Raw genomic sequence first — 57,671 nt, 5'->3', positions numbered from 1 at the left:
AAGCGACCGAGCGGACGCCCTGCACGGTCAGGCCGGTGAGGAGGTCGGCGGTCTCGGCGGTGGCGGTACGGCGTACGGGCGCACCCTTCTCGCCGTGCAGTTCGGTGAGCGGCGGCTCCCAGAGCGCGAACACCAGTTCGCCGCGCGGGGAGGCGTCGTCGGCGACCTCCTGGACGGGGAGGCCGGTGAGGCGGGCCGCGGCCACGGCGGGCTGTGCGGAGGTGGCGGAGGCGAGCAGGAAGACGGGGTTCGCGCCGTAACGGGCGCACAGGCGGCGCAGGCGCCGGAGCACCTGGGCGACGTGCGAGCCGAAGACGCCGCGGTAGGTGTGGCACTCGTCGACGACGACGTAGCGCAGGGCGCGCAGGAAGGAGGCCCAGCGGGGGTGGGAAGGAAGGATTCCGCGGTGCAGCATGTCCGGGTTGGTCAGGACGTAGTTGGCGTACTGGCGTACCCATTCGCGCTCTTCGACCGGCGTGTCGCCGTCGTAGACCGCCGGCCTGACGGCGTTGCCCAGCGGCGCGGCCAGCACCTTCACCGCACGGCGCTGGTCGGCCGCGAGGGCTTTGGTGGGGGCGAGGTAGAGGGCCGTCGTGCCACGTCCGTTCGGCGCCTCGGAGCCGTCGAGGAGGGCGGTGAGGACGGGGGCGAGATAGGCGAGCGACTTGCCGGACGCGGTACCGGTGGCGATGACGACGGAATCGCCGTCCAGGGCGTGTTCCGCGGCCTGCGCCTGGTGGGTCCACGGATGCTCGATCCCGGCGGACTGGATGGCCGCGATCACTTCCGTGCGGATGCGGTCGGGCCAGACTGCATGGGAACCCGCACGTGGGGGCAAGTGCTCCGTATGAGTGATGCGCGAGGACCGGCTCTCCCCTGCGGTGAGCCGGTCGAGGACCGTACCGGGAGAGGGGCGCGCACCCGCGTTCTCCGGAGGTCGACTGGGACGGTGATTCTTGGCCATCGGCACCGAGTGTGTCACTGGCGTGACGGACAATGCTCCCAAGGCGTCGTGCATGCATGCTGGTAAGTGATTGAATGCCATTGCGGCTGGCGTTCCGTCCTCTGGCTCCGCCGGGGAGACCTCAGGGGGGCGGCCGCTCGATAGCAAGGTGCTGGAGGATCCGTGGACCTGTCCCTGTCGACTCGCAATGTGTCCGGACCTGGTGGCGACCGTACGGTCGTCGAGGTCGGTGGCGAGATTGATGTGTATACCGCGCCCAAGCTGCGCGAGCAGTTGGTCGAGTTGGTGAACGACGGCAGTTATCACCTGGTCGTCGACATGGAGGGCGTGGATTTCCTCGACTCCACCGGACTCGGCGTGCTCGTGGGCGGACTCAAGCGCGTCCGGGCCCATGAGGGCTCGCTGCGACTGGTCTGCAACCAGGAGCGCATTCTCAAGATCTTCCGGATCACCGGACTGACCAAGGTGTTCCCCATTCACACCTCGGTCGACGAAGCCGTCGCGGCCACCGACTGACGGCTTCCGGGAACCGGAAGGAAGAGCAGGGGCTCCGGGCTGTCGGCCCGGGCCCCTGAGAAGCACGCCCGAACGTCCGAGGGGGACCGCACATGGCCACCGTTGAACTCCGCTTCAGCGCCCAGCCCGAGCACGTCAGGACGGCCCGTCTGGTGGCGGCCGCCGTGGCGCGCAGGGCCGGGGTGGACGAGGCGGTGCTGGACGAAGTCCGACTCGCGGTCGGCGAGGCGTGCAGCCGTGCGGTGGGACTCCACCGCAGCCACGGCATCTCCGCCCCGGTCCGGGTCGCCCTGACCGAGGAGGAGAAGGCTTTCTCCATCGAGGTCGGGGACGAGGTCCCCGGTTCGGGCGGTACGGCCGGATCGGTTCCCGGGGTGCGTGGCACCGCGGGGCCCGACTCCGTGTCCGGGTCCCCGTCCCCGGGATCCGGCGCGGACTCCGACGCCGATTCCGACGGCGAGGACGAGATGGGGCTGGCGGTCATCAGCGGACTCGTCGACGATGTCGAGGTCGTCACCGGTGAGTCCGGCGGCGTCATCCGCATGAGCTGGCCGACGGCACTGGCGACCGTGCTCCCCTGATCCTTGTTCCGGTCCCGGGGGGCCGGTCTTTTCCGTGAGGCCCTGCTGAGCAGGGCCTTTTTTATTTCCTTGGATCTTTCCGGGAGATCGTTCTCGAAACATCAATGCGTTTGTCCCGTTACCGATTTTGAGGAGTTTACGGGAACGCGATCATTTACCGGGCGGCCGGTGAAGGTCAATTACGTTTGCGGCACTCTTTTTTCATCGGGTTCCACTCCCTACAATCCGTCCACGTCTTGAGCTCTGAGCGTCAAGGAGGACGAATGACGGGGCTCTTCACCTCAGAACAGCTGGACCACCCCTCTACTCTCGCGGCCGCGGTACTCACCGACGGGAACCGGATCGTCGTGATCGTCGTCGCCGCAGTGGCGCTGGCGGCCCTGGTCGTCGCTCAGCTGCTGGTACGTCAGGTCCTGGCGGCCGGCGAAGGCACCGACAGGATGAAGGAGATCGCGGCGGCGGTGCAGGAAGGCGCGAATGCCTATCTCGCCCGGCAGCTGCGCACACTCGGTGTTTTCGCCGTCGTGGTTTTCTTCCTGCTCCTCCTGCTTCCGGCCGACAACTGGTCGCAACGTGCGGGACGTTCCGTGTTTTTCCTGGTCGGCGCTCTTTTCTCGGCGGCGACCGGTTACATCGGGATGCGGCTGGCCGTACGAAGCAATGTGCGCGTGGCGGCCGCCGCGCGTGAAGCCACCCCGGCCGAGGGCGCACCGGAAAAGGATCTGACGGCCGTCGCACACAAAGCGATGAAGATCGCTTTCCGTACGGGCGGCGTGGTCGGCATGTTCACCGTGGGCCTCGGCCTGCTCGGTGCCTCCTGCGTCGTCCTCGTCTACGCGGCCGACGCGCCCAAGGTGCTGGAGGGCTTCGGGCTCGGCGCCGCGCTCATCGCGATGTTCATGCGGGTCGGCGGTGGCATCTTCACCAAGGCCGCCGACGTCGGCGCCGACCTCGTCGGCAAGGTCGAACAGGGCATCCCGGAGGACGATCCGCGCAATGCCGCGACCATCGCCGACAACGTGGGCGACAACGTCGGCGACTGCGCGGGCATGGCGGCCGACCTCTTCGAGTCGTACGCCGTGACGCTCGTCGCGGCGCTCATCCTCGGCAAGGCCGCCTTCGGCGACGCGGGACTGGTCTTTCCGCTGATCGTTCCGGCGATCGGCGTGGTCACCGCGATGATCGGCATCTTCGCGGTCGCCCCGCGGAGCGCCGACCGCAGCGGAATGACCGCCATCAACCGCGGCTTCTTCATCTCCGCGGTGATCTCCCTCGTCCTGGTGGCGGTGGCCGTCCTCGTCCACCTGCCGTCCTCGTACGCCGGCCTGGACGGCGTCACCGACGCCGCCGTCAAGGGCCACGGGGGCGACCCACGGGTGCTGGCGTTCGCAGCCGTCACCATCGGCATCGTCCTGGCCGCCCTGATCCAGCAGCTGACGGGGTACTTCACCGAGACGAACCGGCGCCCCGTCAGGGACATCGGCAAGTCCTCGCTGACGGGCCCCGCCACCGTCGTCCTCGCCGGTATCTCCCTCGGCCTGGAGTCCGCCGTCTACACCGCGCTGCTCATCGGCCTCGGCGTGTACGGCGCGTTCCTGCTCGGCGGTACGTCGATCGTCCTCGCCCTCTTCGCGGTGGCCCTGGCCGGCACCGGTCTGCTCACCACCGTCGGCGTCATCGTCGCCATGGACACCTTCGGCCCCGTCTCCGACAACGCCCAGGGCATCGCCGAGATGTCCGGCGACGTCACGGGCGCGGGTGCGCAGGTCCTCACCGACCTGGACGCCGTCGGCAACACCACCAAGGCCATCACCAAGGGCATCGCCATCGCGACCGCCGTCCTCGCGGCGGCGGCGCTCTTCGGTTCGTACAAGGACGCCATCGAGACGGCGCGCCAGGAGGTCGGGGCGAAGGCCGGCGAGCTGGGCCTCCGGATGGACATCTCGCAGCCCGACAACCTGGTCGGCCTGATGCTCGGCGCCGCGGTCGTCTTCCTCTTCTCGGGACTGGCGATCAACGCGGTGTCCAGGTCGGCCGGCGCGGTGGTCTTCGAGGTGCGGCGGCAGTTCCGCGAGCACCCCGGGATCATGGACTACACGGAGAAACCGGAGTACGGCCGGGTGGTCGACATCTGCACCAAGGACGCGCTGCGCGAGCTGACCACGCCCGGTCTGCTCGCCGTGCTGACGCCGATCGCGGTCGGCTTCTCGCTCGGCGTCGGCGCGCTCGGCTCGTTCCTCGCGGGCGCCATCGGCACCGGCACGCTGATGGCCGTCTTCCTCGCCAACTCCGGTGGCGCGTGGGACAACGCCAAGAAGCTCGTCGAGGACGGCCACCACGGCGGCAAGGGCAGCGAGGCCCACGCCGCGACCGTCATCGGCGACACGGTCGGCGACCCGTTCAAGGACACGGCGGGCCCTGCGATCAACCCGCTGCTGAAGGTGATGAACCTGGTGGCGCTGCTCATCGCCCCGGCGGTGGTGCAGTTCGGTTACGGCGACGACGCCAGTGCCGGGGTGCGGGCGGTGGTGGCGACGCTCGCCGTCGCCGTCATCGTCGGCGCGGTGTACGTCTCCAAGCGGCGGCCCATCGCCGTGGGCGACGAGGACGGCCCCGGGGGCGGATCCGGACGGGTGCCGAGGCCGACGGGCCCGGCGGCGGCGCCCAAGGCCGCGCCGTAGGACTTCGTCGTACTCGTCGTACTCGTCACACCTGCTCAGCAGGCGGGCGAGCGCCGTTTCCTGACGCGGCGTCCGCCCGTCGCCGCTGCTGCGCGGGCAGTTTCGTGAGCTGTCTCTCCCTTGGTGCAAATGGCTTCAATAGGTTATGGAACGGACGTACGGCATGCGGTCGTCGCCCACTTGGCGTGTATGTTCCGGGGCCGAGAGCCTTGGAAGGGACCAATCCGGTGAACAAGAAGTGTGCGGCCGCGCTGTCCGGCGGTGCGGTACTGGTAATGGCGCTGTCCGGTTGCAGCGACGACGACAGCGACAACAAGGTCAACGACTGGGCGAAGTCGGTCTGCGACCAGGTGCAGCCCCAGCTGAAGAAGATCTCGGACGCCAACGCCTCCATCCAGAAGCAGACCGCCGACAACAGCAAGCCGGCCGACGTCCAGAAGACGGACTCCGCAGCCTTCCAGCAGATCTCGGACGCCTACAAGGCGATGGGCGCCGCGGTGGGGAAGGCGGGCGCCCCGCCCGTCGGCGACGGTGAGACGACCCAGAAGGCGGCGGTCAAGGAGCTCAATGAGTCCTCCGCGGCGTACGCCGGTCTGAAGAAGCAGGTCGACGGGCTGAACACCAAGGACCAGGCGGAGTTCGCGGACGGCCTCAAGGGAATCGCGGAAGAGCTGAGCAGGATCAGCAGAAGCGGCGACCAGGCGCTCCAGAAGCTCCAGTCCGGCGAGGTGGGTACGGCGATGGCCAAGCAGCCCGGCTGCCAGAAGCCGGGCGCGACGAACTCCGTCTCGCCGGCCGCGAAGCCGTGACCGTGAAGCCGTGACCGTGAAGCCGCGATCTCGGCGCGCACGCCCTGCCGCGCGGCCCGGTCCCCCGGAAGGGGCCGGGCCGCGCGGCTTTTGTCAGTGCGAGCGGTGACAATGGCCCAGTGAGTACGACCAGCCTCCCCGCGCCCGAAAGCTCCGCCCGCCTCCGCGAAGCGCTCCTCGCCGCCGACTTCACCGCCGACGGGCTGCTGGAGCTGCTCGGCGCGCCCGCGTACGCCGCGCTCGCCCGCAGCGAGACGGTGCCCGCGCTGCGGGCCACGCGCGGCGACAGCCCGCTCGAAACGCTCGTACGGCTCTTCCTGCTCCAGCAGCCGGTGCCGGCCGCCCGCGCCGGGGCCGCGCTGCCCCTGGAGCAGTGCCTGGCCGACGGCTGGCTGGTGCGGGAAGGGGTGGCGGACGGGGACGACGGCGTACGGGCCACTGTGGACGTACGGCCCTACGGCGGGGAGGAGGGCCAGGACTGGTTCATCGTCTCCGACCTCGGCCGCGCGGTCGGCGGCGCCGGCGGCGCGGGCACCCGCGACGAGGGAGTGGTCCTGGGAGTCGGCGGCGCGTCCACCACGCTCGCCGGCATCACCGTCCGCACGCCGGTCACCAGCGCGCTCGACCTCGGCACCGGATCCGGCATCCAGGCGCTGCACGCCGCGCAGCACGCCGTCCGGGTCACCGCCACCGACCTCAACCCGCGCGCCCTGCACTTCACACGGCTCACGCTCGGGCTCTCCGGGGTGCCCGAGGCCGACCTGCGCCAGGGCTCGCTCTACGACCCGGTGGGCGAGGACACGTACGACCTGATCGTTTCCAACCCGCCCTTCGTCATCTCGCCGGGCGCGCGGCTGACGTACCGCGACGGCGGGATGGGCGGGGACGATCTGTGCCGCACGCTCGTTCAGGGAGCGGGGGAGCGGCTGAACGACGGGGGGTACGCGCAGTTCCTCGCCAACTGGCAGCACGTGGACGGCGAGGAGTGGCAGGAGCGGCTGCGCTCCTGGGTGCCGGCCGGGTGCGACGCGTGGATCGTGCAGCGCGAGGTGCAGGACGTCACGCAGTACGTCGAACTGTGGCTGCGCGACAGCGGCGACCACCGCACCGACCCCGCGGAGTACGCCGCGCGGTACGACGCCTGGCTCGACGAGTTCGAGGCCCGCAAGACCAAGGGTGTCGGCTTCGGCTGGATCACGCTGCGCAAATCCGGCGCCGAGAACCCCTCGATCACCATCGAGGAGTGGCCGCACCCCGTCGAACAGCCTCTCGGCCCTGTCGTGCGAGCCCATTTCGAACGCCAGGACTACCTGCGGACGCACGACGACGCGGCGCTGCTCGCCGGCCACTTCAAGCTCGCCGACGAGATCGTGCAGGAGCAGATCGGGCTGCCGGGCGCGGAGGACCCGGAGTACGTGGTGCTCCGCCAGAACCGCGGCATGCGGCGCGCGACGAAGGTCGACACGGTCGGCGCGGGCTTCGCCGGGGTGTCCGACGGGTCGCTCAGCGCGGGCCGCATCCTCGACGCCATCGCCCAGCTCCTCGGCGAGGACCCGGTGCTGTTGCGCGACCGTACGCCCGAGTCGATCAGGCTGCTGGTCGAGCAGGGCTTCCTGGAACCGCTGGACGCCGGGGTCCGGTAGGGCCCCGGCGTCCGCGCGCCCCGGCTCTTCCGGTTTTCCGGTCCGCCCGGTGATCCGTTCGCCCGGTGATCCGTTCAGCCCGTGATCCGTTCACCCGGAGTTCGTTTCCAGGTCGACGGCCGGTGTTCCGGGGGTGCCAGCCTCACCGTCCGGGGAACCAGGCCGGCGGACGGTGAGGGTGAGGGGTACGGGGATGGAGAGCGGACCGGCGGTCTTCGTCGGAGCGGCGTTCACGTTGTTCGGGGCCGGGCTGCTGTGGTGGACGGGAGCGCGTACCGTGCACCGTGCGCCGGTGGCGTATGGAGTGAGTCCCGCGATCTCTTTCGCGCTGGCGACTGTGTTCGGAACGGCCTTCGTCGTTCTCGGAGTGTGGTGTTTCGGCCGGATCTGATCGGAAGAGATCCACACGAGGTCTCAGGCGGAGTCCCGCAGAGGTGGTCGAGCGGTCCGGGCGGCAGGAATGCCGGGAGTCGGGTTACCGTTCGAGTGGCCGTTGCGGGCTTTTGCCGTTTGACACGGGGGCGGGTTGTACCGTCACACTCCGCAGCGTCACCTGCAGAACACCGAGTGTCGACCGGAGAGAAGAGCCAAGTTGTCCCCGACCAGCGAGACCGCACACGGCGGCCGCCGACTCGTCATCGTCGAGTCGCCCGCCAAGGCGAAGACGATCAAGGGCTACCTCGGCCCTGGCTATGTCGTCGAGGCGAGCGTCGGGCACATCCGCGACCTCCCGAACGGTGCCGCCGAGGTGCCCGACAAGTACACGGGCGAGGTACGCCGCCTCGGCGTCGACGTGGAGAACGACTTCCAGCCGATCTACGTCGTCAACGCCGACAAGAAGGCGCAGGTCAAGAAGCTCAAGGAGCTCCTCGCGGAGTCCGACGAACTCTTCCTCGCCACCGATGAGGACCGCGAGGGCGAAGCCATCGCGTGGCACCTCCAGGAAGTTCTCAAGCCCAAGGTCCCGGTCCACCGGATGGTCTTCCACGAGATCACCAAGGACGCGATCCGCGAAGCCGTGTCCCACCCGCGCGACCTGAACAAGCCCATGGTCGACGCTCAGGAGACGCGCCGCATCCTGGACCGTCTGTACGGCTACGAGGTCTCGCCGGTCCTGTGGAAGAAGGTCATGCCCCGGCTGTCCGCCGGCCGTGTCCAGTCCGTCGCCACACGCCTCGTCGTCGCCCGGGAACGCGAGCGCATCGCTTTTCGTTCTGCTGAGTACTGGGACCTGACCGGCACGTTCTCCACGGGACGCACCGGTGACGCCTCCGACCCGTCCTCTCTGGTCGCCCGCCTGACGACGGTCGACGGCCGGCGTATCGCCCAGGGCCGCGATTTCAACTCCGTGGGACAACTGAAGAGTGACGTCCTGCACCTCGACGAGGCGAACGCCCGCGCCCTGGCCGCCGCCCTCGCCGACTCGTCGTTCGCCGTCCGCTCGGTCGAGTCGAAGCCGTACCGCCGCTCGCCGTACGCCCCGTTCCGTACGACGACCCTGCAGCAGGAGGCCTCGCGCAAGCTGGGCTTCGGGGCCAAGGCCACCATGCAGGTCGCGCAGAAGCTGTACGAGAACGGCTTCATCACGTACATGCGTACGGACTCCACGACGCTCTCCGACACCGCCGTCCAGGCGGCCCGTGCCCAGGTCACGCAGTTGTACGGCGCCGAGTACCTGCCGGACAAGCCGCGCACGTACGCCGGGAAGGTCAAGAACGCGCAGGAGGCGCACGAGGCGATCCGCCCCTCGGGCGACCGCTTCCGCACGCCTGCCGAGACGGGCCTCAGCGGCGACCAGTTCCGGCTCTACGAGCTGATCTGGAAGCGCACGGTCGCCTCCCAGATGAAGGACGCCGTCGGGAACAGCGTGACGGTGAAGATCGGTGGCCGGGCGAGCGACGGCCGCGACGCCGAGTTCTCCGCCTCCGGCAAGACGATCACCTTCCACGGCTTCATGAAGGCCTACGTCGAAGGCGCCGACGATCCGAACGCCGAGCTCGACGACCGCGAGCGCAGGCTCCCGCAGGTCGCCGAGGGAGACGCGCTGTCGTCGGAGGAGATCACGGTCGACGGGCACGCGACCAAGCCGCCGGCCCGCTACACCGAGGCCTCGCTGGTCAAGGAGCTCGAAGAGCGCGAGATCGGCCGTCCGTCGACGTACGCCTCGATCATCGGCACGATCCTCGACCGCGGGTACGTCTTCAAGAAGGGCACGGCGCTCGTGCCGTCCTTCCTGAGCTTCGCCGTAGTCAACCTGCTGGAGAAGCACTTCGGCCGGCTCGTCGACTACGACTTCACGGCGAAGATGGAAGACGACCTCGACCGCATCGCGCGGGGCGAGGCCCAGGCCGTGCCGTGGCTGCGGCGCTTCTACTTCGGTGAGGGCGACGCCGACGCCGGTGTCGCGCCGGGGGGCGCCGCGGACGCCGGAAACGGCGACGGCGACCACCTCGGCGGTCTCAAGGAGCTCGTCACCGACCTCGGTGCCATCGATGCCCGTGAGATCTCCTCCTTCCCGGTCGGCGAAGGCATCGTGCTGCGCGTCGGCCGCTACGGTCCGTACGTCGAGCGCGGCGAGAAGGACGACGAGAACCACCAGCGCGCCGACGTGCCGGACGACATGGCGCCGGACGAGCTGACCGTCGAGTACGCCGAGGAGCTGCTGGCCAAGCCGAGCGGCGACTTCGAGCTGGGCACGGACCCGGCGACGGGTCACCAGATCGTGGCGAAGGACGGCCGGTACGGCCCGTACGTCACGGAGATCCTTCCCGAGGGCACTCCGAAGACCGGCAAGAACGCGGTCAAGCCGCGGACGGCGTCGCTCTTCAAGTCGATGTCCCTGGACACGGTGACGCTGGAGGACGCCCTCAAGCTGATGTCGCTGCCGCGCGTCGTCGGCACGGACGCCGAGGGCGTCGAGATCACCGCGCAGAACGGCCGGTACGGCCCGTACCTCAAGAAGGGCACGGACTCGCGCTCCCTGGAGACCGAGGACCAGCTCTTCTCGATCACGCTCGACGAGGCGCTGGCGATCTACGCCCAGCCCAAGCAGCGGGGCCGGGCGGCCGCCAAGCCGCCGCTCAAGGAACTGGGCACGGACCCGGTCAGTGAACGTCCGGTGGTCGTGAAGGACGGGCGCTTCGGCCCGTACGTCACGGACGGCGAGACGAACGCCACGCTGCGCACGGGCGACAGCGTGGAGGAGATCACCCCGGAGCGGGGCTATGAGCTCCTCGCCGAGAAGCGGGCCAAGGGCCCGGTGAAGAAGAAGACCGCCAAGAAGGCCCCGGCGAAGAAGGCTCCGGCGAAGAAGGCCACGGCCAAGACGGCGGCGGCGAAGAAGACGGCCACGGCGAAGACCGCGGCGGCCAAGAAGACGACGGCGAAGAAGACGACGGCCAAGACGGCGGCGGCGAAGAAGACGACGGCAGCCAAGAGCGCGTCGGCTTCGGACGAGTAACCGAGCGGACGAGTAACCGGGCGGTCGGGTGACCGGACGGTCGGGCGGTCGGCCCGGTCATTCGGCAGCCCCCTGCCGACGGCCGGGACGCCCGGAAACAGACGCTTGTTCGGGCGGGCCTCCGGCGGGCGGTGGGCTCCGGATAGGCTGGGCGGATGACGCGAGCCGAGCAGCCAACGGTCGTGAGCCCCACCTCCGACGCACTAGCCGCAGACTCACGCGAGCGAGCCGTACGAGCCCTGCTGCGCCTTCCTCCGCTCAGGCGGTTGTGGAGCGCACAGCTCGTCGGCAGTACCGGCGACGCCCTCGCCCTTCTCGTGCTGCTGTTGCTGTCGCTTCAGGCGGCGATTTCGGAAGGGTCGTTCGGCGGTGGTTATCGCGGTGCGGCCTTCGCGGTCGCCGCGGTGTTCGGGGCTCGGATCCTTGCCACCTTCCTCTTCGGAGCCCTCCTCCTGGGCCCGGTCTCCACGCTGACCGCGCCGTCGGGACCACTCGACCGCCGCTGGACGATGATCGGGGCGGACGGGCTGCGGCTCGCCCTGCTGGTCGTCGCACCGCTGTGGATCGACTGGACCCCGGACAGGGCCCAGGCCGTACTCCTGAGCACCGTCTTCGTCGCCGGTGTCGCCGAGCGCTTCTGGGCGGTCGCCAAGGAGAGCGCCGCCCCCGCGCTGCTGCCCGCGCCGCCGCCGGAGGGCGCGTCGGTGCGGCCGCTGCCGGACCACCTGGACGCGCTGCACCGGCTGTCGCTGCGTACGGGCTTCGCCGCCCTTCCCGCGGCTGCCGCCGTGCTGCTGACGGCGACGCTGGTCGGCAATCTGTTCGGCTCCGGCATCGCCTGGTTCTCGCAGCACCAGGCGGCCCTCGGGTCGTACGTCGCCGCGGGGCTCTTCGCCGCGTCCGTGTCGACGCTGTACTTCCTGGAGCTGCCCGACGCGCAGACGCCCCGCGCGCGCTCCCCCCTGGAAGGCTGGCGCCGGCCCAGGACCGGCACGGGCTTCGACAAGGGACGCACGGGTGCGATCCGGCTCCTCGTCGTGGCCTGCGCCACGGTCGCCGGCGCCGTCGCCGCCGCGGCGGCCGTCGCCGTACTGCACGCGAAGGACCTCGGCGGCGGCCCCGTCACCTTCGCCCTGCTCTTCCTCGCTCTGACCGGCGGCACCGTCATCGGCATCCGCAGCGCGCGCAAGGTGCTGCCCACGCTGTCCCGGCGCCGCCTGCTGTCGCTCGCGATCGCCGTCACGGGCGTCGCACTGCTCGCCATGGGCCTGGTGCCCGACACGGCGACCGTGCTCATGATCACCCTGCTCGCGGGCTTCTCCGCCGGAGTCGCCGCGAACACCGGGCACACGCTGCTCGACCAGGAGACCGAGGAGTTCCGGCGGGGACGCACCACGGAGCACCTGCATGCCGTCGTACGGATCTATGTGGCCCTCGGCCTGGTCCTCGCCCCGGTGCTCGCCGCCGCGATCGGCCCGCACCACCTGACCGGCGGCAGCTTCGTCTTCGCCCACGGCGGCGCCGCCTTCACGCTGATGCTCGTCGGCGCGCTGCTGCTGCCGGTGGCCGCGATCGTGCTCGCCAAGACCGACGACCGGCAGGGCGTCCCGCTCCGCCGCGACCTGCGCGAGGCGCTCAAGGGCGGCGAGCCCGGCCAGGCACCCGCCGCGACCGGTTTCTTCATCGCGATGGAGGGCGGCGACGGGGCCGGCAAGTCCACCCAGGTCGAGGCGCTCGCCGAGTGGATCCGCAACAAGGGCCACGAGGTCGTCGTCACGCGCGAGCCCGGTGCCACGCCGATCGGCAAGCGGCTGCGGTCGATCCTGCTGGACGTGTCGAGCGCGGGCCTGTCGAACCGCGCGGAGGCGCTGCTGTACGCCGCCGACCGCGCCGAGCACGTCGATTCCGTCGTACGCCCGGCGCTGGAGCGCGGCGCGGTCGTGATCACCGACCGGTACGTCGACTCGTCCGTGGCCTACCAGGGGGCGGGCCGGGACCTGTCGCCGACCGAGATCGCCCGTATCTCGCGCTGGGCGACGGACGGGCTCGTACCGCACCTGACGGTTCTGCTCGACGTCTCGCCCCAGACGGCGCGCGAGCGGTTCACGGAGGCGCCGGACCGGCTGGAGTCGGAGCCGCCGGAGTTCCACGCGCGCGTGCGCCACGGTTTCCTGACGCTGGCCGCCGCCGATCCCGGTCGCTACCTGGTGGTGGACGCCGGCCAGGACCCGGAATCGGTCACCACGGTCGTACGCCACCGTCTCGACCAGATGCTGCCGCTCTCCGACGCCGAGGTGAAGGCGCGGGAGGAGGCGCGGAAGGCCGCCGAGGAAGAGGCGCGCCGCAGGGCCGAGGAAGAGGCCGCGCGCAAGGCGGAGGAAGAGCGTCTGGAGCGCGAGCGGCAGGAACAGCTGGCCAAGCTCCGCGCCGAGGAGGAGGAGCGCAAACGCCGCGAGATCGAGGAGGCGCGGCAGCGCGAGGTCGAACGGCAGGCGGAGGAGGCCCGGCGACGGGCCGAGGAGGCGCGCCGGCTCGCTGAGGAGGAGCGGCTGCGCCGCGAGGCCGAGGAGAAGGCGCGGGCCGCCGAGCAGGAACGGCTGCGCAAGCAGGCCGAGGAGGAGGCCCGGCTGCGGGCGGAGGCGGAGGAACGCCGCCGTGAGAAGCAGCGCAGGGCCGAGGAGGCACTGCTGCGGGCGGAGGAGGCGCGCAGGCTCGCGGAGTCGGCGGCCGCGGCTTCCGCGGCGGCGTCGGCGGCCGCTGCCGCGGCCGAGCCGCCGGCCGACGCGGAGACGACGGTGCCCACGCCGGTCGTCCGGCCCGACGAGGTGACGCAGACGGTGGAGCGGCCGCGCGTCGACATGCGCAAGGAGGACGCGGTGCCTTCCCCGACGCCGCCTTCCCCGACGCCGCCCTCCCCGACGCCGCCCGCTGCTCAGGCTCGTCCCGCTGCTCCGGCTGGTCCCGCTGCTCCGGCTCGTCCCGCGATGGACGAGACCGCTGTGCTGCCGCCGGTGCGCGACACGAGGCCGATGGACGAGACCGCTGTCCTGCCGCCGGTGCGCGACACGAGGCCGATGGACGAGACGGCGGCGCTGCCGTCCGTACGGGACGAGCCTTCGGACCGGGTGCCGCCGGGGTTCTTCCGGGACGAACAGCCCGACGACCGCAGCGGCGACGACAACGACCGTACGCGCGAGCTGCCGTGGCTGGATCCGGATGCGGCGCACACGGGTGCGGGCCAGGGCGCCTCCGCGCGTGGGCGCCGCCGGTCGGACTGGGCGGAGGAGACGCCGCTCGACGACCTGCCGTCGCTGGCGGACGAACTGCTGGGCGGCCGGGACGCCGACGAGGACGACGGCGACCGGTGGGGCCGGGGCGGCCGCCGCCGCTGAGCCTCCCGGCGGGACACCGCCCCGGTCCCCGGGCTCCGGCCCCCGGCCTTGGTCCCCGGTCCTCGAATGCCGGACGGACCGGGGACCGGGGACCGGGGCCCCGGTGTCAGTGGGGTCGGCCACAATGGGGACGATCGGGATTCACGAGAACGCAAGCGCACGGCGAAGGCGGTAGCACCATGGCCGTATGGGACGACCTGGTAGGGCAGGCGCGGGTTCAGGCGCAGCTGGCCGCCGCCGCCCGTGACGCCGACGCGCTCGTGACCGCCGTCGCCGACCGCTCCGGGGCCACCCTCGCCCCCGCCGCGTCGAAGATGACCCACGCCTGGCTCTTCACCGGGCCGCCGGGCTCCGGGCGGTCCACCGCCGCCCGCGCGTTCGCCGCCGCCCTGCAGTGCACCAGCCCGGACCGGGCGCTGGGCGGGGCCCCGGGCTGCGGGTTCTGTGACGGGTGTCATACGACCCTGGTCGGCACGCACGCCGATGTGGAGATCGTCCGTACCGACCAGCTCTCCATCGGCGTGAAGGACACCCGCGAGCTCGTCCGGCGGGCCCAGCTGTCCCCGGCGGGCGGCCGGTGGCAGGTCATCGTCCTGGAGGACGCCGACCGGCTCACCGAGGGCGCGGGCAATGTGCTGCTCAAAGCCATCGAGGAGCCCGCTCCCCGTACGGTCTGGCTCCTGTGCGCGCCCTCCCTGGAGGACGTGCTCCCGACCATCCGCTCCCGCTGCCGCCACCTCACGCTCAGCACCCCGTCCGTGGAGGCCGTCGCCGACGTCCTGGTGCGGCGCGACGGCATCGACCCCGGGACGGCCGCGACCGCCGCGCGCGCCACCCAGGGCCACATCGGGCGGGCCCGCAGGCTCGCCACCGACGAGCGCGCGCGGACCCGCCGCGCCGTCGTGCTCGGACTCCCGCTGCGCGTCGCCGACATCGGCGGCTGCCTGAAGGCGGCCCAGGAGCTGGTCGACGCGGCGGGCGAGGACGCCAAGCAGGTCGCCGAGGAGGTCGACGTCAAGGAGACGGACGACCTGAAGGCGGCGCTCGGCGCGGCGTCCGGCGGCCGGATGCCGCGCGGCACCGCGGGGGCGATGAAGGAGCTGGCCGACCGCCAGAAGCGCCGTTCGACCCGTACGCAGCGGGACAGCCTCGACCTCGCGCTGACCGACCTGACCGGCTTCTACCGCGACGTACTGGCCCTGCAGCTCGGTTCGCGGGTCGCCCTCGCCAACGAGGACGTACGGGACTCCCTCGACCGCGTCGCGCAGAGCTCGACCCCCGAGCGCACCCTGCGCCGGATAGAGGCGATCATCGCCTGCCGCCGGGCCCTGGACCGCAATGTCGCGCCGCTGCTCGCGGTGGAGGCGATGACGGTGGCGCTGCGCGCCGGCTGACCGGACCGCCGCCCGGACTGCCGGTCCGCAGGCCGGACTGCCGGGCTGCGGACCGGACGGCTGACCCCACCGCCGCGGTTGACCGGCTCACTCGTACGAGCCGCTCCCCGCACAATCCGTCATCGCCGCACTACGCTCCGAGGATGGACACCAGGCACCTGATCCGGACCTCCGCCACCGCCCTCGTGACCGCCGGGCTGCTCGTCTCCGGATGCTCGTCGGGAGGTTCGTCGCCCAGTGCCTCGGCTTCCGCGTCGCAGGAAGCGGCCCCGGCCGCCCTCAAGCCGTACTACGCGCAGAAACCGAAGTGGCGCGAGTGCGGTGCCCCCGGCTTCCAGTGCGCCACGGTGAAGGCACCCCTCGACTACAAGAAGCCGGAGAAGTCCGACATCGAGCTGGCCGTCTCCCGGCAGAAGGCCACCGGGCCCGGCAAGCGTCTCGGCTCCCTCCTGGTCAATCCGGGCGGCCCCGGCGGCTCCGCGATCGGCTACCTCCAGGCGTACGCGGCCATCGGGTACCCGGCACCGGTCCGCGCGCGCTACGACATGGTGGCCGTCGACCCGCGCGGCGTGGGCCGCAGCGAGCCCGTCGAGTGCCTGACGGGCAAGGAGATGGACGCGTACACCCAGGTCGACCAGACCCCCGACGACCAGGGGGAGACCAGCAAGCTGGTCACGTCCTTCAAGAACTTCGCGGCCGGCTGCGAGAAGCGCTCGGCCGAGATCCTGCCGCACGTCTCCACCGTCGACTCGGCCCGCGACATGGACATCCTGCGGGCGGTGCTGGGCGACGAGAAGCTGAACTACGTCGGGGCGTCGTACGGCACCTTCCTGGGCGCGACGTACGCCGAGCTCTTCCCCGGCCGCAGCGGCCGCCTCGTACTCGACGGCGCGATGGACCCGTCCCTGCCCGCCCGCGACCTGAACCGCGACCAGACGGCCGGCTTCGAGACCGCCTTCCAGTCGTTCGCCGCGGACTGCGTCAAGCGCGAGGACTGTCCGCTGGGCACCGGTACGCCGGACGAGGCGGGCAAGCGGCTGAAGGGCTTCTTCGACGAGCTCGACGCCGAGCCCGTCCCCACCGGCGGGAGCCGTCCCCTGGGCGAGTCCCTGGCGACCACGGGCGTGATCGCCGCGATGTACGACGAGTCCGGCTGGCCGCAGCTGCGCGAGAGCCTCACCCGCGCGATGGGCGGGGACGGCGCGGGCCTGCTCGCGCTGGCCGACACGTACTACGAGCGCTCCGAGGACGGCAGCTACGCGAACCTCATGTACGCCAACGCCGCCGTGAACTGCCTGGACCTCCCGTCGGCCTTCACCGGCCCCGACCAGGTCCGCACCGGGCTCCCCGCCTTCGAGAAGGCGTCCCCGGTCTTCGGCGAGGGCTTCGCCTGGACCTCCCTGAACTGCACGTACTGGCCGACCGCGCCCACCGGCACCCCGCACCGCATCGAGGCGAAGGGCGCCGCCCCGATCGTCGTGGTCGGCACCACCCGCGACCCGGCGACCCCGTACAAGTGGGCCGAGTCCCTGGCCGGCCAGCTCGCCTCCGGCACCCTCCTGACGTACGACGGCGACGGCCACACGGCGTACGGCCGCGGCAGCGACTGCGTCGACACGGCGATCAACACCTACCTCCTGGAGGGCACGCCTCCGAAGAACGCCAAGAAGTGCTCCTGACCCCTCTCTGACCTGCGCGAAGGCGGCCCGCCCGGGGCTGTGCGGAGCACCCCTCGAAACTGTGTAGACTTGTGCCCGCTGCTGATCGCACCATCGTGTCGGCAGCGGCGCCGCCTTAGCTCAGTTGGCCAGAGCAACGCACTCGTAATGCGTAGGTCTCGGGTTCGAATCCCGAAGGCGGCTCTGTGGAAGCCCCAGGACTCACTCGCCGTGACCTGGGGCTTTTGCTTTTTCGCACCCCGGGGAGTGACCGCTCGCGCAGGCCGGGGCACGGGCCGGCCCGGTGGCCCCTCCCCGCTCGACTCCGCCGTTCCGCCGTGGGATCCGGTCGAGGCCGACGCGACTCCGGACGCCGGTGGCGGGGGGTCTCAGCGACGTGGTGGGGCTGACGGGTGGTGTCACCGTCTTCGTCGCGGTCCTCGGAGGGCTCGTGGTCGTCGCCGGCCGCCGACGCGTACCCGGACCCGGACCCGGACCCGCCTGACGTACGGCCCCGAACCGTCGGACAAGCCGGGCACGGCCTCGCCCGGCCGGCCGGACGGAGCCGAGGAACGGAGCCGCACCCCCGTGGCAGACTCGGCGGAGGCGCAGGCGCAGGCGGGGGAAACGGAGGGGGACGTGGGGGCATCGGAGTTGCTCATCACCTTGGACCGGGACGGCGGCACACCACTGCAACAGCAGGTGTGCGACCAGGTCACCGCCCTGGTGCGGTCGGGCCGGCTGCGGCCGGGCGAGGCCGTGCCCGCGTCCCGCGAGCTCGCCCGGCAGCTCGACGTGTCGAGGACCGTCATCACTCGCGCGTACGAACTCCTGCGCGCCCAGGGCATCCTCACGGCCCGGCGCGGCTCCGGCACCAGGGTCGCCGGTCTCGCGAGCGGCGCGGGCTCGCCCCCTCCGCCCCGGAAGGCACCCACGGTGCTCGCCCCGCAGCCGCCTCGGGCCACCGACGGCGGCAACGCGCTGTGGCAGCCCTGGGAGCCGCCGCCCACCCGCCACCCGGGCGTCGCACTCGACTTCCGGCACGGCACTCCGGCGCTCGCGGACTTCCCCGTCGCCCGCTGGCGGCAGTCCCTGCACGACGCGTACGGCCGTGCCGACGTCGCCGCGCTCGGCTACGGCCCGGCCGAGGGCTCCCCGACGCTGCGTACGGAGATTGCTGCCCTCGTCCGGCAGAGCCGGGCCCTCGACGCGCACCCCGACCGGATCATGGTCACCGGCGGCGCCACCCAGGCCCTGGACATCCTCGTCCGGATGCTGGTCAGGCCGGGTGACGTGGTGGTGATCGAGGACCCCAGCCACACCGTGCTGCGCCAGGTGTTCGGCTGCTCCGAGGCGGCCGTGGTGCCGGTCCCCGTGGACGAGGAGGGGCTGCGGGTGGCCGACATCGACGCCTGTGTGCGGGCCCAGGGGCACGATCCCGGGCGGGTGAAGCTGGTGTACGTCACGCCGTCGCACCAGTTCCCGACCGGGTTCATCATGTCTGAGGGGCGGCGGCGCGGGCTCCTGAAGTGGGCACACGAGCACGGTGCGACGGTCCTCGAGGACGACTACCACAACGAGTTCACGTTCACCGCCGAGCGGCTGCCCGCGCTCGCGGCCGAGCGCCACCGGGACACCGTCGTCTACGTGGGCAGCTTCAGCAAGACGCTCTTCCCCGCGCTGCGGATCGGCTACGCGGTACTGCCGCCGCACCTCGTGCAGCCCTTCCTCGGCATCAAGTGGATCACCGACCGGCTGACGCCCACGGTGGCCCAGGAGGCGCTCGCCGACTTCATCTCCACCGGTGCGTACGCCCGCCACATCAGCCGCATGACGCGCCTGTACCGGCAGCGCAGAAGCCGCCTCCTGGGGGCGTTGTACGAGCACTTCGGCGCCGAGGTCCGCATCTCCGGCGAGGCGGCCGGCCTGCACGTCCTGGTCACCTTCATCGGGGCGCGGGGCGTTCCGGAGGACACGATCGTCCGCCTGGCGGCCGGGCGCGGGGTCCGGATCTACCCCGCGTCCGGCTACTTCGTCCAGGACCCGCCGGCCGAACCGACGTTCCTGATGGGGTACGCCGCCCTGCCCGCCCCCCGCATCACCGAGGGCGTCGCCCTGCTGGCCGCCGCGGTGCGCGAGGCGACGGGCCGCCGGCGGGACCTGCCTCCGGCTCCTCCGGCCCCTCCGGCTCCGTGAAGCGCGGGCGGTGGAAGCGGGCGAGGTGCGCGTGCGGCACGGTGCAGTCGAAGTGGGCCTTCGCCGTGCGGCCTTCGGCGGACAGGGTGTCCGAGTACGCGGGGGACTGCGTCGGGTCCAGGGGGAAGCCCTCCCGGTCCGGCAGGACCGAGATGTCCCGGTCGGCCTGCAGCCGTGTGCTCATCGCCCACCACAGGTCCGCGTCCGACTCCAGGTCGACGTCCTCGTCCACGGAGACGACGAGCTTGGCCATCCGGAACTCCTCCAGGACCGACTCCGCGGCCTTGCGCACCGCCTCGTCGTCGGCGGCCGACCGCTTGGCCGGCCACTGGATCACCACCATGAGCTGGCCGCCGCCCGCCGTGTGGCAGTGCACCGCCTTTGCCGGTGTGCCCAGTTGCCGCAGCCGTCCGAGGACCGCCGCCTCCATTCCGAAGCCGAGCAGCACCGACTGCTCGTGCCCCGGGCCCGAGACGGTCTGCAGGATCGCTCCCTCGCGCGCCGTGATCCCGGAGATCCGGACGGTTGGCAGCCCGGGGTGCGCCCGGCCCTGGTAACCGAGGAACTCCGGTGTGGCGTACGGCCCCCGGGGGTTCTCCGGCACCGGACCGGGCAGCAGCTCGCCCTCCAGGACGTACTCGGCGTGCGCGATGCACTCCGCGTCCACCGTCCGGCAGGACGTCAGCTCCACCGGAGCGCCGCCCAGCGCGCCCGCCACGGCGAGTTCGTCGACTCCCCCGGGGACCAGGGAGGCCGGGCAGCACGAGGAGAGCAGAACGGCCGGTCCGAGCCCCAGGTGGATCGCGACCGGCAGCGGCCGGCCCTGGCGCCGGGCCGCCAGGTGGGCGGCCTCCAGGTCCCGTCCCGGCACCATCCAGATCGACAGGAGGTCGGGGCCCTGTACGCACATCCGGTGGATCGACAGGTTGCGCACCCCGGTCTCCGGATGGGTCGCGAGGACCGCGCCGAGCGTCAGGTAGGGGCCCGCGTCCGCGTCGGTGAGGACCGGCACCGGCAGCGCCGTGAGGTCCGGCGCGAGCTCTGTCCGGCCAGGGGCGCGTTCGCCCCGGATCCTCACCGGCGGCACGGGTGACGCCACCGCGTCGAGCAGCCGGTGCGGGAGCTGCGCCGGGGTGGTTCCGAGCAGCGCGGCCGCCCGGCGGCGGGTGCCGTACAGGCCGATGAGTACGGCCCGTGCCTCGGCGCCCGCGGCACTGGGCGTGACCCGCTCGAAGAGGACCGCGGGCCCCGGCCCCGTCGGCGGCGGGGCCGGTGTCCCGGCCCACGCCGCGTACCGGGAGGAGACCCCGAACCTGGCCGGGACCTCCTCCCGTTCCCGCACCAGTTCCCCGGGCATCGGATCGAGTCCGGCGAGCGCGGTGCGCAGGTCCGCGAGGCGGCGGCGCGTCACGTCACGCCCTCCCGGGCCGCCGCCCGCCGCTCGGCGAGCCGGTCGAGCTGGAGCTCGGTCAGTTCGGCGATGAGCGTGCGGTAGGTGGCCTCCGCGATGCCGGGCGGCATGCCCTGCTCCTCCGCGAGCCGGCGCACCTTGGCGATCACCTGGTCGACGCGGCCGGGCGAGCGCACCGTCTCCTCGTCGCGCTTGTACTCGGTCAGCTCCCGCACCACCCGGGTGCGGGCGGCGAGCAGGGCGACGATCTGGCGGTCCAGGCCGTCGATGGAACCGCGCAGCTCCTCGATCCGTGCCGTGCCCGTCATGGCGCGGGCACCTCGTCGATCACGTACACGACGGTGGGCTCGCCGTCGGAGCCCTGGGAGCGGTGCCGCTCGTCGCCGGGGATGACGAAGCCCATGCCGGGGCGGCACGGCACCGAACGGTCGTCGAAGTGGATGGTGAACTCGCCCTGGAGCACGTAGCCCTGGTGGCCGCGCTCGCACCACTCCTCCTCGTTGAAGCCCGCGGGCAGCTCCATCAGGCGCACCCGCAGACCTCCGGTGTACGCGATCTTCACCCGGCCGTCGGCGCCGGGTTTGTGCCACTTCTCCCAGGGGATGGCGTCGAAGTCGATGCCGACGAGGGCGGGAGTGGTGGTGGTCATGGGGAGAGCTCTCCTCGGTAGGTGGTGCGGGTAGGTGGTGCGGGTGGGCGGTGCGGGCGGGCGGGCGGGTGGTGTGTCTCAGGACGCCGAACGCTCGCGTACGACCCGCTCGTTGCGGTCGTCGAGGGGCAGCAGCGGTTCCCCGGTGGCCGCCCGGACCCTGCGCAGCAGCAGGGTCATGTCGATCATCCGGTGGACCATGCGCTCCAGCGCGTCCAGGCCCTCGGCGTCGTTCAGGCCCGGCTCCCGCGAGGTGTTGCGCAACAGCGCGGGGAAGCCGCTGCCCACCATGATCATCCGGTTGAGCAGCAGGTTGTCCACGAGCTGGTTGTGCACGGAGGCGTCGCTGTAGCGGCGGCCGGTGACGATGATCCCGCCGACCTTGTTGGCCAGCGGCCGGTCGAACCGCAGATAGCCGACGCCCGCCCGTTCGATGAAGATCTGCATGAGATGGGCGAGACCGAAGCCGTGCACGGGCACGGCGTAGATGATCCCGTCGGCCTGCTTCATCTGCTCGACGACGGCGGGCATGTCGTCCTGGAGGGCGCACGGGTCGGTCCGGTTGTTGCAGTCACCGCACGGGCTGCACGGTGAGATGCGGTGGTCGCGCAGGTGCACCTGGCGGAAGACGGCGCCCCGCTCCCGCACCAGTTCACCCGCGTAGTCGAGTGCCAGATCCGTGTTCCCCCCGGCACGTTCGGACCCCGATATACCGAGGATGACAGGCTTTGCTCCGTGTACGCCTTGCATGAAACTCCCCCATGAGTCACTGGCTAGCGGTGCGGGGGCGGGCCGGTCGGGCCCGCCCCTCCTCGTACCGGTCAGTCCTTGAGCTTCCCGGCGAAGTAGTCGATGTAGGCCTGCATGTCGAAGTGGCCGTGTCCGGAGAGGGAGAACAGGATGCTCTTCTCCTCGCCGGACTCCTTGCAGGCGAGCGCCTCGTCGATGGCCGCGCGCACGGCGTGCGTGGACTCCGGCGCCGGCACGATGCCCTCGCTCCGGGCGAAGGTCACCCCGGCCTCGAAGCAGGCGGTCTGCGGGACGGCGCGGGCCTCCAGGAAGTCGAGTTCCTTGAGCGCGCTGATGATCGGCGACATGCCGTGGTAGCGCAGACCGCCCGCGTGGATGCTCGGCGGCACGAAGTCGTGGCCGAGGGTGTGCATCTTCGTGAGGGGCGTCATGCCCGCGGTGTCACCGAAGTCGTAGTCGTACTTGCCCTCGGTCAGGGTCGGGCAGGACGCCGGCTCGACGGCGATGGCCCGCACGGAGCGTCCGCCCCGCAGCTGCTCGCCGAGGAAGGGCAGCGCGAGGCCGCCGAAGTTGGAGCCGCCGCCGGCCGCGCCGATCACGATGTCCGGGTAGTCCTCGGCCAGCTCCATCTGGAGCTGGGCCTCCTGCCCGATGATCGTCTGGTGCAGCAGTACGTGGTTGAGCACCGAGCCGAGCGCGTACTTGGCGGTGCCGCCGCTGCCGAGGGCCGCCTCCACCGCCTCGGAGATGGCCAGGCCCAGGCTTCCGGGGGAGTCCGGGTCGGCGGCGAGCGCGGCCCGGCCCGCCTCGGTGAGCTCGCTGGGGCTGGCGGTGACGCTGGCGCCGAAGGTCTCCATCAGGCCGCGGCGGTAGGGCTTCTGCTGGTAGCTCACCTTGACCATGTAGACCTCGCAGACGAGGCCGAAGTACTGGCAGGCGAGGGCGAGGGAGCTGCCCCACTGACCGGCGCCGGTCTCGGTGGTGAGCCGCTCCACGCCCGCCTGCTTGTTGTAGTACGCCTGCGGCACGGCGGTGTTGGGCTTGTGGCTGCCGGCCGGGCTGACGCCCTCGTTCTTGAAGTAGATACGGGCCGGGGTGTCCAGCGCCTTCTCCAGGCGGCGGGCCCGCACCAGCGGGCTGGGCCGCCACTGCTTGTACACGTCGAGGACGGCGCCGGGGATGTCCACCTCGCGGTCGGTGGAGAACTCCTGGGCTATCAGCGAGGCCGGGAACAGGGGTTCCAGGTCGGCCGCGGTGAGCGGCTCCCGGGTGCCGGGGTGCAGCATCGGGTCCAGCGGCTTGGGCAGGTCCGCGACCACGTTGTACCAGGTGGTGGGGGTGCGGTCTTCGGACAGCAGGAACTTCGTCTGAGACATGAACACTTTCCTTGAGTGGAGTGGGACCGGTGCGGAGGCCGGGACGGCGGATACCGTCCCGGGCCCCCTAGGTGCCGGGGACCGGCGCATCCGCCGCCTGGGCAGGGGCGGCCGGGTGAACCGGAGTGGATTCGGGGTCCTTCGCGGTGACCGGGGGCCTGATCCGCAGCAGCGCGAACGCCGCCATGCCCACCAGCGGCGCCGCGAGGAGGACGAGGAAGACGGGCTGGTGGCCGTGGGCCGTCCAGATCACGCCGAGACCGACCGGTACGACGAGCCGGGCGAGGCCGAGCACGAAGCCGTTCAGCGCCATGAAGCTGCCGACCCGGCGCTTGTCGACGTGGTCGGCGATGTACGTGGGCACGACGACGGACACGATGATCTCGCCGAGCGTCCAGACCACCGTGGACAGCAGGATGGCCGCCAGCGAGAACCCGACGACGATCATGGCGAGGCCCAGCGCCCACAGCGCTCCCGCGACCAGCAGCAGCACCTTCGTACCGTGCCCCCGGATGTGCTTCTCCAGGACCAGGCCGAGGCTCACCACGACGACGCTGTTGATCGTGTAGACGGCGCCGACCAGGCTCGCCGAGTCGTGCAGCACCGTGGTGACGGCGAGCGGCAGCGCGTATTCGAGGCCGATCAGCGGCACGACGTAGAAGAAGGAGACCAGGACGATCAGCAGCACGTGGCCGTGCCCGAGCGGCCCGGAACGCTTCTTCTCCCTGCGTTCCCCGGTGCCGCGCACGCGGTCCTTCGGCACCCAGACCGCGATCATCACCGCGCACACCAGGCCCGCGAGGATGTTCCCCGCGAACATGACGTGGTACGAGTAGGCCGCCGCGACACCGCCGAGCAGCGGGCCGACGCCCATCCCCAGGTTGTTGCCGACATAGCTGATCGTGTAGGCGAAAGGGCGCTGTTCGGGTGTGGTGAGGTCGGCGACGAGAGTGTTGGACGCCGGGCTGAACATGCCCATTCCCACCAGGGCGACGAAGAGCAGGCCCGCGTACGTCCACGGCGGTCCGTCGAGCACGGCGAGGCCGAGATAGCCCGCCGCGTTCAGCAGCAGCGCGGTGAGCAGCGCCGCACGGCGGCCGCGCCGGTCGCACAACGGCCCGCTGAGCAGACTGCCGACGAGCAGCCCGGTGGAGCCGACGGAGATCAGCAGCCCCGCCTCGCCGGGGGTGAGGCCCTCGCCGCGCACCAGGTAGACGGCGAGCAGGGGGAAGACGAACATGCCCGCGCGGTTGACGAAGGAGGCGAGGAAGAGCACCCGCAGCGGGAGCGGCAGTTCCTTGAACCGCGTCCACCACATGGCTACGCCTGCTCGGTCTCGACGCGGAAGGCGTCCCGCACGGTCTTGAAGCGGGCCCGTACGTCCTCGAAGTCGGTGCCCTCGCACACGTACCAGCCGAGCACGTCGTTGGAGCGGGTCGGCGGGGCGAGGACGTCACCGACGCTCTTCCACACGTCGGCGTCGAGCACCGCGTCGAGCGCCATCAGTTCGGCGGGGGTGGTGATGGCGGTGATCCGGCCGTACGCGCCGGAGGCCAGGTACTCGGTGCCGACCTCCGGGCCCAGGCGTGCCGCGGGCCGGTGGTCCGGGTCGAGTTCGAGCCTGCACCACTCGCCCGCGAGGTTGATGCCGCGCCCCGCCTCGATGGCCGGCACGATCGAGCCGCCGCCCGCCCGGGCGCCCGCCTCGCCGAAGACGACCTCGCCGTCGTCGAGCAGGAAGAACTCGGCGTGCACGACACCGGTGCTCAGCCCGAAGCCGCGGAGCACCACCGTGTTCAGCTCCAGGATGCGCTGCTCGCGCGGGGACAGGCCGTACTTGCGCGAGATGGTGCCGCCCGGCTCGTCGCGGTACTCCAGGACGGAGTACGTGTACTGGGAGAGCTGCTCGAAGACGACCTCGCCGCCCTGGAACAGCGAGTCGACGTGGAACTCGGTGCCGCGGACGAACTCCTCGACCCGGTACTCGTGCCGGTCGTCGCCCATCTCCTCCCAGACGCGGTCCAGTTCCTCGCGGCTGTCGACCCGGTAGGTGTTGCCGCAGGCCCAGCCGGCGTACGGCTTGACGACGACCGGGTACCCCACCTCGTCGGCGAACCGGGCGACCGTGGTCACGGTGTCGGGGCGGCAGGAGCGGGCGACCCGCACCCCGAGCTCCTCGGCCCTGCGGTGCATGACGTTCTTGTCGCGGAAGTTGAGCGCCTGGTCCGGGGTGAGACCGGGGATGCCGTGGTCCCTGCGGCAGCGGCTGGCCGGCAGCACGTCGCCCTCGAAGAGCGGGAAGATCCGCTCGATGCGGTGCTCGGCGACGATCCGGTCCACCGCGGCGCGCACGGAGGCGGTGTCCTCCAGATCCGCGTGGTACTGGGGCAGGCCGTCGGCCTCGGGAGCCTGTTCACCGGCGGGCAGCAGCACCACCGTCCGGACGCCGAGATCGGTGGCGGCCGCGACGACGCTGCGGAACTGGGCGGCGTAGCGGCCTGCGGCGGGCCGGTAGACCACCAGGATGGAACGGTTCATGCGGTGCTCCTCATGCGAGTCGTACGAGTCACGCGCCTCGACGCGTGCGGGGTCAGCGGACCGTCGCGGCCGACGGGGCTGCGAACACCTCTCCCGACGGCGTGGACCGGTCGAGCACCAGAGGGCGCCCCGCTTCGGCACCGAGCCCGGCGAGCGTGTCCGTGAGCCGGCCGAGCGCCCGCTCGACGTCGTCACGGCCGCCCTCGTGCGCCGACTCCACGGTGAGCAGGATCCGGCGCCGCCCGGTGCCGGTCTTGACCACGTCTCCCTGCCGCCAGTTCCAGCGCCGCGAGTGCGCGCGCCCCCGGCCGTCGGCATAGACGACCTCGCCCGGCTCGGGCTGCTCGGGAGCGTCGGGCGCCCCGAGCGGGAGGTAGGTCTCGGTGCCGTGGGCGAGGCGGACGTGCAGCTCGTCCTCGATGCCGCCCACGTCGCACGAGGCCACCGGGAGGCGGCTGTCCAGGGAGACGGCGTTGCACAGGTCCACGAGGGAGTTGATCCGCGGGAGGCGGTCCCCCTTGGCCACCCTGCGCAGGACCGACTCGGCGGCGCAGGGGAAGCGGTTGGGGTTCACGCCGACGGCGCGGTAGGCGTCCCGCCAGGCGGCGATCGCCGGCAACGCGGAGACGTCCGCCTTGGTGAGCCGCTCGGCGTGCAGGCTGTCCTCGGCGGCGGTGAGCTGCGCGGCCACCGCCGGGGCGTCCTCGACGACGTCGATGTCCGGCACGGCGATCAGACCGAGCACATAGCCGGGAACGTGCGCCGACAGCCGGGCGTCGATGGTGACGGTCAGGGTGCGGATGCCGGCGGCGGTGCTGTCCATGGGCTGTGATCCTTCGTTGGCGTGTCGGTGTCGGTGTCGGTGTCGGTGCCGGTGCCGGTGGTCGTGTCCGGTGCGGTGGTCCGCTGATGACGCGACTGACGGTAAGGAGCGGGTGGTCCCCCGGGTGTGGCCAATTCCGGGGAATTACGAGAGGCCGCTTCCGGGGGACCGCTCCGGTCAGCCGGTCTTCCCCGCCGGTTCGGGCGCCCCGCGGGCCGGCCCGGCCGGCGGGGCCGGCGCCTTCACCCGTACGCCGATCAGGGCCGTCACCAGCGCGAGCACCGTGAGACCGGCCCCGTACGGACCCAGCAGGTCCAGGCCGTCCGCGCCGCCGTGCTCGATGACCAGGCCGCCGGCGAACCCGCCCAGGGAGATCCCCGCGAAGGTGGCCGACGAGTTCAGGGAGAGGAGCAGCGGGCCCGAGGCCGGTGCGATCGCGAACAGCCGGTGCTGCTGCGGCGGCTGGGTGGCCATCGCGGTGACCCCCCAGGCCGCCATGGCGACGGCCGCGGTGAACAGCCCGTCCCGGGCCGGCGGCAGCGCCGCCAGGACGACGCCCAGCCCCGCGACGGAGCCGAGCAGGACGGGGGTGGACCCCCACCGGTCGGTGGCGCGCCCGCCCAGCACCGTGCCGGCCACCGCGAGCACCCCGAAGACGAGGAGCAGCAACGCGAGCGTCGTACCGGAGCCGTCGGTCGCCGGGGCGAGCACCGCACCGATGTAGGTCAGCGCGAGGTAGCCGCCGGTCATGAACAGCAGCGTGGTGAGCACGGTGAACAGCACGCGCGGGTCGCGTACCGGGGCCAGCCGCGCCGCGAGCCCCGGCGCGGCGGGCAGCCGCACCTCGGGCAGTCCGCCGGCGACCGCCGCGGCGCACAGCGCGCCGACCCCGGCGAGCAGCCAGAACGTCGAGCGCCAGCCCAGGTCGGCGGCCAGCCAGGTCCCGAACGGCACCCCCGCGACGGTCGCCGCGGACAGTCCGCCGAGCACGACGGCCATGGCGCGCCCGCGCCTCTCCGGCGGGGACAGCGCGGCGGCCGACGCGGAGGCGGCGGGGATGTAGAGGGCGGCGCCCGCGGCGGTCGCGACCCGGGCGGCGAGCAGCGTCCCGAGGCTCGGCGCGAGGGCGGACGCCGCGTTGCCGAGCGTGAAGACCACGAGGGAGACCACCAGTACGGTGCGCCGCTCGACCCGGCCGGTGAGCGCGCCGAGCACGGGCGCGAGGACGGCGTAGGTGAGCGCGAAGACCGTGCTCACCCACCCCACGTCGGCGAGGCCGGACCCCAGGCCCCGGGCCACCTCCGGCAGCACCCCGGCCACCACGAAGGTGTCGGTGCCGATGGCGAAGGCGCCGACGGCGAGCACCGGAAGCACGGGCAGTACGGGCCGGGTGCGGGCCATCACGCGGCCCCTGCCGGGACCCGGGTCCGGAAGGCGCCGGCGTCGCCCGCGACGGCGGCGCCGCCGAGGAGCACCAGCTCGATCGCTCCCGGGCGGCTGAGCACGGTGATGTCCTGCGCCGGGTCGCCGTCCGTGACGACCAGGTCGGCGAGCCGGCCCGCCTGGACCGTCCCCGCGTCGTCGCCGCGTCCCGCGAGCCGGGCGCCGTTGGCGGTGGCCCAGGTCAGCACGGTGGGGGCGGGGATGCCCGCCATGGTCACGTACAGCTCCAGCTCCTTGGCGTACGTGCCGTGCGGGGTCCAGGCAAAGCCGAAGTCGTCCCCGGCCACGACCGGGATGCCGCGCTTTACCATGAGCGGCAGGATGCGCAGCGTGTTGGCCACCTCGGCCTCGAACTCCAGCGTCTCCAGGTACTCCGGGGTCTTGCCGTGCTCGGTCCCGGTCGTCAGCAGCATGTGCGGCTGGTACAGGCTCGGCACCACGAAGATGCCCCGCTCGGCGATCGCGTCGAGCGCCGCGTCGTCGGCGTACGTCGCGTGGTCGATGACGTCGACCCCGGCGGCGATCGCGTTGCGGATGCCCTCCAGGCCGCGCGAGTGGGCCCGTACCCTGGCCCCGTGCTCGTGGGCCGTGCGCGCGGCGACCACCAGCTCCTCGGCGGTGAAGAGCAGCTCGTGGGAGCGGCCGTTGGGGAAGGTGTCGTCGCCCGACGAGAAGACCTTGACGATCTCCGCGCCCTGCGCGATCTCCCCGGCGACGTACTCCGCCATCTCCTCCGGCGTGTCCGCGAGGCGCATCAGGTCCGACGGGATGCGCTTCCTGACCTCGGGATTGCGGCGCTCGGGGGGCCCTGACACCATCAGGTCGCGGCTGCACGGGGTGATCCTGGGGCCCAGGAGGCGCCCGGAGTCGACGGCCCTGCGCAGCGCCATGTCGATCCCGGCGACCGAACCCGCGCCGACGAAGGCCGTGTAGCCCAGGCCGAGAAGGGCGGTGGTGTTCTCGGCGGCGGCCAGGGTGACCTCGGGGACGGAGTACTTGAAGAGCATCTCCCGCCCGTCGAGGATGTTCAGGTACGCGATGTGGGTGTGCCCGAGGGTCATGCCGGGCATCACGGTGCGCCCGTCGAGGTCGAGTACGTCGACCTCGGGCGAGTGCAACGGGGCGAGGCCCTCCGGCAGGACCGCCTCGATGCGGTCGCCGTCGAGCAGCACACTGCGGCGGGGCAGCGAGGCCCGGCCCAGGCCCTCCTGGACCGTGGCGCGGTGGAGCAGGGTTTTGCGTGGCACGTCGGACATCTCCCGTGTCGGCTGCGTCTGGTGGTTGTCGCGCGTGGTGGGCCGGCTAGCCGGCGGCGCCGGTGCTTTCGGGGCCCTCCCCGTCCTCCGCGTCCTCCGCGCGGCCGAAGAGGGTCCAGATGATCTCCGCGCCGGGACGCCGGGCCACCCAGCTCAGCCCCTGCGCCCGTACTCCGGGCGCGTTGGTGACCGCGAGCTGCGCGCCGCCCCCGGCGACGACCTCCGCGGCCTGCTGGGTCGAGGAGACGTCCACCCACGCGACCTCGCGGTCGCGGAGCTCCGGGGGCACCACCTCGGCGTAGATCCGGCGGACCTCCCACATGGCGGCGACCACGAGCGGACCGTCGCCCGGCGCGGGGGAGCCGGCGGCCCCCGCCGCGATCCCGTACTCCGGTGTGGCCTGCGGGAAGAACGCCTGCAACCGCAGGTCCCGGTGCCAGTGGAAGCGGGTGAGCCCCCCGTACGCGCTGGGGACGAGGGCGAACTCGACCTTCCGCCCGACGAGGTGGTCGAAAACGTCGTCGAAGGTGGCGAACAGCTCGACCGAGAGGCCGTGCTCCGCCGCGAGGAAGCGGGCCGCCAGCTCACTGGAGGTCCCGGCCGGGCCGAGCGTGCCCAGCGTGGTCCCGGGCCGGGCCGCCCACCGGCGGGCCAGCTCGCTCCATCGCGCGGCGTACTCCTCGGCGAGCGCGCCGGGCAGCGGCGGCGCCACCGCGTCAGCTCTCATAGCCACGGTTCGCCGCCATCTTCCGGGCCACCCGGGTCTCGTGGTCGGGCGCGCTGCGCCGGTCCACGATGCGTGCGGCCTTCCAGCTGACGAAGGCGCCCGTGCTCACGATCGGGTCGAGGCCTTCGCTGAGTTCGACGGCGACGGGCACCCCGAGGGCCTCGGCGGCGCGTGTCCGCACCGTGTCGGCGAGGCTTCCCGGGGTCTCCACCAGGTCCTTGAGCAGTTCGAGACGCACGGTCAGGCGGTCCTGGCCCGAGGCGTCTTGCTCGATCACGACCTGGTATCCGGCGGACCCCGTGACCCCCGTCATGACGGCCGTCTCGATCTGCCCCGCGGTGAACCGCCGGCCGCCGAGTTCCAGCCGGTCCAGGGTGCGCCCGACGATCCGGACGAGGTCGCCCGGCATCTCGCAGCCGCAGTCCGACTCCTCGACGGCCACCGCGTCGCCCGTGCGGTACCGGACGAGCGGTTTCACACCGTCCACCAGCATCGTCACGGTCAGTTCGCCCTGGCCGCGGGGGCCCTGGGAGACGCCGGTCTCCGGGTCCACGACCTCGACGAGGTAGTTCGTCTGGGAGAGGTGCATGCGCTTGTTGCGGCAGGCCGTCGCGATGACGAAGGCCTCCTGGGACCCGTACAGGATGTTGTAGACGTCCGCGCCCCAGACCGTCTCCAGGTTGTGGGCGAGCGCCGGCGTGCACATCTCGCCCGTGACGAACAGCAGCTTGACGGAGAAGTCCCGGCGCAGGTCGTAGCCGAAGTGCTCGGCGGCCTTGGCCAGGGTGAGGGCGACCCCCGGCGTGCAGCAGATCACCTCGAGTTCGAGGTCCTTCATCAGCTGCAGGGCCTTCTCGAAGCCGATGACGGGCGAGTACGGCCAGATCTTGGCGTTGAGCGAGCCGACGTTGCGGGCGATGTCCCCGAGGGTGTCGCCGAAGGAGTGCACCTCGGTCGGGCCCATCAGGCCGATACGCGGCGCGTGTCCGCCGAAGTGGTGGCGGAAGATCGACGCCCAGGACTCGGTGATGTGCGCGTTGCTGGCGGTGATCTCGCGGCCGTCGCGCGGGCAGGGCGTCGCCCGGCCGGTGGTGCCGGTCGTCTCGTAGAAGAAGAGGGCGTCGGCGAGCGGCCTGCTGAGGACGTCGAGCATCTCCTCCCGCAGATGGGCCTTGGTGGTGTAGGGCAGCGCCGAGAGGTCGTCCGGCGTGATCGACGCGAGGTCGACGCCCTTCAAGTGCCGTGCGTAGAAAGGCGATCCGGTGCTGACCTGGTCGAGAACGGTACGCAGCTGGCGGGTGCGCCAGTCCGCGAGGGCCGTGTCGGTGAGCGTCCGGCCGTAGAAGGCCCGGTGGAGTTCGAGGTACCGGGCGGCGAAGTCGGCCGCGGGGCCCTGAGTGGGCAGCCACATGGGTGAGGGGTCCTCTCGTGGTGGAAGCGCGCGTGGGGCGGCGCCGTGCGGGCCGCCGCGCGCGAAGGCAGGTGTCTTCGTGACGCGGGTGCGCGGTCGTGGAGGCGTACGGCCGCCGTGCGCGGCGGTACGGAGGCGTTCGGTTTCCGCCGGTGCCCGGGGCGTTCGCGGCGGCACGGCCCGCGACCGGTCGCGCGGTCGCGGGGGTCCGGGCCGCCCACGGCGGGGCGGCGGTCGGCCCCGGTACGGCGATGCGGATGCGGATGCGGATGCGGTGCGGCGTGGCGCGCGTGCCGGCCCCGGTGGCAGGGGCGGGGCGTACGGCGCCTTCGGAGGCTTGGTACGCCGGGCACGGACTGCCGCTCCGGTCGCCGGCCGGGGCGGCAGTGACGGCCCGGCCGGCCGCCGCGCGGCGGTCAGCCGGCGGTGGCTCTTCGCGCCGCGGGGCCGGAGGCCCCTGGCCCCGCGGGCGCCGTCGTGGCCCGCCCGGCTTCCCCGGCCTCTCTGGTCTTCCCGGTCTTCCCGGCGTTCCCGGTCTTCTTGGCGCAGGCGGTCGTCGTGGTCGGCGACACCGCCTCAGCGTCTGCTCGGCCGTTCATGTGATCCCCCCGGATCATTTCCCGTGTTCCCCGTGTCCCCGTTGTTCCCTCGGTTCCCCCTTCAGCGGGCGGCGCTCCCCAGCGCGCTCACCGCACCCGCTCCCTCCAGGAAGTTCCCGAAGAGCCGCATCCCGTCCTCCGTCATGATGCTCTCCGGATGGAACTGCACCCCTTCGACGGCGAGCGTCCGGTGCCGGACGCCCATCACGTAACCGTCGTCCAGGGACGTCGCCGTCACCGCCAGTTCCGCGGGCGGACCGGTGACGATCAGCGAGTGGTAGCGGGTGACGGTCAGCGGCCGCGCGGCGCCCGTGAACACCCCCTGCCCGTCGTGCTCGACGGGGCTGGTCTTGCCGTGCATCAGGTGCTTGGCGACGGCGATCCGCGCCCCGTACGCGAGGCCGATCGCCTGGTGCCCCAGGCAGACACCGAGCAGCGGCACCCGACCGGCGAAGGCGTGCACCAGCTCGACGTGCCCGGAGTCCGCCGGGTGCCCGGGTCCCGGGCCGAGGACCACCGCGTCGGGTGCCGAGTCCACCAGCTGCTCCACCGTGCGAGTGCGCGAGCGGACCACCTCGGTCTCGGCGCCGAGCGTGAGCAGGTACTGGTCGATGATGTGGCTGAAACTGTCGTACGCGTCGACGAGCAGAACCTTCACTTCAACAGCTCCTCGCCCGTCAGCGCCCAGTAGGTGGCGCTCATCTTCGCCAGCGTCTCGCGCCATTCGGCGCGGGGATCGGAGTCGGCGACCATGCCCGCCGACGCCTGGGTGCTGTAGCGGTCCCCGTCGTGGACGGCGGTCCGGATGCACAGGGCGAGCACCGCGAACCCGCGCACGTCGATCAGGCCGAGCGCCCCGGCGTAGATGCCGCGCGGATGGTCCTCGATGTCGTCGATGATCTCCATGGCGCGCAGCTTCGGCGCACCGGTCATGGTGCCCGCGGGGAAGGTCGCGCAGATCGCCGTCCAGACGTCGGTGCCCTCCCTGACCCGGCCGGACACGGTGGAGACCAGGTGGTGGACGTAGGCGAAGGGTTCGACCTCCATCATCGTGTCGACGGAGAGCGTCCCGGGCACGCTGACCCGCCCGATGTCGTTGCGGCACAGGTCGACCAGCATGACGTGCTCGGCCTGTTCCTTGGCGCTGGCCCGCAGCTCCGCCACCCGGCGGCCGTCCTCGTCCGGGTCGGCGGCGCGGGGCGCGGTGCCCGCGATGGGGCGCATGGAGATGGTGTCGTTCTGGATACGCACGAACAGCTCGGGGCTCGCCCCGATCACCGTCCGTCCCGTCCAGGGGACGAGGTACATGTAGGGGGAGGGGTTGCGGTGGCGCAGGCGCCGGTACACCTCGAGCGGCGTCAACGCGCTCTCGACGTCGATGCGGTGGCCGATCTGGATCTGGTAGGCGTCACCGATCTCGATGTGGCCGAGGCACCGCTTGGCGCGCACGACGAACGTCTCCTCGTCCACGGTGTCCCGCACGGACCGGGGCGCCGGAGCGTCCGGCACGGCGGCGGCACCGCTCGCCGCGTCCTGGGCGTTCACCCTGGCCACGACCGCCCGCAGCGGCTCCTGGCCCCCGTCCGCCGGCAACCGCGGCCCCTCGGCCACGAGATGACGCACCCCGCCGTCCCGCAGGTCGTACCAGACCGTGTCCCTGAAGAGGGTGAGGGTGCAGCGCGGCATGTCCGCCCCGGCCGGCTGGGCCGGGAGGTCCTCCATGGCCCAGGCCGCCTCGTACGACAGCGTGGTGAGGAAACCGAAGGCGAAGGTCCCCGTGGGCACCTCGGTGTCGACGTCGAAAGCGCCCTGCACCGCGCGCAGGATCCGCCACACGGTGCCGGAATCGCCCACGCCCCACCGCCGTGTGCCGCCCTCCGCGCCGTACGGCGCCCCGACGGCCGCCGTCAGGGCCGCGGCGAGCGCGTCGCCGAGATCGCCGGGGGCGACGAGCTCCACCCGGTCGGCGAAGACGCGCAGCTCCGCGAGGCGTCCGCAGCCGACGGCGGCGAAGTGCCGGTCCTGGTCCGGCCCGTCCAGGCTCTCGAAGAGGTAGACGTCGCCCTGTTCCCGCGTGGCGGCGAGGGCTTCGTACAGACTCAGCGCGTCGACGGGCGGAAGTCCTTCGGAGACCACGCGCACCCGCACGGCCCCGGGCCGCGCTGGGCGCCCGGCGGCCCCCTGCGCCGGCCCCGCCGCCCCGGTTCCGGGCGGGTCCAGCTCTGACAACAACGACATGACGAAACCTTTCTGATCCGAACGGACCGTAGGGGCTTCGAGGAATCAACCATCACGTCCGCGGCGCACTCCGGTCATGCGGCACCGCACGTCACGCATGCCAGGACCGCACCGTCCCGGCTCCCCCGCACCACCCCCCGTGCCGCCGGCAGCCTGCCCGGCGGCGAATGTGTGTGCGAGACGACTTCATCAAATGTGAGAATGCCCGGGCCATACCACTTCGACCGTCCGGGAGGAGACCACTTGTCGTGGCAACTGGGGCTCACCGTGGACCGGGATTCGCGCCTTCCGCTGGCTGTCCAGGTGCGTAACTCGCTGCGCGGGTTAGTCGACGACGGGACCCTGTGGCCGGGCACACGGATCCCCTCCAGCCGCCAACTGGCCCTGGACATCGGCGTGTCCCGCAGCGTCGTGGTGGAGGCCTACGAGCAGCTGTCGGCCGAGGGATACCTGGAGACCAGGCGCGGTTCGGGCACCACGATCTCGCGCCGCGCCCAGTCCGACGCCGTCGGCTCCGCCCTCGTGCAGGCCGACCCGGAGCCCGCCCCCGGAGCCACGTGGGACCTGCGCACCGGGACGTCGAACATCGTGGACTTCCCCCGCCAGGAGTGGATCCGCTGCGTCACCCACGTGGTCAACAACTCCGGTCGCCGGGAGCTCGGTTACTCCCAGCCGGCCGGTGTCCCGCTGACCCGGCGCGTACTGGCCGGCTATCTGGGCCGGGTACGCGGTGTGCGGAGCCGCCCCGAGGACCTGATGGTGACGGCCGGGTTCGCCCAGGGCCTCGCCCTGGTCTGCAAGGTCCTGCTCGACCGCGGTCACACCACGCTCGGCGTGGAGGACCCCGGCCACCCGGGCGAGCGGGAGTTCATCACCAGCTCGGGCCTGTGTCCGGTCGGCATCCCGGTGGACGAGGACGGGCTGCGGGTGGACCTCCTGGAGCAGAGCGGCGTACGGGCCGTCCTGGCCACGCCCGGCAACCAGTTCCCCACGGGCGCCCGGCTCAGCCGGGACCGCCGCGAACGCCTCACGGCCTGGGCGCGTGAGGTCGACGGCTATGTCATCGAGGACGACTTCGACAGCCCGTTCCTGCACCGCAACGACCGGCTCCCGGCCCTCCAGAGCCTCGCCCCGGACCGGGTGGTCTACGCCGGAAGCGCGAGCAAGGCCCTGGCCCCCGCCCTGCGCCTGGGCTGGCTCGCGGCCCCCTCGGAACTGATGGCCTCGATCGAGCACGTCCGCGCGGGATGGGACATCGGCTGCTCCGGGCTGGAGCAGCTGGTCTTCACCCGCTTCATGGACACCGGCGCCTTCGACCGGCACCAGCGCAAGCTCCGCTCGGAGTTCCACCGCCGCCGCCAGGCCGTGCGCCGCCAGGCCGGGGCGAGCCTTCCCGGCAGCCGCCTCATCGGCCGCGACAGCGGCTTGCAGGCGTACCTCGAACTCCCCGCCCACGTCGACGAGCAAGCCCTGGTCCGGGCCGCCCGCCACCGTTCCGTACTGGTCAGGGGCGGCCACTTCTACACCCTCACGGACACGTCGAGGCCCCCTGCGCTGGTGATCAGTTACGCGGCGGTGAACAGCGCCGGGGTGACCCGGAGCCTGATGGCCATAGGGGCGGCGTACCGGGAGCTGGGGGCCTGAGGGGCGCGGACCCGCGGACGCCGGCCCGCCTGCTGGGCCGCGGCTACGCCGGTTACGCCCTGAACATGTCCGGCGCCTTTGTGGAGGCCGACGCCTTCCAGCGGCTCGCCGCGCGCGGACCGGGGGCGCTGGAGAGGGACGGGGCCGAGGAGGCGGCCGGGCTGCTGGGGCGGGCGCCAGGCGTGTCCGCCGTCCGCCGCGACGATGAACGGGTTCCATTCGGGGAACCGGCCGAAGTCCGTGAGGACGGACCACACTTCCTCCGGCTCGGCGGCTATCAGGACGTCGGCCGAGATGCGGCGCACTCTGCTGCGCTCCTTCCGCGGCCCCGTGGGGACAAGGAGATGGTCATCTTCGCCCTTGTCCGCGAAGGGGACTTCAGACCGTGTCGCCCTCACTGGCGGGGGGGGGAAGTGCTCATGGGTCACGGGGCGGACCGCGCCGGGGAACGGCGTCACAGGAGTTCTGAGGGCTTCCCTCACGAGAGTGACCCCGCGTCACACGTTCGGCTTGCTTAAGGACTGCTCTCAGGGGGGAGATACTGGGGGTATTGGTCTGTACGGGTATTAATCGGGCGGTACATGCGTGGCTGGTCCGCTTTGTGTGCAAAGTCCTCAAGACTACCAGTAACTATTCAGTCGATAGAACTTGGTTGTTGAGGAGCATGTGATGCACGTCAGCGAATGGCTCCCCGATCAGCCCATTCGCATCGGTCGGATCGACTGGCCCGAAGAGGCCGACGACGGTACGCACCTTCGCCTGCGAGCGGGCCACATCGTCGTCGTCGACCGGCAGCCCTGGCGGATCCTCGAAATCCACGGGTACCGCGACCCGTGGCCCAAGTCGTACGAGAAAGCCTGGCGTGATCACGTCGAGCTGTGGAAGCACTCCGAAAGCCTGCACCGGGCCAACGGGCAGCCTGCCACGGAGGCCCCCGCGCGGGCGGACTTCTACAAGCGCCCCATCGTCCTGGTGCTGCGCAACGAGAACCTCCCCCGGTCCGCTCCGAAGCACTGGTGCGCACCGGCGTCCCACGACTGGCAGGTCCTGCCGGAGCACTACTCCGTCTGCCGGGCCTGCGGTGAACTGCCTCCCTGCCACAACGGGGAGTACCGGTGGGAGGGCGGCCCCCGGCGGCCCGAACACAACGGAGGCGTCACCCTCATCGTCCCGCCCGACTGCTGCATCGGATGCGCGGAGCACATCAAGCCCCGGATGCGGACGGTGCGCTTCCCCGGCCCCAACCTCTGGTACCCCGACCGGGAGGACGGGAGCGCGGTCTTCCACGCCCGGACCGCCTGCGCGGACCAGGTCGACTGCTACCGCGCGCAGTGGATGGCCGAGTACCCGCCCGCCATGTCCCAGCCGGTCTTCGCCCTCGGGCTCTCGGACAGCGAAGGTTTCATGCTGCCGCGGGCGAGGCCCGCGAACTCCGCACAGCAGCCGGACTGGAACCACCTGGCGACGGACGGCACGGAGGTCCACCGCTCCGGACTCCCGGACGCACGGCACGAACCGCAGGCCAGTGGCACGGCGCTCTTCGAGCAGGCGGCGCCCCTCCGCGGCCCGGTGCCGCGCCTCGCGTCCGAGACGTCCCACATGAACCACGCGAATCATGCGAATCCCGCGCCCGGCGCCCCCTTCGCCCCTCCGGCGCACCAGGGCCCCCTGGGCGGTCAGGAACGCGCGGGATACGAGGAATCCGCGGTCCGGCCGGTCACCCGCATGCACCACTCGTCCCCCATCGGCCACCCGGACCCGGAGTCGCCTCCGCGCCCGGCGCCCTCCGCCGACGCCCCGGCGCCCATGATCTCCCTCCAGAACATCGAGGCGGTACGCCGGCTCACGGAGGAACTCGGCCTCACCCAGGTCGACCGGTCGGCCCTTCACGACGCGGACCAGGCCGCCAAGGTGATCGAGGAACTCACCGCCGCCGTGCGCAATGTCGCCCTCTGCCTGAGGGGCACGGGGCTGCGCATCCGCTCCTGACGGCCGAAGCGGCGGGCCGGGGCCGGTACGCGCACCGCCCCCTCCACGCGCCCGAACGCGCAAGGCGTCGGCCGATGGTTCCCGTTCCCCCGGGACCACCTCGGTCGACGCCTTGTAGGTGTGGTGTGTTACTTCGTCCAGGGCAGGTCGCTGTCCAGCGCTCCTGCCCTGCCGGCCGGAGCCGGAGCCGGCGCCGGGGTGGGCCCGGTCCAGGGCAGGTCGTCCTCCGCGCCGACCGTCACGGTGATCGCCGCGACCGCCGTGGGGACCGAGAGGGTCCAGGGCAGGTCGTCCTCCGCATTCGCCGTGCCGGTGAACAGCAGGACGTTCAAGCAGGCCGCACCGATGACCGCCGCGAAGAACTTTCTGTTGTTACGCATTCTTGAGATCCCCCTCGGAAGCTGCTTCGTTCGTTCTGGTCAAACCGTACCCCACTCAATTTTTGGCTTAATTTTTCCCCGATTTTCCGCAGTGGAAGCCGCATAAAAATGAGCCGAAAAAACCTGCGGCTAGGCTCCCGCCATGAAGACGGCAGGACGGGGTTGAACCCCGGGGGACACCGGCTCGGCCGGCGGAGTGATGCAGTGCGAATCAAGGGAACGGACCGGCCCATGCGCGGTGGGCGCCGTGGCGGAGGGGGAATGGCATGCTCAAGGAGATCGGCCTCGGCCAGGATGCGGAATACGCCTACCGCACCCTGCTCAAAGAGCCGAAGACAGAAATACAGGTGATGGCGGAACAGTTCGGCTGGTCCGTCGACCGGGTTTCCACCGCACTTGAGGAGCTTTCCGAACTTTCGCTGGTACGTCCGTCCTGGGAGAACCACGGATCCACCCGTCTGGTGGATCCGGAACTGGGGCTCAAGATGCTCATTCAGTCCCAGGAGACGGAACTGCTGAAACTCCAGCAGTCCCTTTCGGCGAGCAAGCTCGCGGCCGCCCGGCTGATCGCCGATTACCGGGAGGAGGAGGGCAGGCTCGCCCCCGGCACGGTGAAACTGGCCAGTGGCGCGGACGCGGTCCATGCCTGGATCGAGAAGGCCGCCCACGAGTGCCGCGAAGAGGTGGAGGTCTTCCTGCCGGGGGGCGCGCAGCCGGCGGAGAGCCTGCGGGAGGCCAGGGCGCTGGACCTCATGCTGCTGGAGCGGTCCGTACGGGTCAGGTCCGTCTACCTGGACAGCATCCGCAACGACCGGCCGACCAGCGAGTACGCCCAGTGGCTCGGTGAGCAGGGGGGCCAGGTCAGGACCGTCGCCCACCTGCCGCTGCGCATGATCATCTGGGACCGGCGGGTGGCGCTCGTCCCGGTCGATCCCAACGATCCGGACCGGGGTGCCTTCCTGCTGTCCGGACCGGGGCCGGTCGCCGCGCTGCAGGCGCTGTTCGAACACGTCTGGCAGCTGGCGGCCCGGTTCGGCGAGGACCGCTGCCGGAACAGCGACGGCGCCCTGGCGGACCAGGAGAGTGCCGTACTGGGGCTGCTCGCCAGTGGGCTCACCGACGAGGTCATCGCCCGCAAGCTCGGTGTGTCCGTACGCACCAGCCGTCGGATCACCGCCGAGCTGATGGGGCGGCTCGGGGCCCGCAGCCGGTTCCAGCTGGGCGCGCTGGCCGCGCAGCGCGGCTGGCTCGCGGCCTGAGGGGCGGGGGAGGGACGCGGGCGGCGGGGGTCACCCGCGCAAGTAGGCGAGTACCGCCAGGACCCGGCGGTTCGTGGAGTCGGACAGGTTGAGGTCGAGCTTGGTGAGGATGCTGCCGAAGTGCTTGCTGACCGTTCCCTCACTGACGGTCAGGGCCGCGGCGATGGAGGCGTTGGACTTGCCTTCCGCCATCAGGGCCAGCACTTCCTGCTCGCGGGCGGTCAGCCTCGCCATGGGGTCGCGGCGGTGCCGGATCAGTTGCCGGACCACCTCGGGGTCCACCACCGTGGCGCCGTCGGCGACCCGGTGCAGGGCGTCGATGAACTCCTCGACGTTGCCGATGCGTTCCTTGAGCAGGTAGCCGACGCTCGTACCGTCCGACGAGTCCAGCAGGTCCTCGGCGTAGGCGCGCTGGACGTACTGGCTGAGCACCAGGATGGGCAGGCCCGGCTGCTGCTTGCGCAGGCTGATCGCGGCGCGCAGTCCTTCGTCGGAGAAGCCGGGCGGCATGCGGACGTCGGTCACCACGATGTCCGGGCGGTGCTCGGCGACCGCCGCGGTCAGCTCCTCGGCGGTTCCGGCCCCTGCCACCACCTGATGACCGAATCGCTCCAGCAGACCGACCAGGCCCTCCCGCAGGAGCACGCTGTCCTCGGCCAGTACGATGCGCAACATCATGTCCTCGATCGGGCGGGTGAGCAGGGGACTTGCAGGCGGAACACCGTGGGCCCGCCGGGCGGACTGGACACTAGCAGGTGGCCTCCGAGCACCGAGATGCGATCGGCCACCCCCTGGAGCCCCGTCCCGTCGACCGTGTCGGCGCCGCCCACCCCGTCGTCCTCCACCTCCACGGTCAGCCGGCCCTTCTCGGCCCGTCCGGTCACCCGGGCCCGGGTCGCCCTGCTGTGCTTCGCGACATTGGCCAGGGCCTCGCAGACCGCGAAGTAGACCGCTGTCTCCACGGCTTCGAGCAGGCGTCCCGGCAGGTCGAAACTCACGTCCACCGGGACCGCCGAGCGGTCGGCGATGTCCTCGACGGCGGCCTCCAGGCCCCGGTCCGTGAGGATCTGGGGGTGGATGCCCCGGATCAGCTCCCTGATCTCCACCAGCGCGACCCCCGCCTCCTCGTGCGCCTTGGCCAGCAGGCCGCCCAGCGGTTCGGCGGGACTTTCGAGCCTGGCCAGACCCAGCGTCATGGACAGGGCGACCAGGCGCTGTTGGGCCCCGTCGTGGAGATCGCGTTCGATGCGGCGGCGCTCCGCCTCGAAGGCGTCCACCAGCCGCATCCGGGAACGGCCCAGCTCCTGCACGCGGGAGTCGAGCCCGCTTTCGGGGACGGAGAGCAGCTGCCTGGTCAGTACGGCGCGGCCGGCCGCCAGTACGCCCAGCGGGTAGGCGAGCAGGGGGAGGAGCAGCACCCCGGCCAGCAGCGCGGCGAAGGCCTCCGGGTAGGAGTCGGCGAGCCAGATCTTGAGTACGCGCGCTTCCCCGTCGCCGCCCGCCGCCATCATCACGGGGGTGGCGACCAGACCGCCGCAGACCGTGAGCACCGTACCCACGACGAGCCCCTCCAGGGGCCACAGCAGGAAGGCGAACAGCAGCGCGTAACCCAACTCACGCCAGGTGGCACGCTCCTGGATCCGCGTGCGCAGCCAGGACGACAGCCCGGTGCCGGCCGGTTCGCGGTGCGGTCCGGGAAACGGGCCCGAGTCGATCAGCCGGAGCCTGTGGCGCTCCAGCGCGGCCAGCGGAACTCCGGTGAGTACGAGCGTGAGCAGCAGGGGCACGCCGATCAGGACCACCGTGAGCACACTGCCCGCGACGGCGAGCAGGAGCAGCGTGACCAGCGTGGCCATGCCGAGCGCCACGCTGGTCAGCAGATAGAGCGCCGCGCGCCACGGCCAGCTGCTGAGGACGTAACGACGCTGCTGGAGTGCCTGCCAGAGGCTGGGGGAGGGCATGAGGGCACGCTACGAAACGCCGTGCGGGCGGACCACCCAGCTAGCTCCACCTTTCGGGTGGGCACTGCCTCTCCCGGAAGAGTCCTCCCAGTTGCAATGTGCCGGACCCGTCCGGCCGGGTCTCCTTGAGGCAGTGAGCAGCCGACTGCTCCCACCCCGCATCCCGGGGCCGCCCGACACCAAGGGGATCCGAATGGACTGGCTCCAGGCCCAGTTGTCCACCGTGCCGGTCTGGCTGACGCTGGTCATCGTCTTCCTGCTGCCCACGGTGGAGCCGGTACTTCCTGTGCTGGGCATGCTGCTTCCTTCCCAGACGGCGCTGGTGGTGAGCGGGGTGCTCACGCACCAGGGCAGTCTTCCGCTGGCCGGTGCGCTCCTGGCCGCGGTGCTCGGTGCGGTGGCGGGCAATCTGCTCGGTCATCTCGTCGGACGGGTGTGGGGGGCCAGGCTCGCGGCCGGCCTGCCGGCCCGGGTCACGGAATCGCGCAAGTACCGGGCCGCGCTGAGCGCCGTCAGTACGTACAGCGGCCGGGCCGTGCTGCTCGGCCGGTTCAACGTGGCGCTCCGCACGATGGTCCCCGTCATGTGCGGCACCGTGCGGGTGCCCTGGGGCCCGTACCTGGGCTGGTCGGTGCTCGGCAGCCTGCTGTGGGCTCCGTCCTGTGTGGCGCTGGGTCTTCTGGCGGGGAGTTCGTGGCAGCAGTGGGGCGGGTCCGGGGTGCTGGTCGCGGCCTCGGTGCTGCTGCTGGTCACCACGTCGCTCCCGCCGCTGCTGTCGCTGCGGCGCGGTGCTGCGGCCGTCGCGTCGTAGCCGTAGCCGCAGCCGCAGGGGCCGGCGGGTTCAGAGGCGCTCGCTGAGGAACGCCAGCAGCTCCGCCTCCGCGGGCACCAGGTAGAAGTGGTCGCCGGGGAACACCCGGCTCTCGAACCCGGCCGTGGTCAGCTCCGACCAGGACTCCAGCTCGGTGACCCGGCACCCCGGGTCGGCGTCGCCGCCCACCGCGGTGACCGGTGCCCGCAGGGCGGCGGGCCGGTGCGGCCGGTACGACTCGATCAGCCGGAAGTCGCCGCGCAGCGAAGGAAGCAGCAGCGGCCTCAGGTCGGGATCGTCGTAGACGGACGAGGCCAGGTCGCCCAGCCGCCGTGCCGAGGCGATGAGCCGGTCGTCGTCCAGCAGGTGCAGCTTCCCGCCGCGTTCGAGGTGGGGCGCGCCGCGCCCCGACACGATGACGCGGTCCGCGACGATGCCGTGCCGTTCGTCGAGGCGACGGGCCACCTCGTAGGCGACCGCGGAGCCGAGACTGTGTCCGAACAGGACCAGGGGCAGCGGCCGCGGTCCGGCGAGTACGGGCTCCAGCGCACCGGTGATCCGGTCGGCCAGCTCCGTCATGTCCTCGATGCACGGTTCGGCGAACCGCTCCTGCCGGCCCGGGTACTGGACGGCGAGCAGTTCGACATCGCCGGGTATCCGCCCCGGCCAGTTGTGGAACAGAGTCGCCGTACCGCCCGCGTGCGGGAAGCAGACCAGCCGGGCCCGTGCCGCCCCGGCCCGCCGGTGCCTCCGGAACCACCGGCTCCCCCTGTCGGCGTCGATGACCGTCACGCGAACCCACCTCTCACAGCGTCTGATGTCACGACCTTGCACGCGTCATGATCCGTGGAGGGGGCGGGCCGCGGGCTTCCGCGCGCGTGCAGGCTGCTGCCGCCGCAGGTTCCTGCCCGCTGGTTCGCTGCCTTTTCCGCGCGGGTGCAGACATCGTGCACATGAGGGTGGAGCTACCTCCACCACCAAGACTCCGCTCCGCTCCGATGTGTCGGAAGCGCGGGCCCTATTGAGTGGACACCATGAATCAAGCAGCCGTCCGGCTCCGTTCGGTCACCCGGTCCTACGGCAAGGACGCCAGCGCGGTGACCGCGCTGGACCGGGTCAGTCTGGACATTCCCCAGGGCACCTTCACCGCCGTGATGGGCCCCTCGGGCTCCGGCAAGTCGACCCTCCTGCAGTGCACCGCGGGACTGGACCGGCCGACCAGCGGCCAGGTGTTCCTGGGCGACACCGACCTGACCCGGCTCAACGAGACCAAGCTGACGCTGCTGCGCCGCAAGCGGATCGGTTTCGTCTTCCAGGCCTTCAACCTGCTCCCCTCGCTCACCGCGGAGCAGAACGTGGCGCTCCCGCTGCGGCTGGCCGGACGGCGGCCCAAGCGGGCCCACGTACTCGAGGTGCTGGAGCGGGTGGGGCTGCGCGAGCGCGCCGGGCACCGGCCCAGCGAGATGTCCGGCGGCCAGCAGCAGCGCGTGGCGCTGGCCCGCGCCCTGGTCACCCGCCCGGAGGTGCTCTTCGGCGACGAGCCGACCGGAGCGCTGGACTCCACCACCAGCCGGGAGGTGCTGTCGATGCTCCGCTCGATGGTCGACGGCGGCCAGACCGTGATCATGGTGACGCACGACCCGGTCGCCGCCTCCTACGCCGACCGGGTGCTGTTCCTGGCCGACGGCCGGGTGCAGGACGAGCTGTACTCCCCGGCCGCCGAGCAGGTCGCCGCGCGCATGACGAAGCTGGCGGCGGTCCCGTGCTGAGTCTCGCGCTGCGCGGCATGAGGACCCGCTGGGTCACCTTCGTCGGCTCCTTCGTGGCCCTGGCCCTGGGCGTAGGGCTCATCGCGACCACCGGACTCGCGCTCGCGGCCACGTTCAGCGCCCCGGACCGGGGTCCCGAGCGGTTCGCCGCGGCCCCCGTGGTGGTCCAGGCGTCGGACCAGCTCCGGGTCGACACGCCGATCGGCGTCCGGACACAGCCCCTCGCCAACCCCCGCGCGGTGCCCGGGGAGCTGGCCGCCGAACTCGCCGCGCTCGGCCGTACGGTCGAGGACCGGACCTTCCCGGTGAACGTCGCGGACGCGGACCTCGCCGGTGACGGCGGGGCGGTCGTCGGCCACCCGTGGCCGGTCGCGGATGCCACCCCCTACCGGCTCTCCGGCGGACGCGCCCCCTCAGCGCCCGGCGAGGTCGTCGTCACGGCGGGTCCCGGCGCCGGTGTGCGTACGGGCGACCGGATCGAGGTCAGCACCCCCGCGGGCACCGGCACCAGGACCGTGGTCGGCACCGTGCGGCCCGCGGGCTTCGAGACAGCGGTGTTCTTCACCGGCGCCGAGGCCGCCAGGATCTCCCCGCCCATCGACGCCGTCGTGGTGCACGCGGACGCGGAAGCGGTCGCCGCGGTGGCCGACGGGAGCACCGGCATGGTGGTCCTCACGGGCGACGACCGGCGCAGGGCCGACCCCGACCCGGACCGCGACGCCGAGGCCCTGGTCTCGGTCAACGCGCTGCTGGGCACGGCGGCCGCCATCACCGGCTTCGTCTCCGTCTTCGTGGTGGCCTCGACCTTCTCCTTCGCGGTGGCCCAGCGCAGGCGCGAGTTCGGCCTGCTCCGCACGGCGGGCGCCACGCCCGGCCAGGTGCGGCGGATGGTGTACGCCGAAGCCGTCGTCATCGGCGTGCTGGCCTCGGCCGCGGGCTGCTGGCTGGGCGCCGCCGGGGCGCCCCGGCTCGCCGCCTGGATGGTCGACGTGAAGATCGCGCCGCACTGGTTCGCCATCGGCGACCAGACCTGGCCACTGCACACGGCCTTCTGGACCGGACTGGTCGTGGCCATGGCCGGTGTACTGGTCTCCTCCTACCGGGCCGGGAAGGTCGGGCCGACCGAGGCGCTGCGCGAATCGGCCGTCGACAGCCGGGCGATGCCGCCGAGCCGGTGGCTGACGGGCGCGGCCGTACTGCTGACCGGGGTCGGGCTGCTCGTCATGGCGCTCGTCTCCGACCCCGGGGACGTCCTCAAGCGCAAGACGTACATCACCCAGCCGATGCTGCTGATCGTCGGGTTCGCCCTGCTCGCACCGGTCCTGGTACGGCCGCTGACCCGGCTCATGACCTGGCTGCCGGCCCGGCTGCCCGGCGCCACCGGCGTACTGGCCAGGGAGAACGCGGCTGCCGGGGTGCGCAGGACCGCCGCCGTGGCCGCCCCCGTCATCATCACCGTCGCACTGGCCGCCTCCCTCATGGGGACGGTGGCCACCATCAACGAGGCCAAGGCCACCGAGGCGGGGAACCAGACGGCCGCCGACTTCGTGGTCTCCCCGGCCGGCGAAGGCCGCGCTCTCTCCCCGGAGTTCGTGGAGCGGGCCGGGAACATCCCGGGCGCCGCGGTCAGCGCGTCGCGCTCCACCGGGGTGACGGTGCTCGAAGAGGGCACGGCGCTGATCAGGTCCGAGGCCAAGGCGGTGGATCCGGCCGCCCTGGCCGCCGTGTCCAGCCTGCCCGTGGTGGCGGGCAGGATCACCGATCTCGACGACAAGAGCATCATCGTCAACGAGGAGTGGCTGGTCAGTACCGTCGGGCAACAGGTCAGCGTCTGGCTGGGCGACGGCCGCAAGGTCTCGCTCAAGGTGGCCGCGGTACTCGGCACCGGCACCGGCAGCAACGGTGTGTACCTGACGCCGCGCAACGCCGCCGGCGCCGGCATCGACCGTGTCGACGTCAGGGTCGAGGACGGCGCCGACCGCTCGGCCGTCGCGGCAGAGCTGCGCGAGGCGGGCCGGGCGAGCGGCACCGAGGTGCTGACGAAGAGCGAGTGGGTGACGGAGCACTACCCGCGCTCCAGCGAGAACACCCGCCTCGGCCTGCTCATGATCCTGGGAATCGCCCTCGTCTACACCGGAATCGCCCTGGCCAACACCCTGGTGATGGCCACCTCCGACCGGGTGCGCGACCTCGCGGTGCTGCGCCTCACCGGGGCGACCAACCCGCAGGTCCTGCGACTGGTCGCGGTGGAGGCGCTGGTGGTGGTGGCGGTGGGCGCCGTGATCGGCGGCGCCGTGTCCGTACTGAACCTGCTCGGTGTGTGGGGCGCGCTGGGGCTGCTCGACGTCTGGTCGGCGGTCGTCGTGCCCTGGGGGACCGTCGGCGCCGTGGTCGCGGCCAGCGCCGTACTGGCCACCGTGTCCGCCGTACTGCCCGCGTCGCTCGCGCTGCGCACCCGGCCGGTCGAACTGGCCGGCATGCGGGAGTAGTCCGTACACCGGCAGGGGCCGGCAGCGGCCATCACCATCTGATTCTGAGAGGCAGAGCGCGTTGACGAGCGATACCGGTGTGATGCTCCATGAGTTCCTGCGGTCACCCCTGCAGATCGGTGCGGTGGCACCGAGTTCGCGCAGACTCGCCGCGGCGGTGACCACGCCCGTGCCCGAGACGGGCGACCCCGTGGTCGTCGAACTCGGCCCGGGAACAGGGGCCTTCACCGGAATGATCCAGGAGCTGCTGGGCGGTCGTGGTCACCACGTGGCGGTCGAGATCAACCCGCGGCTGGCCTCCGCCCTGAGCAGGCGCTTCCCGCGGGTCGAGGTGGTGAACGCCGAGGCGGCCCGGCTGCCCCGGCTGCTCGCCGAGCGCGGTCACGCCGCGGCGGACGCCGTCATCAGCGGCCTGCCGTGGGTCTCCCTTCCCGGGGACGTGCAGCACGAGACCCTCTGCGCCGTACGGGACGTGCTCCCGGCGGACGGGGCGTTCACGACCTTCGGGTACGTGCACGCGATGCGGCTCGCCCCGGCCCGGCGGTTCCGCCGGATGCTCGGCGTGAACTTCGAGGAGGTGGTGACGGGCCGCACGGTGTGGGGCAACATACCGCCGGCGTTCGTCTACCACAGCAGGCGGCCGCGGGACATCAAGCCGATCAGCCGCCTGTACGGGCAGCGGAGCGGGAGCTGTCCGTGCGTCTCGAAGCCGTGGGCGGGCCTGGCCGGCCACCGCTGACCGGTACCGGTCAGCGGTACCGGAACAGGAACCGGTACCGGAACGGGAACCGGTACCGGAACAGGAACCGACCGAGTCCGCCGCCGCACCTTCCGGTGCGGCGGCGGACTCGGTCGTGCTCCTCGCCGTTCAGCCCGCGGACGGCTCGGCCATCGCCACCGCGATCCTGCGCGGTCCGGTGAACGGCTCCCGCGCGTGCGCGGCGAGCATGTTGTCGACCACCAGGATGTCGTGCCGCTCCCAGTCGAAACGGGTGCTGGCGTCCCGGTAGCACTGGCGCAGGTGCGCCACCACGTCGTCGGGGATCGGCGCTCCGTCCCCGTAGTAGGAGTTGGTCGGCAGGTCCTCGGGCGCGAAGATCTCCTCCAGCCCCTCCCTGACGTCGGCACCCAGCGTGCTGACGTGGAAGAACGTGATGTGGTTGAACCACACCGGCTCGCCCGTCACCGGGTGCCGGTGGACGGCGTCCCGGACCGCGGTGGTCCGCAGACCGCCCTCGGTCCACTCCACGCCGATGCCCTTGTCCCGGCAGTACGCGGCGACCGCGTCCCGGTCGTCGGTGTTGAAGGCCTGCTGCCACGGGACCCCGAAGTCCTGGTGGAAGTTGCGCACCACGCGCCAGCGGCGCCGGGTGAACTCCTCCCGTACGTCGGGGTCGAGGGCCGCGTACACCCGGCGGATGTCCGCGAGGGGCGTGGCCCCCAGGGTGTGGGCCGGCTCGATGCAGAAGAAGTACAGCGTGTGGGGCCAGACCGCCTGGTAGGAGTTCTCGTTGTGCAGGAAGATCTCCTCGTCCGCCGGGTAGTCGGTCGAGGTGTACACCTGCCCCTTGATGGTGCTCCGCGGGGACGAGCGCTCCGCGTACGTCAGGGGCGGCATCCCGGACAGGGCGTGCACCGAGCCGTTGAAGCCGTCCACCCCGTCGACCTGGAAGCCGCGCAGGAGCACGGCTCCCCGCTCGGTCAGGGCGGCGCGGATCTCCGGCCGGTTGCGGGCGATGAACTCGCCGACCTCGCAGCCGGGGCCGGGGGCCTCGTACACGCGGGGCAGGTAGCCGGCCGGGCCGGCCGTGGCGGGCACAGTGAGCGATTGAGTCGTCATGATGCGTCGGCTCCTTCAGGAGCGGAAGGGTTCGAGGATGGAGTGGGCGCCCGGCCGCGGGGCCGAGCGCTCCGGGCTGCGCGGGTCGCGCAGCACTACGGGGCCGGTGCTGCCGGCGGGCCGGGCGAGCGCCACGAAGAGGCCGCGCCCGCTCGGCACGTCCTGGACCAGCCAGTCGTCGGCGCCCGCCGGTGCGCCGCCCCGCACGACGAGGGGGCCCGCCTGTTCGGGCCGGACCTCCAGGGCTTTGAGGTCCGCCGTGATACCGGTTCCGATCGCCTTCACCACTGCCTCCTTGCGGGTCCAGCACCGGAGGAAGGCGGTCTGCCGTGCGCCGTCGTTCACGAGGCTGTTCAGATGGGTCAGTTCGGACTCGGACATGACCAGGGAGGCGGCGCCGGCCGGGCTCCCCGATCGTCCGTCCTCCACGTCGACGCCGACCTGGCCCGCGGTGGTCACCGCGAGGACCCAGTGCGGCCCCGCGTGGGAGAGGTTGAAGTCGAGCGCGGTGGGCGGCCCCACCACGACGGGTCTGCCGTGGTCGGGGTCCGCGCACCAGGGACAGGGCTTGGTGCCGAACCGGATTCCGGCCGGCGGCACCCCCAGGTACCGGGACAGGACCCGGCGTACGGCGATGTGCGCGCCCGCGTACCGCAGGCCCTCGACCCGCGGCCGGCGGCTCATCACCGTGCGCTCCGCGGCGGAGAGCAGCTGGAGGCCGGCGACCGGCGGCGGCCCGTCCGTCGTGCCCTGCCACACGTGCACGCCGCCGCTGTCCCACAGGGCGCGGTACTCCCGCTCGGTGGTGGTGTTCACCGGGCGTCAGTCGGACATCGCCACGAGCACGCGGCGCGCGCCCGTGAAGGGGCGGCGGCCGTGCGACACGAGCATGTTGTCGATGAGCATCAGGTCCCCGGTACGCCAGTCGCAGTCCTGGGCCGCTTCGAGGCCCCGGTCGCGGACCTGGATGACGTACGCGTCGGGTATCGGCGTGCCGTCGGCGAAGGTCACCGACTGGGGCAGCTCGTCGGCCGGGAGGATCTGCGCGAGGGCGGCGGCGGTGTCGTCGCCCAGGCCCGCCGGGTGCCACTGGTCGGACTGGTTGAACCAGACCTCCGCGCCGGTCACCGGGTGGACCGCGGTGGCGGGACGGACCTGGCGCACGCGCAGGGAGCCGTCGGGGCGCCACTCCCAGGTCGCGCCGGTGTTCCCCAGGAAGGCCTCGACCTCGGCGCGGTCGTCGGTCTCGAAGGTGTCCTGCCAGCTCTTGCCGAGCCCGTAGCCGTCGTGGAGGTTCTGCTGGTAGCAGACGCCGCCGCGGAAGGCCTCGCGGACCTCGGGGCCGAGGGACTCCAGCCACAGGGCGGAGTCGGTCACCGGGGTCGCCCCGCCGGTCTCGGCGGCCTTCTGGCAGAAGAACAGCAGCCGGGCCGGCCACTGGTGGGCGTAGGACATCTCGTTGTGCATCGAGATGGTGAACTCCTGCGGGTACTCCGTGGAGGTGTAGACGTTCTTGCCGACCTTCGTACGGGGCGAGTTGCCGTGCACGTAGGCGAGCCGGTTGGGCAGCAGCTCGTCCATGACCGCTTCGAGTTCCTCCTCGGTGACGCCGAAGCCGCGGAAGATCAGGGCCTTCTCCTTGACGAGCTGCCCGTCGATGGCCTCGGTGTCGCTCACCACCTCGAGCAGCCCCGCGCTCGATGCCTCCACACCGGCGTTCTGCGGAGTGATGACCAGCGGAGCCCAGCTGTCGGACGCGTTCATGTGTTTTCTCCTCGTTCATGGAGTGGATGGAGTGAATCGACTGGATCGACTGAATCGGTTGCCTGGCCGGAAAGGCGGTACAGGCGGGAGAGCCCGGAGAAGGCGGCGATGAGGGCCAGCAGGGCCATCACCGCTCCGAGGGCCCCGGCGGTGGCCGCCGCGCCCACCGCGTCGAGGAGCAGCCCGCCGGCCAGTACGCCCAGCGAGTTCGCTCCCGAACCGAACAGCTGGAGCACGCTGCTGACCCGCCCCTGGAGCGCGTCGGGGGTGATCTGCACCTGGTGGATCCCGCCGGCGACGTTCACCACGCCGCCGACGAAGCTCATGCCGGCGAACAGCGCGCCCAGGACGACGGGGGACCTGGTCAGTGCCAGCGCCGGCACCAGCAGGGCCCAGGCGCCCAGGGCCCCGCAGACCAGCACGGGCAGACCGGTCCGGCGCAGGGTCCAGCCGCCGGCGAGCGCTCCGCAGGTGCCGCCCACGCCGCTGATGGCGGCGATCACGCCGACGGTCCCGGCCGAGAGCCCGTCCTCGTACAGCACGAAGGCGGGCAGCAGGGCCAGCGCCTGGAAGACCACGTTGCTGCCGGAGATCAGCAGCGTGACCCTCCACAGGAACCGGCGCCGCCAGAGCCAGCGCACCCCCTCGGCGATCTCGGGGCCGAGCCTGCGCCGCCCGGTGGCCGCCGGTGCCTGCTGGAACGGCTTCCTGATGAGCAGGACGGCGGCCAGCGAGAGCAGGTGCGCCACCGCCGCCAGCAGGAAAGGCGACCACCTGGCCACCGCGAACGCGGCGCTTCCGACGGGCTGCCCGATGATTCCGGCGGCCCGTCCCCGCGCCTCGTTCCCGGCGAGTGCCGCGCTCAGCTGCGACTTCGGCACCACATGGCGTACGCCGGCCCGCTCGGCCAGCCGGTAGCAGACCATGAGGGCGCCCTCGACGAAGGCGGCGGCCGCCAGGTGGGGCAGCCACACCCGTCCGCAGGCCACGGCGACGACCACACTGGACGCGCTGAGGGCGCATCCCGCACTGCACATGATCATCATCCGCTTGCGGTTCCAGCGGTCCACCAGCGCGCCCGCCGGCAACTGGATCAGCAGGTGCGGCAGTTGCGCGGCGAAACCGGCCACGGCCGCCGCCGTGGCCGACCCGGTGGACCAGATCAGCAGCAGCGGGTAGGCCACGGAGCCGGCGCGGGTGCCCAGCAGGGTGAGGCCCGCGCCGCTCCACAGCAGCAGGAAGTCGCGGTTGCGGCGCAGCGGGACCGGGGTGGGCTCCGCCGCGGCCGCCGGCGCCGCGGCCGCTTCACCGGTGACGCTCATCCGGTGTGCGCGGCGCCTTGTGAGGCTCCCGCGCGGCACCACTTCAGTACCGCCATCGCGCTGTGCATCTTGTTCTCGGCCTGCTCGAAGGCGATGCTCCGCGGTCCGTCGAGCACCTCCCCGGTGACCTCGTCGCCGCGGTGCGCGGGCAGATCGTGCATGAACACCGCCTTGGGACTGGCGTCCCAGAGCGCCTCGGTCACCTGGAAGGGGGCGAAGTCCGCGCGCCAGCCGGGGTCGGCCTTCGCCGTTCCCGTGGTCTGCCAGCGCGTGGTGTAGATGGCGTCGAAGCCGTCCGGCAGGTCCGCCATGTCGTGGCGTTCCCGTACGGTCGCGCCCGACCGGGCCGCGTTCGCCCCGGCCCGCGCGAGTACGTCCGGGGCGAGCCCGTAGCCGGCCGGGGTGCGCAGTTCCAGTGCGGTGCCCTCGAACCGGCTGAGCGCGAGGGCCAGCGCGGAGGCCGAGTTGTTGCCCTCGCCGACGTACAGGACGCGCAGCCCGGTGAGGCGGCCGAACTTCATCTGGAGGGTGGTGAGGTCGGTGAGCGCCTGGGTGGGGTGTTCGTCGGCGCTCATCGCGTTGATGACGGACATCCGGTCCTGCCGGGCCCACGCCCGCATCTCCTGCGGGTCGCCCGCGGTGCGGGCGACGAGCACGTCGAGCATCCGGGACAGCACGGCGCCGGTGTCCTCGCTGGTCTCCCCGGTGTTGAGCTGGAGGTCCCCGGGGCCGTAGGTGAGCAGCGAGGCGCCGAGCCGCAGCGACCCGCTGGAGAAGGCCGTACGGGTACGGGTGGACGTCTTGCTGAAGTAGACGCCCACCACCGCGTCCCGCAGGGGCTTCACGCCGGGAGCTCCCTCCGTGGCGAAGGTGACGCCGTCGGAGACGATGGAGCGCAGGTCGTCGTCGGTCAGGTCGTCGATCGATATCAGGTGGCGTACGGGTGCGTGCTGCACGGTGTCCTCCGGAGCGGATCGGATCGGTTCGGTCGCGTGGCCTGGGGTCATGCGCGGTCCTCGTCGGTCACCACCGGGCTCAGCAGCGGGTGGCCGGCCGGTGCCTGGCCGCCGGTGCCCGCCGCCGCCCAGTCGGCCATCAACGTGCCCTGCCCGAAGGTCTGTTCGCGTCGGCTGAGGGTCGCGGTCAGATGCTTGACGACGCCCTTGCCGCTGTCGGCGTTGGTCAGGGCGACCAGGCCGACACCACTGCCGAGGTGGCTGAGCGAGAGGTTCCAGTAACCGGCGGGTTCGCCGCCGTGCCCGAACTCCGCGTCGTCACCCGTGTCGTCGACGATGGTGCCGAGGCCGTAGAAGCTGCCGGGGTGCCCGACGAGCAGTTCCCCGGCGACGTCGGCCGGCAGCAGTGCGCCGGGCCGGCCCAGCAGCGAGAGGCGCATCTGGCGCGCGACCTCGGCGATGTCCCGTGCCGTCGTCCACAGCCCCGCGGCGGCGAGGTGGGCGCGGTTGCGCCAGCCGCCGTCGAGGGGGACGCCCTTCGTGTGGTGCCCGAGCGCCACCGGGCGCCCGGCGGTGCGGGGGAACGACTGGTCGAAGCTGCTGCCCGTCATGCCCAGCGGTCCGAACACGAGCCGGTCCATCAGCTCCTGGAAGGACTCTCCGGTGACGTCCTCCAGCAGCTGCTGGAGGACCCAGTAGTGGGTGCTGCTCTTGCGGAACGTCGAACCCGGGACCAGCTGCCTCCGCACCCGCGGGGTGCTGACCGGGCCCGTGCCCTCCAGCAGGTCCCGCAGCGTGGGCACCTCCTCGCCGGGCCGGAACCCGACGCTGCGGTGCCTGGCCAGACCGGCGGTGTGCCCGAGCAGGTGACGGATCGTCACCTCGCCCGGCGCGGACGCCAGGTCGGGCAGGTGCCAGGAGGTCAGGTGCCGGCCGATCGGGTCGTCGAGCGCGATACGGCCCTCCGCCACCAGGCGCAGGGTCGCCAGCGCCGTGACGTGCTTGCTGATCGAGCCGACCTGGAACAGCGTCTGCGGCGTGACCGGTTCGCTGCCGCCCGCGGACAGCACCCCCGCCCCGTGCAGCTCGACCGACCCGTCGGCGCCGAGCACCGCGATGCTCACACCGGGCACCTGGTGCTCGGCCATGAGGCGCCGCAGTTCGTCCAGCGGGAACGCCGCCGGAGCGACGGCCGGGGCCGTGGCCGTGGTGGCGGCCGGGGCGGCGGACGCGCGGGCCCTCTCCAGGAGCGCCGCGACCTCGGCGAGCGGGCCCTCCTCCAGGCGGCTGCGGTCGCCGCCCGTGGCCTGTTCGAGCAGCGAGGCGAGCAACTCGGCCGGCATCTCCACACCGGCCGGCCCCACCTCCTCCTCGGCGACGGCGGCGGCGGTGACGGGCGGTTCCGGTTCCGGCTCCGCCGCACGGCGGGCCGCCTCCGTGTCCTCGTCGATCGCCGCGGCGAGGTCGATGAGCGTCCCGTGCTGGTACATGCGCCAGACCGAGACGGCGAGCCCCTCACGGCGCGCTGCCGCCAGCACCTGGATCATCAGGATCGAGTGCCCGCCGAGGTCGAAGAACCGGTCGTGCACACCGATCTGGCCGACGCCGAGGACCTCGGACCAGATCTTGGCGAGCAGCCGCTCCGTCCCCGTCCTGGGCGCCACGTAGGCGTCGTCGGAACGCATCGAGGAGCGGTCCGGAGCCGCCAGGGCCCGTCGGTCGACCTTGCCGTTGGCGTTGAGCGGGATGCTCTCCAGCGCCACGAAGGCCGACGGCACCATGTACTCCGGCAGGCGTCGCGCGCAGTCGTCGGCCAGCACCGACGCGCCCGGCAGCTCCTGGCCGGCGGCCGGCACGCAGTACGCCACCAGCCGCTTGTCGCCCGGGGTGGGCTCGTGGACGGTGACCACGGCGTCGCGCACGGCCGGGTGGCCGGACACCACCGCCTGCACCTCGCCGAGCTCGATCCGGTAGCCGCGGATCTTCACCTGGTCGTCGAGACGGCCGAGGAACTCCACGTTCCCGTCGGGGAGCATCCGCGCCCGGTCGCCGGTGCGGTACAGCCGCGCCCCGGCGGGCCCGTACGGGTCCGGCACGAACCGCTCGGCGGTCAGGTCCGGGCGGCCCGCGTAACCGCGCGCCACACCCGTACCGCCGACGTACAGCTCGCCCAGCACGCCCATCGGCACCGGCCGCATGGACGCGTCCAGTACGTACGCCGTCATGTTCGGCAGCGGGCGGCCGATCGGCACCACGTCGAGGGCGACGTGGTCCACCACCGGGTGGACGGTGCTGCCGACCGAGGCCTCCGTCGGTCCGTACTCATTGATCATCCGGCCCGCGCCGAGCACCTCCAGCGAACGGTTGGCGGTGGCGCCGGGCAGTGCCTCGCCCGCCACCACGTACACCGCGCTGAGCCGCTCCACCTGTTCGGTGGTGAGCTGCTCGGTCAGGATGTCCAGGTGGCCGGGCGTCAGCTTGATGAAGCTGTACGGGCCGCCGTCGAGCAGCGCGGCCGAGAGGTCGGCGGGCGCCGTGTCCTGGGCCACCACCTGCACGCTCTGGCCGGTCACCAGCGGCGCCCACAGGTTGGGCACCACCAGGTCGAAGGCCACCGAGGAGAACAGCGGCGCGCCGCCCGTGCCCTGCGCGGCCAGCTCGTCCGCCGCCCAGGCGACGTGGTTGGCCAGACCGCGGTGCGGGATCTGGACGCCCTTCGGCCGGCCCGTGGAGCCGGAGGTGAAGATGACGTACGCCAGCCGGTCGGGGTCGTCCACCCGGGCGGGCGCCGTCTCCTGGCCGGTCCCCTCCTGATCCTGCTCCTGGTCGAGCAGCAGCAGGGGGACGCCGGGGAAGCCGTCCGCGTACGAGGACTGGGTGACCGCGGCGACGGCTCCCGCGCTGTCGCACATGCTCGCGATGCGCTCGGCGGGGTACGACGGGTCGATCGGCACGTACGCGCCGCCCGCCTTCCACACCCCGAGCAGCGTGGCGATCAGCCCCGGACCCCGGTCCAGGAGCACGCCGACCGCGCTCTCCGGGCCGATCCCCATGGCGCGCAGCCGGTGCGCGATCCGGTTGGCCCGGGTGTCGAGCTCCGCGTAGGAGACCTCGGCGCCCCGGTGGCGTACCGCGACGGCGCCGGGGGTCTTCGCCGCCTGCTCCTCGAAGCGCTGGAGCACGGTGGCGCCGGGGAACTCCCGCGCGGTCTCGTTCTGTGCCAGCAGCCACCGCTGTTCGCCGGCCGGCAGGAACGTGGCCCCGGCGCTGCCCCGCGGGTCGGCGGCCATCGCCTCCAGGACCTGCCGGTACAGACCGGTGAGCCGGTCGGCGTGGTCGCGGCCCAGGGCGTGGGTGTGCGTGGTCAGCAGGAGGTGGCCGGAGACGGCCGAGACCGCGAGGGCGAACTCGGTGCCGCCTTCGCCGCTGCTGGCCTCGGAGTCGACCAGCGCGGTGTCGACGTGGTCGAAGTCCTGGTAGCTGAACCGCACGTCGAGCAGCCGGCCGGATCCCGCGTCGCGCTGGATCACGGGCATCGGGAACCGCCGGTGGTCCCAGACCTCCGCCTCCTTGGCGAAGACCTGCCGTACCAGGTCGCTCCAGGTGCCGCCCGCCCGGTCGAAGGCGAAGGGCAGCGTGTTCAGGTACATGCCGTAGACGCGCTCGGCGCCCGGCGACTCGGGCCGCGCGCTGCACACCAGGCCGCTGAAGAAGGCGTCCTCCTCGGTGACCATGCTCAGCACCTTCAGGTGTGCGGCGAGCAGCACGCTCTTGAACGACACCTGGGCCTGGGTGGCCAGGGCGCGCAGCCGCGGCTCCAGGTCGTGCACGGGGACCGCGACCCGGTACTTCTCCCGGGGGGCCGAGGCGTCGCCCTCCCACACGGAGGGCAGGGAGAACGGCGCGTACCGGCCGACGGCGTCCTGCCAGTACTCCCGGTCGTCCGTGGACTCCAGCGACTTGAGCTCCGCCGCGATGAAGTCCGCGTAACGCACCGGGGGAGCCGTGAACGCGGCCGGCGCCAGGCCGTCGCGCAGCTCGCGGTAGACGTCGAGCAGCTCCATGAGCAGGGACCGGTGGCTCCACCCCTCGGTGATCGCGTGGCAGACCGTCACCACCAGGCGCCAGGAACCCTCGTCCTCCACCTGGGCGGTCATCCGCAGGAGCGGCGCCGTGGCCAGGTCGAAGAGGACGGAACGCTCCTGCACCAGGATGTCCCGGACCCGCTGCTCGCGGTCGGGCGCGTCCCGCAGGTCCTCGACGGTCAGCGGGATCTCGGCCCTCGCCGCGACCAGCTGGAGCGGGGTGGTGAAGGCGTCGAGGTGGAAGGAGGTGCGCAGCATCTCGTGCCGCTCGGTGACCACGTCCAGGGCGGCGCGCAGAGCGTCCCCGTCGAACGGGGTGCCGTCCGTGATGCGGAACGAGGCGACGTTGAGGTAGGCCCGCTTCTCCTCGTCGGCCAGCATCTCGACGAGCATGCCGAGCTGCACCTGGGACATCGGGTACGCGTCGACCACACCCTCGGGCAGCCGCTGCCGGTCCTCGGCGGCGAGCAGCTCGAAGGGCGCGACGGCCGGGTCCGCCTCGGCGGGGGCCGGGCGGCCGGTCAGGAACTCGCTGAGTTCCGCGACCGTGCGGTACTCGAAGACCTCCCGTACGCCGACGTCGAAGCCGGCCGACCGCAACGCGCCGACCAGCGCGACCGCGCGGATGGAGTGCCCGCCGAGGTCGAAGAAGCCGTCCTCGACGCCGACGCGCTCCAGCCCGAGGACCTGGCACCAGATCCCGGCGACCCGTGCCTCGGTGATGGTGCGCGGCGCGACGTACGGGGAACCGCTGTCGAGCGCGTCCTCGTCGGGTACGGGCAGGGCGCGCTTGTCGGTCTTGCCGTTGGCGTTGAGGGGGATCTCGGCGAGCGGGACGTAGGTCTGGGGGAGCATGTAGTCGGGCAGGCGGGTGGCGCAGTGCGCGG

At 72.2% G+C, this 57,671-nt stretch carries 44 protein-coding genes and 1 tRNA gene (1 of these 45 running past the window's edge); 19 read left to right on the top strand and 26 right to left on the bottom strand.

The features are described from left to right. Window positions 1–1,045: the beginning of a DEAD/DEAH box helicase gene (locus ACWD0Y_RS08610; protein WP_450259645.1), read on the bottom strand. It extends 1,508 nt beyond the left edge of the window; 1,045 of the gene's 2,553 nt are visible here — the first part of the coding sequence; it begins with the start codon at window positions 1,043–1,045; its stop codon lies off the left edge, out of view. A gap of 81 nt (window positions 1,046–1,126) precedes the next feature. On the opposite strand from ACWD0Y_RS08610, the gene bldG reads away from it, so the two are divergent. From bldG to pdxR (ACWD0Y_RS08550), 12 genes are all read left to right on the top strand, one after another. Beyond that, window positions 1,127–1,480, top strand: a complete 354-nt coding sequence (bldG, locus tag ACWD0Y_RS08605; protein WP_093799810.1) for an anti-sigma factor antagonist BldG — start codon at window positions 1,127–1,129, stop codon at window positions 1,478–1,480. Between the two features lie 92 nt (window positions 1,481–1,572). Then, window positions 1,573–2,061: an ATP-binding protein gene (locus ACWD0Y_RS08600; RefSeq protein WP_450259644.1), complete on the top strand. Its 489-nt coding sequence runs from the start codon at window positions 1,573–1,575 to the stop codon at window positions 2,059–2,061. A gap of 263 nt (window positions 2,062–2,324) precedes the next feature. Continuing rightward, window positions 2,325–4,742, top strand: a complete 2,418-nt coding sequence (locus ACWD0Y_RS08595) for a sodium-translocating pyrophosphatase (RefSeq protein ID WP_450259643.1) — start codon at window positions 2,325–2,327, stop codon at window positions 4,740–4,742. Window positions 4,743–4,969: 227 nt separating this feature from the next. Beyond that, window positions 4,970–5,551: a small secreted protein gene (locus ACWD0Y_RS08590; protein WP_450259642.1), complete on the top strand. Its 582-nt coding sequence runs from the start codon at window positions 4,970–4,972 to the stop codon at window positions 5,549–5,551. A 119-nt stretch (window positions 5,552–5,670) separates the two neighbouring features. Then, window positions 5,671–7,194 (top strand): DUF7059 domain-containing protein, encoded by a 1,524-nt coding sequence (locus tag ACWD0Y_RS08585; protein WP_450259641.1) that lies wholly within the window; start codon window positions 5,671–5,673, stop codon window positions 7,192–7,194. A 193-nt stretch (window positions 7,195–7,387) separates the two neighbouring features. Beyond that, window positions 7,388–7,585, top strand: coding sequence for a hypothetical protein (locus tag ACWD0Y_RS08580; RefSeq protein ID WP_450259640.1), 198 nt, complete (start codon window positions 7,388–7,390; stop codon window positions 7,583–7,585). Between the two features lie 201 nt (window positions 7,586–7,786). Beyond that, complete coding sequence (gene topA, locus ACWD0Y_RS08575) at window positions 7,787–10,654, top strand: type I DNA topoisomerase (protein WP_450259639.1); 2,868 nt, start codon at window positions 7,787–7,789, stop codon at window positions 10,652–10,654. 155 nt (window positions 10,655–10,809) lie between these two features. Further along, window positions 10,810–14,046, top strand: a complete 3,237-nt coding sequence (tmk, locus tag ACWD0Y_RS08570) for a dTMP kinase (protein WP_450259638.1) — start codon at window positions 10,810–10,812, stop codon at window positions 14,044–14,046. A 179-nt stretch (window positions 14,047–14,225) separates the two neighbouring features. Then, entirely contained in the window at window positions 14,226–15,440 is a 1,215-nt protein-coding gene (locus ACWD0Y_RS08565) for a DNA polymerase III subunit delta' (protein ID WP_450259637.1), read from the top strand. Window positions 15,441–15,583: 143 nt separating this feature from the next. Beyond that, window positions 15,584–17,119: an alpha/beta hydrolase gene (locus ACWD0Y_RS08560; RefSeq protein WP_450259636.1), complete on the top strand. Its 1,536-nt coding sequence runs from the start codon at window positions 15,584–15,586 to the stop codon at window positions 17,117–17,119. A gap of 109 nt (window positions 17,120–17,228) precedes the next feature. Then, window positions 17,229–17,302 (top strand) — tRNA-Thr (locus ACWD0Y_RS08555). Window positions 17,303–17,686: 384 nt separating this feature from the next. Then, entirely contained in the window at window positions 17,687–19,294 is a 1,608-nt protein-coding gene (pdxR, locus tag ACWD0Y_RS08550; RefSeq protein WP_450259635.1) for a MocR-like pyridoxine biosynthesis transcription factor PdxR, read from the top strand. Here the strand turns inward: pdxR (ACWD0Y_RS08550) and ACWD0Y_RS08545 are convergent. From ACWD0Y_RS08545 to ACWD0Y_RS08480, 14 genes are all read right to left on the bottom strand, one after another. Next, window positions 19,197–20,705: a UbiD family decarboxylase gene (locus tag ACWD0Y_RS08545; protein WP_450259634.1), complete on the bottom strand. Its 1,509-nt coding sequence runs from the start codon at window positions 20,703–20,705 to the stop codon at window positions 19,197–19,199. The two genes, pdxR (ACWD0Y_RS08550) and ACWD0Y_RS08545, sit on opposite strands and share 98 nt — an antisense overlap. Then, entirely contained in the window at window positions 20,702–21,013 is a 312-nt protein-coding gene (locus tag ACWD0Y_RS08540; protein ID WP_093799801.1) for a chorismate mutase, read from the bottom strand. Before ACWD0Y_RS08540 ends, ACWD0Y_RS08545 begins: the two co-directional genes overlap by 4 nt. Further along, window positions 21,010–21,354 (bottom strand): cupin domain-containing protein, encoded by a 345-nt coding sequence (locus ACWD0Y_RS08535; RefSeq protein WP_450259633.1) that lies wholly within the window; start codon window positions 21,352–21,354, stop codon window positions 21,010–21,012. Before ACWD0Y_RS08535 ends, ACWD0Y_RS08540 begins: the two co-directional genes overlap by 4 nt. A 78-nt stretch (window positions 21,355–21,432) precedes the next feature. Beyond that, entirely contained in the window at window positions 21,433–22,104 is a 672-nt protein-coding gene (locus ACWD0Y_RS08530; protein WP_450259632.1) for a flavodoxin family protein, read from the bottom strand. Window positions 22,105–22,175: 71 nt separating this feature from the next. After that, window positions 22,176–23,480: a TrpB-like pyridoxal phosphate-dependent enzyme gene (locus ACWD0Y_RS08525; protein WP_450259631.1), complete on the bottom strand. Its 1,305-nt coding sequence runs from the start codon at window positions 23,478–23,480 to the stop codon at window positions 22,176–22,178. A 67-nt stretch (window positions 23,481–23,547) separates the two neighbouring features. After that, a complete protein-coding gene (locus tag ACWD0Y_RS08520; RefSeq protein ID WP_450259630.1) occupies window positions 23,548–24,798 on the bottom strand; it encodes an MFS transporter in 1,251 nt (416 codons plus the stop codon). 2 nt (window positions 24,799–24,800) lie between these two features. After that, on the bottom strand, window positions 24,801–26,018 hold the full coding sequence (locus tag ACWD0Y_RS08515) for an ATP-grasp domain-containing protein (RefSeq protein WP_450259629.1): 1,218 nt from the start codon (window positions 26,016–26,018) through the stop codon (window positions 24,801–24,803). Between the two features lie 52 nt (window positions 26,019–26,070). Then, window positions 26,071–26,841, bottom strand: a complete 771-nt coding sequence (locus ACWD0Y_RS08510; protein ID WP_450259628.1) for a B3/B4 domain-containing protein — start codon at window positions 26,839–26,841, stop codon at window positions 26,071–26,073. Window positions 26,842–27,018: 177 nt separating this feature from the next. Beyond that, window positions 27,019–28,242, bottom strand: coding sequence for an MFS transporter (locus ACWD0Y_RS08505; RefSeq protein ID WP_450259627.1), 1,224 nt, complete (start codon window positions 28,240–28,242; stop codon window positions 27,019–27,021). Next, entirely contained in the window at window positions 28,242–29,531 is a 1,290-nt protein-coding gene (locus tag ACWD0Y_RS08500; protein WP_450259626.1) for an amidohydrolase family protein, read from the bottom strand. The genes ACWD0Y_RS08505 and ACWD0Y_RS08500 overlap by 1 nt, the downstream gene beginning before the upstream one ends. A 55-nt stretch (window positions 29,532–29,586) precedes the next feature. Further along, the gene (locus ACWD0Y_RS08495; protein ID WP_450259625.1) at window positions 29,587–30,273 is read right to left on the bottom strand and encodes a hypothetical protein; all 687 of its coding nucleotides are present in this window, start codon (window positions 30,271–30,273) and stop codon (window positions 29,587–29,589) included. After that, window positions 30,257–31,678, bottom strand: a complete 1,422-nt coding sequence (locus tag ACWD0Y_RS08490; protein WP_450259624.1) for a phenylacetate--CoA ligase family protein — start codon at window positions 31,676–31,678, stop codon at window positions 30,257–30,259. The genes ACWD0Y_RS08495 and ACWD0Y_RS08490 overlap by 17 nt, the downstream gene beginning before the upstream one ends. 660 nt (window positions 31,679–32,338) lie before the next feature. Continuing rightward, window positions 32,339–32,935: an anthranilate synthase component II gene (locus ACWD0Y_RS08485; RefSeq protein ID WP_450259623.1), complete on the bottom strand. Its 597-nt coding sequence runs from the start codon at window positions 32,933–32,935 to the stop codon at window positions 32,339–32,341. After that, a complete protein-coding gene (locus ACWD0Y_RS08480; RefSeq protein ID WP_450259622.1) occupies window positions 32,932–34,515 on the bottom strand; it encodes an anthranilate synthase component I family protein in 1,584 nt (527 codons plus the stop codon). Before ACWD0Y_RS08480 ends, ACWD0Y_RS08485 begins: the two co-directional genes overlap by 4 nt. Window positions 34,516–34,758: 243 nt before the next feature. Between ACWD0Y_RS08480 and pdxR (ACWD0Y_RS08475) the strand changes: the two genes are divergently transcribed. Then, complete coding sequence (gene pdxR / locus ACWD0Y_RS08475) at window positions 34,759–36,159, top strand: MocR-like pyridoxine biosynthesis transcription factor PdxR (protein WP_450259621.1); 1,401 nt, start codon at window positions 34,759–34,761, stop codon at window positions 36,157–36,159. Here pdxR (ACWD0Y_RS08475) and ACWD0Y_RS08470 read toward each other — a convergent pair. Further along, on the bottom strand, window positions 36,081–36,464 hold the full coding sequence (locus tag ACWD0Y_RS08470; protein ID WP_450259620.1) for an SRPBCC family protein: 384 nt from the start codon (window positions 36,462–36,464) through the stop codon (window positions 36,081–36,083). The genes pdxR (ACWD0Y_RS08475) and ACWD0Y_RS08470 overlap by 79 nt on opposite strands. A gap of 364 nt (window positions 36,465–36,828) precedes the next feature. Between ACWD0Y_RS08470 and ACWD0Y_RS08465 the strand changes: the two genes are divergently transcribed. Then, window positions 36,829–38,148 carry a hypothetical protein gene (locus tag ACWD0Y_RS08465; protein ID WP_450259619.1) on the top strand — a complete coding sequence of 440 codons (1,320 nt, stop codon included), beginning with the start codon at window positions 36,829–36,831 and terminating at the stop codon, window positions 38,146–38,148. Between the two features lie 128 nt (window positions 38,149–38,276). Here the strand turns inward: ACWD0Y_RS08465 and ACWD0Y_RS08460 are convergent, their stop codons facing one another. Continuing rightward, window positions 38,277–38,528, bottom strand: a complete 252-nt coding sequence (locus tag ACWD0Y_RS08460; RefSeq protein ID WP_450259618.1) for a hypothetical protein — start codon at window positions 38,526–38,528, stop codon at window positions 38,277–38,279. A 266-nt stretch (window positions 38,529–38,794) separates the two neighbouring features. Here ACWD0Y_RS08460 and ACWD0Y_RS08455 point away from each other — a divergent pair, with 266 nt between their 5' ends. Further along, window positions 38,795–39,787: a LuxR C-terminal-related transcriptional regulator gene (locus tag ACWD0Y_RS08455; RefSeq protein ID WP_450259617.1), complete on the top strand. Its 993-nt coding sequence runs from the start codon at window positions 38,795–38,797 to the stop codon at window positions 39,785–39,787. A gap of 30 nt (window positions 39,788–39,817) precedes the next feature. Here the strand turns inward: ACWD0Y_RS08455 and ACWD0Y_RS08450 are convergent, their stop codons facing one another. Both ACWD0Y_RS08450 and ACWD0Y_RS08445 read right to left on the bottom strand, forming a co-directional pair. After that, complete coding sequence (locus ACWD0Y_RS08450) at window positions 39,818–40,462, bottom strand: response regulator transcription factor (protein WP_093799784.1); 645 nt, start codon at window positions 40,460–40,462, stop codon at window positions 39,818–39,820. After that, window positions 40,462–41,748 (bottom strand): sensor histidine kinase, encoded by a 1,287-nt coding sequence (locus ACWD0Y_RS08445; RefSeq protein WP_450259616.1) that lies wholly within the window; start codon window positions 41,746–41,748, stop codon window positions 40,462–40,464. The genes ACWD0Y_RS08450 and ACWD0Y_RS08445 overlap by 1 nt, the downstream gene beginning before the upstream one ends. A gap of 193 nt (window positions 41,749–41,941) precedes the next feature. On the opposite strand from ACWD0Y_RS08445, the gene ACWD0Y_RS08440 reads away from it, so the two are divergent. After that, window positions 41,942–42,559, top strand: coding sequence for a DedA family protein (locus ACWD0Y_RS08440; RefSeq protein WP_450259615.1), 618 nt, complete (start codon window positions 41,942–41,944; stop codon window positions 42,557–42,559). 30 nt (window positions 42,560–42,589) lie between these two features. Here the strand turns inward: ACWD0Y_RS08440 and ACWD0Y_RS08435 are convergent, their stop codons facing one another. After that, complete coding sequence (locus tag ACWD0Y_RS08435) at window positions 42,590–43,351, bottom strand: thioesterase II family protein (protein ID WP_450259614.1); 762 nt, start codon at window positions 43,349–43,351, stop codon at window positions 42,590–42,592. A gap of 242 nt (window positions 43,352–43,593) precedes the next feature. On the opposite strand from ACWD0Y_RS08435, the gene ACWD0Y_RS08430 reads away from it, so the two are divergent. The 3 genes from ACWD0Y_RS08430 to ACWD0Y_RS08420 all read left to right on the top strand — a co-directional run bounded on the left by ACWD0Y_RS08430 (window position 43,594) and on the right by ACWD0Y_RS08420 (window position 47,556). Then, the gene (locus ACWD0Y_RS08430) at window positions 43,594–44,328 is read left to right on the top strand and encodes an ABC transporter ATP-binding protein (RefSeq protein ID WP_093803406.1); all 735 of its coding nucleotides are present in this window, start codon (window positions 43,594–43,596) and stop codon (window positions 44,326–44,328) included. Then, entirely contained in the window at window positions 44,322–46,817 is a 2,496-nt protein-coding gene (locus ACWD0Y_RS08425) for an FtsX-like permease family protein (protein ID WP_450259613.1), read from the top strand. Before ACWD0Y_RS08430 ends, ACWD0Y_RS08425 begins: the two co-directional genes overlap by 7 nt. Window positions 46,818–46,878: 61 nt before the next feature. Further along, window positions 46,879–47,556, top strand: a complete 678-nt coding sequence (locus tag ACWD0Y_RS08420; RefSeq protein ID WP_450259612.1) for a class I SAM-dependent methyltransferase — start codon at window positions 46,879–46,881, stop codon at window positions 47,554–47,556. 129 nt (window positions 47,557–47,685) lie between these two features. On the opposite strand, the gene ACWD0Y_RS08415 is transcribed toward ACWD0Y_RS08420, so the two are convergent. Genes ACWD0Y_RS08415 through ACWD0Y_RS08390 form a run of 6 tightly spaced genes read right to left on the bottom strand, consistent with a single transcriptional unit; the run spans window position 47,686 to window position 57,639 of the window. After that, window positions 47,686–48,657: a TauD/TfdA family dioxygenase gene (locus ACWD0Y_RS08415; protein ID WP_450259611.1), complete on the bottom strand. Its 972-nt coding sequence runs from the start codon at window positions 48,655–48,657 to the stop codon at window positions 47,686–47,688. A 15-nt stretch (window positions 48,658–48,672) separates the two neighbouring features. After that, complete coding sequence (locus tag ACWD0Y_RS08410) at window positions 48,673–49,473, bottom strand: 4'-phosphopantetheinyl transferase family protein (RefSeq protein WP_450259610.1); 801 nt, start codon at window positions 49,471–49,473, stop codon at window positions 48,673–48,675. 6 nt (window positions 49,474–49,479) lie between these two features. Next, on the bottom strand, window positions 49,480–50,421 hold the full coding sequence (locus ACWD0Y_RS08405; RefSeq protein ID WP_450259609.1) for a TauD/TfdA family dioxygenase: 942 nt from the start codon (window positions 50,419–50,421) through the stop codon (window positions 49,480–49,482). Continuing rightward, on the bottom strand, window positions 50,418–51,743 hold the full coding sequence (locus ACWD0Y_RS08400) for an MFS transporter (protein ID WP_450259608.1): 1,326 nt from the start codon (window positions 51,741–51,743) through the stop codon (window positions 50,418–50,420). Before ACWD0Y_RS08400 ends, ACWD0Y_RS08405 begins: the two co-directional genes overlap by 4 nt. Continuing rightward, complete coding sequence (locus ACWD0Y_RS08395; RefSeq protein ID WP_450259607.1) at window positions 51,740–52,750, bottom strand: ornithine carbamoyltransferase; 1,011 nt, start codon at window positions 52,748–52,750, stop codon at window positions 51,740–51,742. The genes ACWD0Y_RS08400 and ACWD0Y_RS08395 overlap by 4 nt, the downstream gene beginning before the upstream one ends. After that, window positions 52,747–57,639 (bottom strand): amino acid adenylation domain-containing protein, encoded by a 4,893-nt coding sequence (locus ACWD0Y_RS08390; RefSeq protein WP_450259606.1) that lies wholly within the window; start codon window positions 57,637–57,639, stop codon window positions 52,747–52,749. The genes ACWD0Y_RS08395 and ACWD0Y_RS08390 overlap by 4 nt, the downstream gene beginning before the upstream one ends. Window positions 57,640–57,671: the final 32 nt, after the last annotated feature.

It is taken from the genome of Streptomyces altiplanensis, from assembly GCF_053591575.1.
This window is presented reverse-complemented; position numbering and strand designations above follow the sequence as displayed.

Excerpts from the sequence above, each read along its gene's own strand:
- ACWD0Y_RS08600 (WP_450259644.1), top strand. The coding sequence starts at position 1,573 with ATGGCCACCGTTGAACTCCGCTTCAGCGCCCAGCCCGAGCACGTCAGG.
- ACWD0Y_RS08595 (WP_450259643.1), top strand. The coding sequence starts at position 2,325 with ATGACGGGGCTCTTCACCTCAGAACAGCTGGACCACCCCTCTACTCTC.
- ACWD0Y_RS08580 (WP_450259640.1), top strand. The coding sequence starts at position 7,388 with ATGGAGAGCGGACCGGCGGTCTTCGTCGGAGCGGCGTTCACGTTGTTC.
- tmk (WP_450259638.1), top strand. The coding sequence starts at position 10,810 with ATGACGCGAGCCGAGCAGCCAACGGTCGTGAGCCCCACCTCCGACGCA.
- ACWD0Y_RS08565 (WP_450259637.1), top strand. The coding sequence starts at position 14,226 with ATGGCCGTATGGGACGACCTGGTAGGGCAGGCGCGGGTTCAGGCGCAG.
- ACWD0Y_RS08560 (WP_450259636.1), top strand. The coding sequence starts at position 15,584 with ATGGACACCAGGCACCTGATCCGGACCTCCGCCACCGCCCTCGTGACC.
- ACWD0Y_RS08540 (WP_093799801.1), bottom strand. The coding sequence starts at position 21,013 with ATGACGGGCACGGCACGGATCGAGGAGCTGCGCGGTTCCATCGACGGC.
- ACWD0Y_RS08535 (WP_450259633.1), bottom strand. The coding sequence starts at position 21,354 with ATGACCACCACCACTCCCGCCCTCGTCGGCATCGACTTCGACGCCATC.
- ACWD0Y_RS08530 (WP_450259632.1), bottom strand. The coding sequence starts at position 22,104 with ATGCAAGGCGTACACGGAGCAAAGCCTGTCATCCTCGGTATATCGGGG.
- ACWD0Y_RS08525 (WP_450259631.1), bottom strand. The coding sequence starts at position 23,480 with ATGTCTCAGACGAAGTTCCTGCTGTCCGAAGACCGCACCCCCACCACC.
- ACWD0Y_RS08520 (WP_450259630.1), bottom strand. The coding sequence starts at position 24,798 with ATGTGGTGGACGCGGTTCAAGGAACTGCCGCTCCCGCTGCGGGTGCTC.
- ACWD0Y_RS08515 (WP_450259629.1), bottom strand. The coding sequence starts at position 26,018 with ATGAACCGTTCCATCCTGGTGGTCTACCGGCCCGCCGCAGGCCGCTAC.
- ACWD0Y_RS08510 (WP_450259628.1), bottom strand. The coding sequence starts at position 26,841 with ATGGACAGCACCGCCGCCGGCATCCGCACCCTGACCGTCACCATCGAC.
- ACWD0Y_RS08505 (WP_450259627.1), bottom strand. The coding sequence starts at position 28,242 with ATGGCCCGCACCCGGCCCGTACTGCCCGTGCTTCCGGTGCTCGCCGTC.
- ACWD0Y_RS08490 (WP_450259624.1), bottom strand. The coding sequence starts at position 31,678 with ATGTGGCTGCCCACTCAGGGCCCCGCGGCCGACTTCGCCGCCCGGTAC.
- ACWD0Y_RS08480 (WP_450259622.1), bottom strand. The coding sequence starts at position 34,515 with ATGTCGTTGTTGTCAGAGCTGGACCCGCCCGGAACCGGGGCGGCGGGG.
- ACWD0Y_RS08465 (WP_450259619.1), top strand. The coding sequence starts at position 36,829 with ATGCACGTCAGCGAATGGCTCCCCGATCAGCCCATTCGCATCGGTCGG.
- ACWD0Y_RS08460 (WP_450259618.1), bottom strand. The coding sequence starts at position 38,528 with ATGCGTAACAACAGAAAGTTCTTCGCGGCGGTCATCGGTGCGGCCTGC.
- ACWD0Y_RS08455 (WP_450259617.1), top strand. The coding sequence starts at position 38,795 with ATGCTCAAGGAGATCGGCCTCGGCCAGGATGCGGAATACGCCTACCGC.
- ACWD0Y_RS08450 (WP_093799784.1), bottom strand. The coding sequence starts at position 40,462 with ATGTTGCGCATCGTACTGGCCGAGGACAGCGTGCTCCTGCGGGAGGGC.
- ACWD0Y_RS08445 (WP_450259616.1), bottom strand. The coding sequence starts at position 41,748 with ATGCCCTCCCCCAGCCTCTGGCAGGCACTCCAGCAGCGTCGTTACGTC.
- ACWD0Y_RS08440 (WP_450259615.1), top strand. The coding sequence starts at position 41,942 with ATGGACTGGCTCCAGGCCCAGTTGTCCACCGTGCCGGTCTGGCTGACG.
- ACWD0Y_RS08430 (WP_093803406.1), top strand. The coding sequence starts at position 43,594 with ATGAATCAAGCAGCCGTCCGGCTCCGTTCGGTCACCCGGTCCTACGGC.
- ACWD0Y_RS08415 (WP_450259611.1), bottom strand. The coding sequence starts at position 48,657 with ATGACGACTCAATCGCTCACTGTGCCCGCCACGGCCGGCCCGGCCGGC.
- ACWD0Y_RS08405 (WP_450259609.1), bottom strand. The coding sequence starts at position 50,421 with ATGAACGCGTCCGACAGCTGGGCTCCGCTGGTCATCACTCCGCAGAAC.
- ACWD0Y_RS08400 (WP_450259608.1), bottom strand. The coding sequence starts at position 51,743 with ATGAGCGTCACCGGTGAAGCGGCCGCGGCGCCGGCGGCCGCGGCGGAG.
- ACWD0Y_RS08395 (WP_450259607.1), bottom strand. The coding sequence starts at position 52,750 with ATGACCCCAGGCCACGCGACCGAACCGATCCGATCCGCTCCGGAGGAC.
- ACWD0Y_RS08390 (WP_450259606.1), bottom strand. The coding sequence starts at position 57,639 with ATGCTCCCCCAGACCTACGTCCCGCTCGCCGAGATCCCCCTCAACGCC.